Annotated in this window: 43 protein-coding genes; 30 read left to right on the plus strand and 13 right to left on the minus strand. The window is 53.7% G+C overall.

Going from position 1 to position 42,150, the window contains the following annotated elements:
* The first annotated feature begins 636 nt into the window (after window positions 1-636).
* The 6 genes from ABKW30_RS28870 (at window position 637) to ABKW30_RS28895 (ending at window position 4,726) form a co-directional block, all read left to right on the plus strand.
* Complete coding sequence (locus ABKW30_RS28870; protein WP_348602423.1) at window positions 637-1,587, plus strand: bifunctional helix-turn-helix transcriptional regulator/GNAT family N-acetyltransferase; 951 nt, start codon at window positions 637-639, stop codon at window positions 1,585-1,587.
* A gap of 396 nt (window positions 1,588-1,983) precedes the next feature.
* Entirely contained in the window at window positions 1,984-2,394 is a 411-nt protein-coding gene (locus ABKW30_RS28875; RefSeq protein ID WP_348602457.1) for an AtpZ/AtpI family protein, read from the plus strand.
* A gap of 48 nt (window positions 2,395-2,442) precedes the next feature.
* The gene (locus tag ABKW30_RS28880; RefSeq protein WP_115052157.1) at window positions 2,443-3,195 is read left to right on the plus strand and encodes a F0F1 ATP synthase subunit A; all 753 of its coding nucleotides are present in this window, start codon (window positions 2,443-2,445) and stop codon (window positions 3,193-3,195) included.
* A 69-nt stretch (window positions 3,196-3,264) separates the two neighbouring features.
* Window positions 3,265-3,492, plus strand: a complete 228-nt coding sequence (locus ABKW30_RS28885; protein ID WP_008125314.1) for a F0F1 ATP synthase subunit C — start codon at window positions 3,265-3,267, stop codon at window positions 3,490-3,492.
* An 86-nt stretch (window positions 3,493-3,578) separates the two neighbouring features.
* Window positions 3,579-4,229, plus strand: a complete 651-nt coding sequence (locus ABKW30_RS28890) for a F0F1 ATP synthase subunit B (RefSeq protein WP_348602424.1) — start codon at window positions 3,579-3,581, stop codon at window positions 4,227-4,229.
* A 17-nt stretch (window positions 4,230-4,246) separates the two neighbouring features.
* Window positions 4,247-4,726 (plus strand): F0F1 ATP synthase subunit B, encoded by a 480-nt coding sequence (locus tag ABKW30_RS28895; protein ID WP_348602458.1) that lies wholly within the window; start codon window positions 4,247-4,249, stop codon window positions 4,724-4,726.
* Window positions 4,727-4,930: 204 nt separating this feature from the next.
* Here the strand turns inward: ABKW30_RS28895 and ABKW30_RS28900 are convergent, their stop codons facing one another.
* Together ABKW30_RS28900 and ABKW30_RS28905 are read right to left on the minus strand one after the other, a co-directional pair.
* Window positions 4,931-5,590, minus strand: coding sequence for a ribonuclease HII (locus tag ABKW30_RS28900; protein ID WP_348602460.1), 660 nt, complete (start codon window positions 5,588-5,590; stop codon window positions 4,931-4,933).
* A gap of 120 nt (window positions 5,591-5,710) precedes the next feature.
* A complete protein-coding gene (locus ABKW30_RS28905) occupies window positions 5,711-6,862 on the minus strand; it encodes a PA0069 family radical SAM protein (RefSeq protein ID WP_348602425.1) in 1,152 nt (383 codons plus the stop codon).
* A gap of 104 nt (window positions 6,863-6,966) precedes the next feature.
* Between ABKW30_RS28905 and ABKW30_RS28910 the strand changes: the two genes are divergently transcribed.
* Window positions 6,967-7,503, plus strand: coding sequence for a glycosyl transferase family 2 (locus ABKW30_RS28910; RefSeq protein ID WP_348602426.1), 537 nt, complete (start codon window positions 6,967-6,969; stop codon window positions 7,501-7,503).
* 1 nt (window position 7,504) lies between these two features.
* Here the strand turns inward: ABKW30_RS28910 and moaB are convergent, their stop codons facing one another.
* From moaB to ABKW30_RS28940, 6 genes are all read right to left on the minus strand, one after another.
* Window positions 7,505-8,053 (minus strand): molybdenum cofactor biosynthesis protein B, encoded by a 549-nt coding sequence (gene moaB, locus ABKW30_RS28915; protein ID WP_348602427.1) that lies wholly within the window; start codon window positions 8,051-8,053, stop codon window positions 7,505-7,507.
* Window positions 8,054-8,055: 2 nt separating this feature from the next.
* Window positions 8,056-8,940, minus strand: coding sequence for a 4-(cytidine 5'-diphospho)-2-C-methyl-D-erythritol kinase (locus ABKW30_RS28920; protein ID WP_348602428.1), 885 nt, complete (start codon window positions 8,938-8,940; stop codon window positions 8,056-8,058).
* A 5-nt stretch (window positions 8,941-8,945) separates the two neighbouring features.
* Window positions 8,946-9,131 carry a hypothetical protein gene (locus ABKW30_RS28925; RefSeq protein ID WP_348602429.1) on the minus strand — a complete coding sequence of 62 codons (186 nt, stop codon included), beginning with the start codon at window positions 9,129-9,131 and terminating at the stop codon, window positions 8,946-8,948.
* A gap of 85 nt (window positions 9,132-9,216) precedes the next feature.
* Entirely contained in the window at window positions 9,217-10,074 is an 858-nt protein-coding gene (locus tag ABKW30_RS28930; RefSeq protein WP_348602430.1) for a S49 family peptidase, read from the minus strand.
* Window positions 10,075-10,145: 71 nt separating this feature from the next.
* On the minus strand, window positions 10,146-10,937 hold the full coding sequence (locus ABKW30_RS28935; RefSeq protein ID WP_348602431.1) for a methyltransferase: 792 nt from the start codon (window positions 10,935-10,937) through the stop codon (window positions 10,146-10,148).
* Between the two features lie 3 nt (window positions 10,938-10,940).
* Window positions 10,941-11,162 (minus strand): DUF2007 domain-containing protein, encoded by a 222-nt coding sequence (locus tag ABKW30_RS28940; RefSeq protein ID WP_348602432.1) that lies wholly within the window; start codon window positions 11,160-11,162, stop codon window positions 10,941-10,943.
* 260 nt (window positions 11,163-11,422) lie between these two features.
* Between ABKW30_RS28940 and ABKW30_RS28945 the strand changes: the two genes are divergently transcribed.
* The 4 genes from ABKW30_RS28945 to glyS all read left to right on the plus strand — a co-directional run bounded on the left by ABKW30_RS28945 (window position 11,423) and on the right by glyS (window position 17,768).
* Complete coding sequence (locus tag ABKW30_RS28945; protein WP_348602433.1) at window positions 11,423-12,439, plus strand: polyprenyl synthetase family protein; 1,017 nt, start codon at window positions 11,423-11,425, stop codon at window positions 12,437-12,439.
* Between the two features lie 136 nt (window positions 12,440-12,575).
* Window positions 12,576-14,378, plus strand: coding sequence for a tetratricopeptide repeat protein (locus tag ABKW30_RS28950; protein WP_348602434.1), 1,803 nt, complete (start codon window positions 12,576-12,578; stop codon window positions 14,376-14,378).
* A gap of 136 nt (window positions 14,379-14,514) precedes the next feature.
* Window positions 14,515-15,474 carry a glycine--tRNA ligase subunit alpha gene (locus ABKW30_RS28955; RefSeq protein WP_348602435.1) on the plus strand — a complete coding sequence of 320 codons (960 nt, stop codon included), beginning with the start codon at window positions 14,515-14,517 and terminating at the stop codon, window positions 15,472-15,474.
* Window positions 15,474-17,768, plus strand: coding sequence for a glycine--tRNA ligase subunit beta (gene glyS, locus ABKW30_RS28960; protein WP_348602436.1), 2,295 nt, complete (start codon window positions 15,474-15,476; stop codon window positions 17,766-17,768). Before ABKW30_RS28955 ends, glyS begins: the two co-directional genes overlap by 1 nt.
* A gap of 30 nt (window positions 17,769-17,798) precedes the next feature.
* Here glyS and ABKW30_RS28965 read toward each other — a convergent pair whose 3' ends face one another.
* The gene (locus ABKW30_RS28965; RefSeq protein WP_348602437.1) at window positions 17,799-18,176 is read right to left on the minus strand and encodes a hypothetical protein; all 378 of its coding nucleotides are present in this window, start codon (window positions 18,174-18,176) and stop codon (window positions 17,799-17,801) included.
* Window positions 18,177-18,344: 168 nt separating this feature from the next.
* On the opposite strand from ABKW30_RS28965, the gene ABKW30_RS28970 reads away from it, so the two are divergent.
* The 3 genes from ABKW30_RS28970 to ABKW30_RS28980 all read left to right on the plus strand — a co-directional run bounded on the left by ABKW30_RS28970 (window position 18,345) and on the right by ABKW30_RS28980 (window position 21,546).
* Window positions 18,345-19,337, plus strand: coding sequence for an L-threonylcarbamoyladenylate synthase (locus ABKW30_RS28970; protein WP_348602438.1), 993 nt, complete (start codon window positions 18,345-18,347; stop codon window positions 19,335-19,337).
* Entirely contained in the window at window positions 19,334-20,749 is a 1,416-nt protein-coding gene (locus ABKW30_RS28975) for an FAD-binding oxidoreductase (RefSeq protein ID WP_348602439.1), read from the plus strand. Before ABKW30_RS28970 ends, ABKW30_RS28975 begins: the two co-directional genes overlap by 4 nt.
* Window positions 20,750-20,973: 224 nt before the next feature.
* Window positions 20,974-21,546, plus strand: coding sequence for a DUF6101 family protein (locus ABKW30_RS28980; RefSeq protein ID WP_348602440.1), 573 nt, complete (start codon window positions 20,974-20,976; stop codon window positions 21,544-21,546).
* A 12-nt stretch (window positions 21,547-21,558) separates the two neighbouring features.
* Here the strand turns inward: ABKW30_RS28980 and ubiA are convergent, their stop codons facing one another.
* Window positions 21,559-22,554 (minus strand): 4-hydroxybenzoate octaprenyltransferase, encoded by a 996-nt coding sequence (gene ubiA / locus ABKW30_RS28985; RefSeq protein WP_348602441.1) that lies wholly within the window; start codon window positions 22,552-22,554, stop codon window positions 21,559-21,561.
* A 138-nt stretch (window positions 22,555-22,692) separates the two neighbouring features.
* On the opposite strand from ubiA, the gene purD reads away from it, so the two are divergent.
* Complete coding sequence (purD, locus tag ABKW30_RS28990; RefSeq protein ID WP_348602442.1) at window positions 22,693-23,970, plus strand: phosphoribosylamine--glycine ligase; 1,278 nt, start codon at window positions 22,693-22,695, stop codon at window positions 23,968-23,970.
* 5 nt (window positions 23,971-23,975) lie between these two features.
* Here the strand turns inward: purD and ABKW30_RS28995 are convergent, their stop codons facing one another.
* Window positions 23,976-25,154 (minus strand): GH25 family lysozyme, encoded by a 1,179-nt coding sequence (locus tag ABKW30_RS28995; RefSeq protein ID WP_348602443.1) that lies wholly within the window; start codon window positions 25,152-25,154, stop codon window positions 23,976-23,978.
* 190 nt (window positions 25,155-25,344) lie between these two features.
* Between ABKW30_RS28995 and ABKW30_RS29000 the strand changes: the two genes are divergently transcribed.
* Window positions 25,345-27,120 (plus strand): acyl-CoA dehydrogenase family protein, encoded by a 1,776-nt coding sequence (locus tag ABKW30_RS29000; protein ID WP_348602444.1) that lies wholly within the window; start codon window positions 25,345-25,347, stop codon window positions 27,118-27,120.
* Window positions 27,121-27,129: 9 nt separating this feature from the next.
* Window positions 27,130-27,882, plus strand: a complete 753-nt coding sequence (locus ABKW30_RS29005; protein WP_348602445.1) for a crotonase/enoyl-CoA hydratase family protein — start codon at window positions 27,130-27,132, stop codon at window positions 27,880-27,882.
* Between the two features lie 3 nt (window positions 27,883-27,885).
* Here the strand turns inward: ABKW30_RS29005 and pdxH are convergent, their stop codons facing one another.
* Window positions 27,886-28,497, minus strand: coding sequence for a pyridoxamine 5'-phosphate oxidase (gene pdxH, locus ABKW30_RS29010; RefSeq protein ID WP_348602446.1), 612 nt, complete (start codon window positions 28,495-28,497; stop codon window positions 27,886-27,888).
* A 50-nt stretch (window positions 28,498-28,547) separates the two neighbouring features.
* Between pdxH and ABKW30_RS29015 the strand changes: the two genes are divergently transcribed.
* From ABKW30_RS29015 to ABKW30_RS29030, 4 genes are all read left to right on the plus strand, one after another.
* Window positions 28,548-29,018, plus strand: a complete 471-nt coding sequence (locus tag ABKW30_RS29015) for an RT0821/Lpp0805 family surface protein (RefSeq protein ID WP_348602447.1) — start codon at window positions 28,548-28,550, stop codon at window positions 29,016-29,018.
* 124 nt (window positions 29,019-29,142) lie between these two features.
* Window positions 29,143-30,063 carry a DnaJ C-terminal domain-containing protein gene (locus ABKW30_RS29020; protein WP_348602448.1) on the plus strand — a complete coding sequence of 307 codons (921 nt, stop codon included), beginning with the start codon at window positions 29,143-29,145 and terminating at the stop codon, window positions 30,061-30,063.
* A 91-nt stretch (window positions 30,064-30,154) separates the two neighbouring features.
* The gene (gene fabI / locus ABKW30_RS29025; protein WP_008125268.1) at window positions 30,155-30,973 is read left to right on the plus strand and encodes an enoyl-ACP reductase FabI; all 819 of its coding nucleotides are present in this window, start codon (window positions 30,155-30,157) and stop codon (window positions 30,971-30,973) included.
* A 13-nt stretch (window positions 30,974-30,986) separates the two neighbouring features.
* Entirely contained in the window at window positions 30,987-31,577 is a 591-nt protein-coding gene (locus ABKW30_RS29030; RefSeq protein ID WP_348602461.1) for a histidine phosphatase family protein, read from the plus strand.
* 9 nt (window positions 31,578-31,586) lie between these two features.
* Here the strand turns inward: ABKW30_RS29030 and ABKW30_RS29035 are convergent, their stop codons facing one another.
* Window positions 31,587-31,841 carry a DUF1344 domain-containing protein gene (locus ABKW30_RS29035; protein WP_348602449.1) on the minus strand — a complete coding sequence of 85 codons (255 nt, stop codon included), beginning with the start codon at window positions 31,839-31,841 and terminating at the stop codon, window positions 31,587-31,589.
* A gap of 167 nt (window positions 31,842-32,008) precedes the next feature.
* On the opposite strand from ABKW30_RS29035, the gene aroC reads away from it, so the two are divergent.
* The 9 genes from aroC to ABKW30_RS29080 all read left to right on the plus strand — a co-directional run bounded on the left by aroC (window position 32,009) and on the right by ABKW30_RS29080 (window position 41,884).
* Complete coding sequence (aroC, locus tag ABKW30_RS29040) at window positions 32,009-33,103, plus strand: chorismate synthase (protein ID WP_348602450.1); 1,095 nt, start codon at window positions 32,009-32,011, stop codon at window positions 33,101-33,103.
* 15 nt (window positions 33,104-33,118) lie between these two features.
* Entirely contained in the window at window positions 33,119-34,222 is a 1,104-nt protein-coding gene (gene ribB / locus ABKW30_RS29045) for a 3,4-dihydroxy-2-butanone-4-phosphate synthase (protein ID WP_008125260.1), read from the plus strand.
* Window positions 34,223-34,322: 100 nt separating this feature from the next.
* Window positions 34,323-35,606: a cystathionine gamma-synthase family protein gene (locus tag ABKW30_RS29050; RefSeq protein ID WP_348602451.1), complete on the plus strand. Its 1,284-nt coding sequence runs from the start codon at window positions 34,323-34,325 to the stop codon at window positions 35,604-35,606.
* Window positions 35,607-35,696: 90 nt separating this feature from the next.
* The gene (locus ABKW30_RS29055) at window positions 35,697-36,623 is read left to right on the plus strand and encodes a histone deacetylase family protein (protein WP_348602452.1); all 927 of its coding nucleotides are present in this window, start codon (window positions 35,697-35,699) and stop codon (window positions 36,621-36,623) included.
* Window positions 36,624-36,626: 3 nt separating this feature from the next.
* Window positions 36,627-36,881 carry an exodeoxyribonuclease VII small subunit gene (locus ABKW30_RS29060; RefSeq protein WP_008125256.1) on the plus strand — a complete coding sequence of 85 codons (255 nt, stop codon included), beginning with the start codon at window positions 36,627-36,629 and terminating at the stop codon, window positions 36,879-36,881.
* Window positions 36,882-36,952: 71 nt separating this feature from the next.
* Window positions 36,953-37,876, plus strand: coding sequence for a pirin family protein (locus ABKW30_RS29065; protein WP_348602453.1), 924 nt, complete (start codon window positions 36,953-36,955; stop codon window positions 37,874-37,876).
* 102 nt (window positions 37,877-37,978) lie between these two features.
* Window positions 37,979-39,898: a 1-deoxy-D-xylulose-5-phosphate synthase gene (gene dxs / locus ABKW30_RS29070; RefSeq protein ID WP_348602454.1), complete on the plus strand. Its 1,920-nt coding sequence runs from the start codon at window positions 37,979-37,981 to the stop codon at window positions 39,896-39,898.
* Between the two features lie 9 nt (window positions 39,899-39,907).
* A complete protein-coding gene (locus ABKW30_RS29075; protein ID WP_348602455.1) occupies window positions 39,908-40,642 on the plus strand; it encodes a TlyA family RNA methyltransferase in 735 nt (244 codons plus the stop codon).
* Between the two features lie 12 nt (window positions 40,643-40,654).
* Window positions 40,655-41,884: a class I SAM-dependent RNA methyltransferase gene (locus ABKW30_RS29080; RefSeq protein ID WP_348602456.1), complete on the plus strand. Its 1,230-nt coding sequence runs from the start codon at window positions 40,655-40,657 to the stop codon at window positions 41,882-41,884.
* Window positions 41,885-42,150: the final 266 nt, after the last annotated feature.

A 42,150-nucleotide genomic window follows, 5' to 3' on the forward strand; every position in this document is an offset into this window, starting at 1 on the left:
TTCACCTCCAGTTTTGAGAGCAAGGCCTTTGCCAAGGTCGGAGAGGCCAATCTTCTCCGATGCACCGGCTGGCTCGGTGCCTGCTGCTTCTGCTCTCAAATCTCTGATTTGGACCGGCGCAGTCTATCCTTGGAAAATCTGCACCCTGCAAGAAACGTAGGGTTGAAACGACACGGAGCGGTCATGTGTGGCTTGGAAAAATCGCAAATAATGATATAAGTGTTTCTGGAGTTGAGGACGGGCTTTCACCCGCCCCCGATTTTCTTATTTGATAAAGTTAACCCGGAAGGTCAGTGACCAGCTGCTCCGGGTTTTCTTTATTATAAGAGTGAAGCTAAATGGTTTGTACCACATAGGTTCACCTCCAGTTTTGAGAGCAAGGCCTTTGCCAAGGTCGGAGAGGCCAATCTTCCCCGATGCGCCGGCTGGCTCGACGCCTGCTGCTTCTGCTCTCAAACCTCTGATCTGAAACCACATCAGTCTATCCTTGGAAAATCTGCACCCTGCAAGAAACGCAGGGTTGAAACGGTGGCTTCAGACATTGCCGTGTGATGCGGGCAAACCAAATGTAAAATCCATTTACAGAGCTGAATCTTGAGAATATAGTTGTATGATACAACTATATTGGTGAGGAACATGAGCATGCTACTCGACACTGCGCCCATACGTGATGCCTCGCGTCGGATCGTTCGCGAGTTGGGCTTTATGCGCCCAACGCTTGCAGGAACGGAGTTTGCCCCGTCTTCCGTTCACGCGTTGATCGAGATTGGTCGAAACGGAACGCTGACAGCCGCCGAACTATGCGCGGTACTCGATCTCGAAAAATCCAGTGTCAGCCGCATGGTGCGAAAGCTCATTCAATCCGGCGAGTTGACCGAAGAGCCGAATGGTCAGGACGCACGCTCCAAATCGCTGTCTTTGACCGAACAAGGTCGCAATACACTCGCGGCGATCAATGCCTATGCTGATAATGTGGTGACTTCTTCGCTGGATGACCTTTCTGCAGCGATACAGGAAAAGGTGCGCGACGGACTTGTCGCCTATGCCGACGCGCTGGAGCACCGCCGTGTTGGGGAGGCGTCCAAGCCGGCAGCAATTGCCATCGAGAGCGGCTACCAACCGGGTATTATCGGGCGGTGTGCCGAGATGCATGGTCGCTATTATGCGCGAGCGGTAGGCTTCGACCATTTCTTCGAAGGCAAGGTGGCAACCGGACTTGCTGAATTTTCTGATCGTCTCGGCAGGCCGGTTAATCAGATTTGGGCGGCGATAGATGGGGAGAAGATCGTCGGCACTGTAGCCATCGACGGCGAAAATCTTGGAAACAACGTGGCTCATTTGCGCTGGTTCATCATGGAAGATGGTTATCGCGGCGCGGGTATAGGAAAACGATTGCTCGACGAAGCAGTCTCGTTCGCCGCCGCAAACGGCTTCACGGAAATACACCTCTGGACACTAAAGGGGCTCGACGCGGCTCGGCGTCTTTATGAAAGACAGGGCTTTGTCCTTGCCGACGAGTATGCCGGTGATCAGTGGGGGCGTGAAATCATGGAGCAGCGTTTCACACGTAAAGCTGGCGGAGATTAGGCCAGTGACCCATTGGAGCAGCTACAGCTTGCATCAATGGGCACGAAGGCGGCGGTCAAAACTGATCAGATATCTGTTGCTGCGCTTCTGGCGTCGGGCGACGGCAAAAACTCGCATTCGATGGTTTCGGTAGGACCTCAAGACCAAAACACGTAGCGTTTGGATAGCTGAATTACTCTGGCTGCTTTTGCAGGATCAAAGGCAGATTCGGCCAAGAAAATTGACCTCAGAGGTGAGGCGAAAAGTCATATTAACCTAAGGCATTGAATTCTAGTGAAAAAATTACCTTGGAGAGTCTCGACTCTGCGCCTTGACTAGCGAAGAGCGGGACAATATGTTGCGCGCGACTTCGAAGCGGGGATGAAGCCTCGCATTCAGTGTGTAAAGGACATGCCATTGGCAACGGGTAACGATCCCGATAAGTCAGGTTCTGTCGGTGACACGCCGGGTGCTGGCGGGGGACTAACTTCGGAAGAACTGGAGCTTCGGCGCCGCAGTCTGGAATCAAAACTGGTTTCCAAGGGTGCAGGCCGTAAAGCCGGTTCGGAAGACAAGGGGACGGAAACCGCCTCCGGTGTCGCGCAGGCCATGAAATTGTCGAGCGAGTTCATCGCGGGCGTTCTGGTTGGTGCGGGGTTGGGCTGGTTAGCTGACCGATTTTTGGGTACATCGCCATGGGGGCTTATCATTTTGCTCCTTCTGGGCTTTTGTGCTGGAACGCTGAATATCCTGCGCTCTGCAGGGCATGTGGCGGAAAACAGTGGGCTGGATTTCTCCAAGAAATCCGACCATGAAAAACCGGAATAGGGCTCATCGAGCACCGTTCGTGAGAACAGAATTAGAGACGAGGTAATAGTGTCCAACGATCCGATTCATCAATTCCACATTTCGCAATGGGTTCCCTTGCATGTGGGCGGCGTTGATCTGTCCTTCACCAATTCCTCTGCCTTCATGGTTGCCACAGTTGGCGTTGCCTCGGCATTTCTTTACCTTACATCGTCAAATCGCGGCCTCATTCCCACCCGCCTTCAGTCGGTTTCGGAAATGGCCTATGAATTTGTTGCCTCGACGCTGCGGGAATCGGCGGGCAGCGCGGGAATGAAGTTTTTCCCCTTTGTGTTCTCGCTGTTCATGTTCGTGCTCGTTGCCAATATGCTTGGCATGTTCCCGTACTTCTTCACCATCACCAGCCAGATCATCGTGACCTTCGCTCTTGCGGTTCTGGTTATCGGAACAGTCCTTGTTTATGGTTTTGCCAAACACGGTTTCAAGTTCCTCGGAGTGTTTGTGCCCTCCGGTGTACCCGGGCCGCTTCTGCTGCTCGTTGTTCCAATCGAAATTATCTCTTTCCTTTCCCGTCCGATCAGCCTTTCGGTTCGTTTGTTCGCCAACATGCTTGCTGGCCACATCACGCTGAAAGTGTTTGCCGGTTTCGTGGCTTCGCTCAGCGCATTTGGCGCAGTGGGTATCGGTGGCGCCATTTTGCCACTGGCCATGACAGTCGCACTGACGGGTCTGGAATTCCTGGTGGCTTTCCTTCAGGCCTACGTGTTCACCGTGCTTACCTGCATGTACCTGAACGACGCAGTTCATCCCGGCGGTCACTAACAACAGTTCACCGGCGGATGTCCGCCTAACGCAAATCTATTCTAACGATCTACCCTCAAGGAGTTTAATATGGATCCCGTAGCAGCAAAGTACATCGGTGCAGGTCTCGCTTGTTTTGGTATGGCCGGTACGGCCCTCGGCCTTGGCAACATTTTCGGCAGCTACCTCTCCGGTGCATTGCGCAACCCATCAGCAGCTGATGGCCAGTTCGGCCGTCTGGTATTCGGCTTCGCCGTTACTGAAGCTCTGGGCATCTTCTCGCTGCTCATCGCTCTTCTGCTTCTCTTCGCTGTTTAATAACGGCTTGCGATATTGGCTGCGCCCGGTCGCAATCGGGACCAGCGCAGCCAATATGATTTGAAGTTCAATCAAGGGGACAACGCATGTTCGTGTCTTCGGCTAACGCCGCATCCACAACAGATATAATAGTCGCTCAGAGCGAAGCACCGGCGCATACCGAAACGGTTGCACCCGGGACAACGCCTGATGCCCATGCTCCGGCAGATCCGACAGCGGGAACGCATTCGGAAACCGGTCATGCCAAAGCCGTTTTCCCTCCCTTTGATTCCAACCATTTTGCTTCACAGCTGCTTTGGTTGGCGATCACATTTGCACTTTTCTACGTCTTCCTGTCCCGCGTGGTTCTGCCGCGCATCGGTGGCATCATTGAAACGAGACGTGACCGTATCGCTACCGATCTTGATCAGGCGGCACGGATGAAACAGGAATCCGACGAGGCTCTGGCTGCCTATACCCAGGAACTCGCCGACGCAAAGAATAAAGCCGGCGCAATTGCGCAGGAGGCCCGTGATCAGGCAAAGGCGAAAGCCGATGCTGAACAGGCCGAAATTTCCGCAGCTCTCGAAAAGAAGCTGAGTGACGCTGAAGCCAGCATTGCCACGATCAAGAACAAGGCCATGCAGGAAGTAGGCTCCATTGCTGAAGATACAGCTGCTGAAATCGTCAAGAAGCTGTTTGGCGGTGCCGTCGACAAGCCAGCGATCTCCGCTGCTGTCAAAGCAGTGCGCGGCTAAGGAGAGACGTCATGGAATTGGATGCAACCTTTTATGCCCTCGTTGGCCTTATTCTCTTCTTGGCGCTGGTCGTCTATCTGAAGGTTCCAGGCGTTGTCGGTAAATCCTTGGATGCCCGTGCAGACAAGATTCGCGATGAGCTTGAAGAAGCCCGCCGCCTGCGCGAAGAAGCGCAATCTTTGTTGGCCGAATATCAGCGCAAGCGCAAGGAAGCCGAAAAGGAAGCCGGCGAGATCGTTGCCATAGCGCAGCGTGAGGCGCAGGGCCTGCTCGAGGAAGCCAAGAAGAAGACCGAGGATTACGTTGCCCGCCGCAATAAACTGGCCGAGCAGAAGATCGCTCAAGCAGAGGTTGAGGCCGTCAATGAGGTTCGTGCTTCGGCTGTAGATATTGCGGTTGCAGCCGCCAGCAGGATTTTGTCGGAAAAGGTCGATGCCAAGACATCTGCCGACCTGTTTAAATCTTCGCTCTCGGAAGTCAAATCCCGTTTGAACTAAAAAGAAGATCGACTTTCAAAAACTGAACGAAGCCGCCGAAAGGCGGCTTTATTTTTGCTCAGGGCATATTTCCAGAATGTGCGAGCTGTTTCGTAAAGAATGTCTGGAACTTGCGAGCGAAAACCTGAAGAATGTCAGAAAAATTGATGATTTTTGCAGCAAATTCGCTATCGCCGATTGCAATTTAGTTGTGCCCGATTGAAATCAGGCTTGGCGCTCTTTGAGTGGCGAAAAGCTGAAGCGGTGCAGGCCAACAACAGGCCCATGCTCCTCCATCGCATTGCGATGAATTTCCGTACCGTAGCCTGCATGTGATTCCAGCCCGTAAAGCGGATAGTATTGCCCGGTCTGGCTCATCATCCTGTCTCTTGTAACCTTGGCAAGTATCGACGCTGCGGCGATGGAAACCGAACGCTGATCGCCTTTGATCATGGCTGTGGCCGGGCAGGGCAGTCCGGGAGCAACATCTCTGCCATCAATCAATGCATGGCCCGGAATGATTGCAAGTCCATGTGTTGCCCGGCGCATTGCCTCAAGAGCAGCTTTTAGAATGTTCGTCGCATCGATCGCTGGCGCGGAAATACTGGATATTCCACAAGCCAATGCATTTTTTATAATGATTTCAAATAGTTCTTCGCGGCGCTTTGCCGTCAGGCGTTTCGAATCATCAAGTCCATCAGGGATTTTCTTGGGGTCAAGAATAACTGCGGCCGCAACCACAGGACCCGCCAGCGGCCCACGGCCTGCCTCATCGATACCGGCAATAAACTGGATACCGGAACGCATCAATTTCCTCTCGCTGGCAAAGTCGGGCTTGTCAGCAGTCAAGGGAAGCAGCAGAGAATCAGAACGTGATCGAGACATCTTGCGGCGACTCTCGCATTCGTCCTGATTCTCTGCAAGTCCCTGAGCAGCCGATGGGGCAAGGCTACTCAAGGTTACCGTCAGGCGGGGATGGGGATCGGGCCTGACGGAAGGGTGTTTCTAAAACAGCGTTAGTTGCTCGCTTCCGGGTGTTGGTGAGAAAAGATCAGTCCGTAGGCGCTTCTTGTTTATATTGATGCCAAGCCGCTTAGCAGCGATCTCAAAACGTCGTCCGATTTGCCATGCATAGGGGCCTTCGCCCCGCATGCGCTTACCCCATTCGGCATCGTAATCCTTGCCGTCGCGCATGGATCGAACCAGTGAAAGAACATGCCGGTAACGATCCGGATAGTTGCGAAGCAGCCATTCCTTGAACAATGGGCTAACTTCCAGCGGCAGTCGAAGCAGGACATACCCAGCCTCCAGCGCACCCATGGCGCGGGCACTGTCAAGGATGCGTTCGATCTCGTGATCGTTCAACCCCGGAATAAGTGGGGCGACCATAACGCCAACCGGAATCCCTGCTTCCGAAAGGCTTCTCAGGGCTTGCAGCCGCCGCGTAGGCGTTGATGCACGCGGCTCCATGGTACGGGCAAGCTTTCCATCCAGTGTCGTGACTGACAGGCAAACCTTGGCAAGACCCTTCTCAGCCATACGGGAGAGGATGTCCTGATCCCGCACGACCAATGCAGATTTCGTAACGATTCCAACAGGATGCTGATGAGCCTCCAGCACCTGAAGAATGTCACGCATGATGCGCCATTTCTTCTCGATGGGTTGATAGGGGTCGGTATTGGTTCCTATGGCAATTGTCTTTGCCGTATATCCGGGCTTGGACAATTCCTTATCCAGCATCTTCGCGGCATCAGGTTTGGCGAAGAGTTTTGACTCAAAATCGAGACCGGCGGACAGCCCCATATAGCTATGTGTCGGGCGGGCAAAGCAGTAGATGCATCCATGCTCGCAACCACGATATGGGTTGATAGACCGGTCAAAACTTATGTCAGGCGAGTCATTACGGGTTATGATCGTACGCGGCTTTTCGAGCTGCACCTCTGTCTTGAATGGCGGGAGATCCTCAATGGTTTCCCAACCATCATCATAGACGTGGCGGCTTTCTGCTTCGAAGCGCCCGGTAGGGTTCATTCCCGCACCGCGCCCGCGTCGGCGCTCTCCATCTATTCGCAAGCCGGCATCTTCGATCAACGCGTTGGCATGTTGTGCTCGGCCGCTTCCGAATGCGGCCTTGTCCGCCTGCACTACAATGTTCATCTGCGTTCTCCTTGCCAAGTACGCCGATTCGGCGGCACTACAACGTGAATCTATTCCTATCAAATTATGAGAACAAATCAAGAACAATTTAGATAAAACGATTGATGGAAATTCTAGTCACATTGATATATTGGCTAGATATGATCTCCGTCCTGATTGAAACCCGGAACTCAGACGAACTGTTGGCCAGAACGCTTGCGGGACTGGTTGGTGGAGCTGTCGAGGGACTTTTGAGTGACGTGATTGTCGTCGATTATGGCTCCTCGGACCAGACTCACCGCGTGGCTGATGCAGCTGGCTGCATCTTCCTTCAGGATCAGACACTGATCGATGGTTTCCGGCGGGCGCGCAGCGAGTGGTTTTTGCTTATAGAACCCGGTGCAAGGCTGCTTGATGGGTGGATTGAGCCCGTCGCTGTCCATGTCGAGCGCGCGCAGGGGCCCGCCTGTTTCACCTGCTCACATGCTCACCGCAAGCCGTTGTTCAACAGGCTTTTCTCGAAGCGTAGCCCTATTGCCGATGGGCTTTTGATCTCCAAGCGGCAAGCGATGGCCTTGCTGAAGCCAGAGAAGAAGGCAGCCGATCTGGCACGCGGTCTCGCAATGAAGCGCCTGCGGGCAGAAATTATTCCGACAGGATAGACTAGGCTTTTCCGGTTCTTTTGAGATGCTCATCGAGACGAGGCATGATCTCGACGAAATTGCAGGGCATGTGGCGATAATCAAGCTGGTACTGGAGAATATTGTCCCAGGCATCCTTGCAGGCCCCGGGCGAGCCCGGTAATGCAAACACGAAAGTAGCGTTTACGACGCCGCCAGTTGCACGGGACTGGATCGTGGAAGTCCCGATCTTGTCATAGGAAATCCTGTGAAAGACTTCGGAAAACCCATCCATTCTCTTCTCGAATATCGGCTCAAGCGCCTCCGGCGTCACATCCCGCCCGGTAAATCCGGTGCCGCCTGTCGTGATGACAACATCAATCTGTTTGTCCTTTGACCAAGCAAGCACGCGCTCGCGAATTTTGATCACATCATCAGTGACAATGGCGCGGTCTGCCAATATATGGCCTGCCGCTGCGATGCGATCGGCTAGCGTTGTGCCTGATTTGTCGTCATCGAGGGTGCGCGTATCCGATACCGTAAGAACCGCAATTTTGACGGGTACGAAAACGCGCTCTTTATGCTGCTCCAAGGTCAGTGTCCTTCTTCAGCGCTATGGGTCTCGATCACGAACCACGATGGATAGGTCTTCCGCAAATGCGAAGCGGCAGCACTAGCTGCCTCATCATTATCGTAAATTGCAAAACAGGTGGCGCCTGATCCGGACATCCGTGCGAGCAGAGGTGAAGTCGAATTCAGAGCGTCTATTGTTTCCACTATCTCGGGTAGAAGCTCGGCCGTTGCAGCAAACAGATGGTTTTTGGTCTGCTCAAGATAAGCGCAAACATCAGCGATATTTTTCAACTCCGGAATGGCTGGTAATCCGGTATTATTCCGCTTTTTCAAGGCGTTGAAAACTTGAGGCGTAGAAATTGCATTGCCATCATTGACGAGAACCATCGGCAGGCGGGGGACGGTGGCAACCTTTTCCAACTCTTCGCCAATGCCTCGGGCAACCACAGGTCTGCCGTGCAGGCACATGGGCACATCTGCACCTAAACTCAGTCCGATATTGTTGAGTCTGGCAGGATCGATACGGATACACCAAAGGGAGACCAGTGCTTTCAAGGTTGAAGCCGCGTCGCTCGAACCTCCGCCGATACCCGAGGCAATTGGCAAGTGTTTATCCAGATTGATGGCGACCGGAAAAGCTTCGTCGGGAAACTCGGCACGCAGCCTGTCCCGCGCCTTCAATACAAGGTTCGAACTGTCGGCGGGAAGCCCATCACCATAGGGGCCGGATAGATGAAATGAATCGGCATTGGCACGTTTAACGGTGATCTTGTCTCCAAAACCGGCAAATACCACAAGGCTGTCCAGAAGATGATATCCATCATCCCGCTGTCCGGTTACGTGAAGTGCCAGATTGATCTTGGCAGGTGCAGTCAGGCTGATCGCTTGATCAAGGCTGTCGAGCATTCCGGTCAGTCTTTACGCAGACGATATTCGCCGGTTTCCGGATCTTGTACCAATGTGCCTTGCGAGCGGTTCTGGACTTCTTTTTCCGCATCGCGAACACGTTTGGATACGCGCTGGGCCTCGCGTTTGAACGAGCGATATCCGTAGTAGGCGGCAATGCCGACAAGGAGGAAAAAGATCAGTTGTGGCATCGTCCATAAACCCCGAATATTTCAAGCGCCGCTATTCTTGCCAATCATAGCACGGCGCTGTGCTCTTGCCAAAATACACAGAAGATTAAAGGCCAAAACGTGACCAAAGCGCCCGTTCTTCCGCCGCATTGACAATACCATCGGCTAGGCCGGCTCCCAATCCTCCAAACTTGATCTCGGCAGAAGGGAGTTTTCGACCAAATAGTCCACGCGGTTGGGAAATGAGCTTCAACTTGGTCTTGGGGCCATATTGCGACTGCAAATGCGAGCGCATATCGCCAAGTTCATCCACCAGCCCAAGCTCTACGCCGCGTGTTCCTGTCCAGAACAGCCCTGTGAAAAGATCAGGATTATCGCTCAGCTTTTCGCCACGCCGCTCTTTCACGAGACTGATGAATGTTTCGTGAATTTCTAGCTGAAGGGCTTTTAGATGCTCGATATCCTGCTTGTTTTCCGGCTTGAAAGGATCAAGCGTCGCTTTATTTGATCCAGCCGTATGAACGCGTCGTTCAACGCCAATCTTCTTGATCAGTTCGGTAAATCCAAAACTTGCGGAAACGACCCCGATTGAACCTACAATCGATGAGGGATCGGCAATGATCTCATCACCGGCAACCGCGATCATATAGCCGCCAGACGCAGCAACATCCTCGACGAAGACGTAGACCTTCTTGTTCTTTTCTGCAGCAAGATCACGAATGCGCCGATAGATTAGCCGTGATTGAACCGGCGAGCCGCCGGGTGAATTGATGGAGATTGCAACGGCTGGAGCATCCTTATCGCCGAAAGCTTCCTCAAGCATGCCAGCCGTAGAGCTGAGAGACAGATCGTTACGGAAACGGCTGCCACCGGACATGATCGCGCCATGAAGGCGTACCACCGGAATCTCGATATGGTCTGGGCGCCAACGGCGGGGCAATAGTTTCCGGATAAATCGAGCCAAGCGGGTCTCCTTTTGCGTGCTTACTTCAGACCATGTAGGCGATGCAGAGAAAATCACAATGGTACCAAAGTTTAAAACAGCGAAGCGACTCCGTTAGTTATGGCTATGGCGTGCTCAGTAAATTCGTTGCCGGTTTCGTGGTGCATTATCAATGCGGGATGAAATGTCAGCCCGGCACGACTGCCTTTTATGCCCTTGATGATAACCCGGATAGCCGGGTCCTGCGGCCGTGGCTGGATAGGCACGATGATCAGGCTGCCAAACCGCCGCTCTAATGCCGCGAGCAATTCGAGCATCGATGCGGGCCGGGCGATGACAGCGACTGACCCTCCGGGTTTGACTATGGCAGCGGCGGTCTTGATCCATTTTTCCAGCATGCCTTCTGTCATGACGTGAGCTTCCGCCTTCAACGCATCAGGTGTCGCGCGGTCCTTCGCCTCGTTGAAAGGCGGGTTCATGATGGCAAAATCAAAACTGTTATCGGCAAGGCCGGAGGCTGTACGCGACTTGCCCGTGGAAGTGACATCGGCCTCGACTACCTCGCACCGGCCTGAAAATAGGCTGTTTTCAGGCAGGGACAAAGAGGAACGGGCAAATTCGGCCATCAGTTCGGACCGTTCGATGAGTGTGGCTGTCGCTTTGCCGCAGCGGGAAAGAACCGCGAGTCCGGCAGCCCCGGCACCAGCGCCGAGATCGGCAACACGTCCATTGAAATCACTTGGCACGACACTGGCCAGCATCATGGCATCTACGCCGGACCTGTGGCCTTTTGCGGAAGGCTGGATGAGGTGAAACCTGCCGCGATGAAAGGCATCAATCGTATGGGGAATCTCTGGTATATGGGGGATATTCGGCCGGGACATAGGTCAGCCGCGAAGCTCCTGTTCGATCCCGGCATCGATCAAAAGCTGGCGCGCTTCTTTTTCAGATTCGGTGTCGACCATTACGCGTCTTGCAAGGACACCAAGTGACCCCTCGAGAACACTCATATTGGCATCGGCGATAAAATATTTGATCTGCGCATCTTTCAACAAGGATTCTACGAACGAAATAAGGACAGGGTCGTTGAGGCGCATTATTTCAATCATTTGAACTACCGTTTCGAAAGGATCGGGAGAATAGCCAAGCGGCTGTATCACGAATTTGTGGGCCACACCAAATTCTGCGCGCTAATTCGCCGCTTGCGGGTTATAGGCAGTCAAAATAAGGTGGCGCCGCATTACCGCGCCATGGATTCCTTCGGGGTTCATACCAGTCGCAGTAAGATTTTGATTTGGCCCATAATGCTTTCTGGAGATCGGATTCGATCTCTGGAAATAAGCCGGTCCAGAACAGTAGGAGTTTCATTTTGGGCGTTGTTGTCAGTCTTGGGGATAAGAAAAGCAGTGCTGGTTCGGTCCAGCCTCTGGTCGATTTGACCAAGGCGGATATGGGGCGGGTCAACGAACTTATTTTGTCTAAAGCCGGGTCGGACGTGGAAATGATCCCCGAGGTTGCAAATCATCTGATTTCCTCCGGTGGCAAGCGTCTGCGCCCGATGATTACGCTCGCAGCGGCACGTATGTTCGGCTACGAAGGCGATGGCCATGTGAAGCTGGCAACCAGCGTCGAATTCATGCATACCGCGACGCTTCTCCACGACGATGTGGTCGATGAAAGTGATCTGCGCCGCGGCAAAAGTACGGCCCGTATGATCTGGGGCAATCAGGCAAGCGTTCTGGTTGGAGATTTTCTTCTGGGGCAGGCCTTCAAGATGATGGTTGAAGTCGGCTCACTGGATGCGCTTGACGTCCTCGCCACTTCCGCCTCGGTTATTGCCGAAGGCGAAGTCATGCAGCTTTCAGCGGCAAAAAACCTCGAAACCACCGAAGATGAATATCTGGCGGTCATCAAGGCAAAGACTGCGGCGCTCTTCTCAGCAGCGGCGGAAGTCGGGCCAATCATCGCGTCTGCTTCAAAAACTGATCGGCAGGCACTGCGTTCATATGGCCTCAACCTTGGACTTGCCTTCCAGCTTGTAGATGATGCGTTGGATTATGGCGGCAATGCCAAGGATCTCGGAAAAAATACCGGCGATGATTTCCGCGAGGGCAAGATCACTCTTCCGGTCGTGCTCACTTATCGGCGGGGCACATCCGAAGAGCGCCAGTTCTGGAAGGAAGCGCTCGAAAATGGTGTGAATGACGACAAAGGGCTGGAGAAAGCCAAGGGCCTGATGACACGATATGGCGCATTGAGTGATACTATCCAGCGTGCCAGACATTTTGGCGGAATTGCGCGCGACGCGCTGGCGCCGCTGGATCACTCGCCGCAGAAAGATGCCTTGCTTGAGGTAATTGATTTCTGCATCAGCCGGGTGAATTAAGGGCTGGCTGATCGGAGTGTGAGCTATCCGATCTTTCAGTCTTTGGGAAAACTTGAGCAAGAACCGTAAAAAGGCCATGGTTTGCTTGAGGATTCGTGATGTCGTTCCAGGTTTAGGCAATGAAGAGGGATTTGTTATGCAGCGCAGTAAGATGCTTGGCTCCATTTTGGGAGCTACACTGGCTGCCTTGATAGGTGGTGCGATCCCCGCCACCGCAACCACGGCACAAACGCCGGTAATAAACACCGGGAACCTGTCAGGTGCCTTTCTCTCTGCTCGAACCGCCGAGCGTGACAACGATTTTGACAGCGCCATAGCATTCTATCGGCAGGCGTTGACCTATGATCCAAAGAACACAGAGTTACGCCAGAGCCTTCTGCTTGTTCTTTTGACCAATGGCCAATTCAAGGAAGCACTACCGCTCGCCGCCGAACTCAAAGCCATGCCGGAAATCGAACGTTTCTCGCGTCTCGCGCTTGGCATCGATGCCCTGAACAAAAAGCAATATCGTCAAGTCGATACCTTGATGATGTTGTCTCTCCAGTCCGATTTGGATCGTATGGTCACTGGGCTGATTGCGGCATTTGCAAAGGCTGGCGCAGGCAAACCCAACGAAGCTTTGTCAATGATCGACAAATTGAAGGGGCCCGAAGGCTTTACACTATTCAAGACTTATAGCTCAGCGCTGATTTCCGACATGGCTGGCCAGAAGAAAAAGGCGGCTGCGTTCTATCAAAGCGCCATTGACAACAAAGCCAATATTGCTGCTGCTCCGGACACGTATGAGCGGCTCGTCGAAGCCTTTGCTTCGTTCAAAATTCGCAATGACGATAAAGCCGGTGCAGAAGCGCTGGTGAAAGAAGCGACTGAAGTTCTGTCGGGACGCATGGTTCTGGTGGAATTCGGCAAGCAGATCGCCAACGCGAAAACGATCAAACCACTTATCCAGACACCGCAACAAGGTGCTGCCGAGGTTCTCTATACAGTTGCGACGGCTATCGACAACAATGGTGCAGAGGCCTTCTCAAAGCTTTATCTGCAAATGTCGCTACCGCTGCGCCCGGATCACGATGCAACCCTTTATCAATTGGGCGATCTCAGCGCGAAACTCGAGCAGCCGGAAAAGGCAATCGAATATTTCAGCAAAATCGCAAAGGATTCCGCTTACCGACGTGATGCTGAAATGCAGCTTGCGATAAACCTCTCGGTTCTGAAGCGCAATGATGATGCGATAAAGCATCTCGGTGTTTTGCTTGAAAGCAACCCCGAGGACATGCGTACCTATCTGGCGATTGGCACAATTTACGGACAGGACAAAAATTACAGGCAGGCGGCCGAAATCTATGACAAGGCTGTTGGCGTGCTAAAGCAGCCTACCCGTAACGATTGGACGATCTTTTACCAGCGCGGAATTGCGTATGAGCGTCTGAAGGAATGGGATAAAGCAGAGCCTAATTTCCAGAAAGCGCTTGAGCTTTATCCCGACCAGCCGCAAGTCCTGAACTATCTTGGTTATTCCTGGATCGACATGAATATCAAGTTGGAGGAGGGGTTGGATCTGATCAAGAAGGCCGTCGCTGCGCGACCACAGGATGGCTACATCGTTGATTCACTGGGTTGGGCTTATTATCGCTTGGGCCGGTACGACGAAGCCGTCAAGCAGCTTGAGCAGGCAGTCAAGCTGCGTGCCGAAGACGCCACGATCAATGATCATCTGGGTGACGCTTATTGGCGGGCAGGGCGTAAGCTTGAGGCGACTTTCCAATGGGCCCATGCGCGTGATTCCAAGCCAGAACCAGAAGATTTGGTCAAGATTGAAGAGAAGTTGAAAAACGGGCTTCCGGACGAAAAGGACCCCGGCGTAGCAAAAAACAATGTCGAGGCACCGGAACCTCCCTCGAAACCTGCTCCCGCTCCGGCACCCGACAAGAAGGGCTGATTTCTTCGTTTTACTTGACCGGCCAGAGTCCACGTCTTAGAGCATGATCCCGAAAAGTCGCATGACTTTTCCGGACAAGATCATGTTCTGAACGAAACTCGCATTCTCTGCTATTACCAGTCATAAAGGCCGCACGGTGACTTCTTCCCTGCCAGATCATATGCACCCAACCCGCTCGTTTCAGGGGCTTATCCTGACACTCCATAATTACTGGGCGCAGCACGGTTGTGTAATCCTGCAACCCTATGACATGGAAGTTGGCGCGGGTACGTTTCATCCGGCGACGACACTGCGTTCACTCGGACCAAAGCCGTGGAAGGCTGCCTATGTGCAGCCATCGCGCCGCCCGAAAGACGGACGTTACGGCGAAAATCCCAACAGGTTGCAGCATTATTATCAGTATCAGGTAATCATGAAGCCATCGCCGCCTGATCTGCAGGAGCTTTATCTTGGCTCTTTGCGGGCAATCGGCCTCGATCCCCTGATACACGACGTGCGCTTCGTTGAGGACGACTGGGAGAGCCCGACATTGGGCGCTTGGGGACTTGGCTGGGAATGCTGGTGTGATGGCATGGAGGTCTCGCAGTTCACCTATTTCCAACAGGTCTGCGGGATTGAGTGCTCACCTGTCTCTGGTGAATTGACTTATGGTCTTGAGCGTCTCGCCATGTATGTGCAGGGCGTCGACAATGTTTACGACCTGAATTTCAATGGCCTCGAAGGCGATGAAAAAGTGACCTATGGCGATGTATTCCTGCAGGCCGAGCAGGAATATTCCCGGCACAATTTCGAACATGCGAATACGGGCACGCTGTTGCGGCATTTCGAAGATGCCGAAGCGGAGTGTGAGGCGCTGCTGCGTGCTGGTTCACCAAAGGATGGTGACAATAACCCGCAGCACAAGATGGTTCTCCCCGCCTATGATCAATGTATCAAGGCCTCGCATGCCTTCAATCTTCTTGATGCCCGCGGTGTCATTTCGGTAACGGAGCGTCAGAGCTATATTCTGCGTGTACGCAATCTTGCCCGGCAGTGCGGTGAGGCATTCCTTCTAACGGAAGCGGGTGGTCTGAATTTCAAGAGTGAGTCCGTATAATGCCTGATCTATTGCTCGAACTCCGCTCGGAAGAAATTCCTGCACGTATGCAGCGCAAGGCCGCTGGTGATTTGAAGAAACTGGTCACGGATGCTTTGGTCGATGCCGGGCTTACCTATGAAGCTGCAGGTGATTACTGGACGCCGCGCCGCCTTACACTGGACATACGTGGGCTCACAGCCCGTTCCAAGGATGTGCACGAGGATCGCAAGGGACCGAGCGTCAACGCTCCTGAGCAGGCTATTGCAGGCTTCCTGCGGTCAGCAGGTCTATATGATGTTTCCGAAGCGCACGTCCATACGGACCCGAAGAAGGGTGATTTCTACGTTGCCCATTTGACGAAGCCCGGGCGCGGTGCTGAAGAAATCATCGCAGAATTGATGCCGAAGATCATCCGCGAGTTTCCATGGCCGAAATCCATGCGATGGGGTGCAGCTTCATCGAAGTCAGGAAGCTTGCGGTGGATTCGCCCGCTTCAGTCGATCGTATGCACATTTGGCCCGGAGACCGAAGAGCCCGTCATTGTTGATTTTGAAATAGACGGTCTCCGCTCCGGTAATGTGACCTATGGTCATCGCTTCCTGAGCGATGGCAAGCCGATTACCGTTCGTCGTTTTGACGATTATGTGGCCAAGCTTGAAAAGGCCAAGGTTGTTCTTGATGCGGATCGCCGCAAGGAAATCATCCTTTCCGATGCGCAGAACATTGCTTTTGCATCAGGGCTCGAGCTTGTCGAAGATGAGGCGCTTCTTGAAGAGGTGTCAGGTCTTGTCGAATGGCCTGTGGTTCTGATGGGTGAGTTCGAGGAAGAGTTCCTTGCAATTCCACCGGAAGTCATTCGTCTCACGATCAAGACAAATCAGAAATGCTTCGTTACCCGCAAGCAAGGTGAGGCGGACAAGCTATCCAACAAGTTCATTCTCGTTTCCAATATTGAAGCGAAGGATGGAGGCCGTGAAATTGCCCATGGCAATGGCAAGGTTGTGCGTGCGCGATTGTCCGATGCACTATACTTTTGGAACACCGACCAGCATGATCTTCCAGATATGCACACGCTGGCACCTGCTGCAATCAAGTTTGACCTCGATTTGAAGAAGCCGCTGGACCAACGCATGGCGCGTCTGGATGCGCTCAATGTCACCTTCCATGCAAAGCTTGGTACTCAGGGTGAGCGCGTAACACGCATCAAGAACCTTGCTCGTGAGCTTGCGACACGCATAGGTGCTGATCCCGCATTGGCAAGCCGTGCTTCAGTTCTGGCCAAAGCCGATCTTACAACAGAAATCGTTGGTGAGTTCCCCGAGTTGCAGGGTGGCATGGGCCGCAAATATGCACTCCTGCAAAACGAACATGCATCGGTAGCTGCCGCCATTGAGGAGCACTACAAGCCTCAAGGTCCATCTGACTTCGTACCGAGTGATCTCGTTTCGGTTACTGTAGCGTTGGCTGACAAGTTGGACACGCTGGTGGGTTTCTGGGCCATTGACGAAAAACCAACTGGCTCGAAAGATCCGTTTGCACTGCGTCGTGCCGCTTTGGGCGTTATCCGGCTGCTGCTTTCAAGCGACTGGAAGATCGAACTTCTGCCGGTGTTCCAATCTGCTTTCATCCAGTTGCGCGAAGAGAAAATCGAGCAGCGGATTGAGCATTTCGAGGACGCGCAGGCCGCGCAGGATTCCGGCGATGTAGATGGTGAGGAAGATGTCACCAATGCAATTTCCGGCTTTGAAAAGCGGATACGCGGCCAGCTTTCGGAACGGTCGCAACCGATCCTGCTCGACCTTCTGGCATTCTTCCACGAACGTTTGAAAGTGCATCTGCGTGACCTCGGTGCCCGTCATGACCTTATCGATTCTGTGCTCAAACCGGACTCGGATAATCTGCTGCTCATTGCACGGCGGGTCGAAGCGCTGGTGGTTTTCCTCAATACGGAAGACGGCAAGAATCTTGTCGCAGGAACCAAGCGCGCCGCGAATATTCTGAGCGCGGAAGAGAAGAAGGGCACGGCAATTTCAGACGAGGTAAGGCCCGAGCTTTTCAACGAAGATGCAGAAAAGAACCTGTATTCTGCGGTGAATCAAGCTGAGAGCCAAGCAGCGCAAGCGATTCAAAATGAAGACTTTTCGGGCGCTATGATTGCACTTAGTGCTTTGCGTGAACCAGTTGATTCATTTTTTGAAAAAGTGCTGGTTAATGACGATAATGCGGATGTTCGCGCCAATCGTCTGGCTTTGCTTTCCCGTATCCGAACGGCAACCAATACTGTTGCTGATTTCTCGAAAATTGTTGGCTGACAATGAGATAGGCGGATTCTTTCGCCTGTCCTAGTTCATTCCTGCGCGAAGCGGCGTGTCAATCGCTTCCGGTTTTGGCTTGGCGGGAGTTGCTTCGCCGGAAGCCACAAGCTCCGAGGCTCTTGCGGCGATCAGTGAATCGGTCGGCACTGTGTTGCCTTGCAGGCGAGCCATGTACTCGCGTGAACGGGCACGTCTTTCTGCATACGCCTTTTCGCGCGCTGCTTCCTCTGCGGTCTTTTCGAGGCATGGGGTGCAAACCGGATTACCATTGGCGTCGAAGCTGTCATAGCCAATATAGGATACGGAATTAGGCTTGGCCGCCGATCCGGTGGCGATAATGGAATCAGCAAATGCCGATGCGCTTATCAAGGCGATAGCGGAAGCTGCAATGAACTGTCGAAGCATGGCGGATCAATCCCGTGGTCTATAAGCCTTCTCTAACGATGATTCATTGCCAAACCTTCCTCACGATGGATTCAATTTTAGACATGACATCATTCGAGCTGTTCATCAGCTGATACTTGCGGCGCGCTACCTCATTCGTGTAGGCAGTGGCGACCATCGGAGGTTATCTTGGCTACAATCTTGGGCATAGACGAACAGGCGATCCTTGCTGCAGCTGATACGTTGGCTCAGGGGAAGCTGGTGGCTATCCCGACGGAGACGGTATATGGCCTTGCAGCCGATGCTACGAACGGAAGTGCAGTTGCCGGTATCTTTGAAGCAAAGGGGCGCCCGCACTTCAATCCGCTGATCTGTCATGTCTCGGATATTGCCATGGCTGAGCGTTATGCGAAGATTGATCCGGTTTCACGCTTGTTGATCGATGCCTTTTGGCCGGGACCACTTACGCTCGTTTTGCCATTGAAACCGGATGCAGATATTCACCCGTTGGTCGCTGCCGGGCTCGATACAATTGCCCTGCGCATGCCGCGTGGAGTGGCTCGTAAAATCATCGCCGCTTTGGATAGGCCGCTTGCAGCACCAAGCGCGAACACGTCGGGAAAGATCAGCGGCACCAGTGCCATCGCAGTGGAGCAGGACCTTGGCTCGAAGATTGCCATGATCCTCGATGCAGGTCCTTCGGAAGTCGGGCTTGAGTCTACCATTGTCAAAGTTGATGGTGATACAATTCTCATGCTTCGCCCGGGAGGTCTTGCAGCCGAAGAGATCGAAGCTGTAACTGGCCGCAAGCTCGGCCGGGTTGATCAGCGCGCGGCCATTCAAGCACCGGGAATGATGGCTTCTCATTATGCGCCATCTGCGGCAATGCGATTGAATGTACACGAGGTCATGGCAGGCGAGGCTTTGCTGGCATTTGGGCCGGAACGCGCAAATGGGTATTCAGGAGCCGCTGCTATGCTGAATCTCAGCGAGACGGGCAGCCTGCATGAGGCTGCAACCAATCTCTTTGACTTCATGAAACGACTCGACATCACCGGCAGTTCAACAATTGCTGTCGAGCCCATTCCTTTCAACGGCCTTGGCGAGGCCATCAATGATCGTCTTATCCGCGCCGCAGCGCCCCGCTCGCTGTCGGTAGCCGAAATGGAACAGATAAAATGACCCTGACGCAGGATTTGATCGAACGCTTTGTTGCAATAGTCGGAGAGACATATGCATTGCGCGATGCCAATGACATTGAACCTTTCCTGATCGAGCCACGCGATAAATTCGGAGGCAAGACATCGCTGGTGCTGCGACCGGCCAATGTCGATGAAGTTTCAGCCATCCTCAAACTGGCAACTGAAACAGGAATCGCGATTGTGCCGCAAGGTGGCAATACAGGGCTTGTTGGCGGTCAGATACCGGATGGAAGCGGAAATCAGGTAATCCTGTCGCTGGCACGCCTTAACAAAATCAGGAGTATCGATCCCGCTGGCAATCTTGCGATAGTGGAAGCCGGTGTTGTTCTGCAAAAATTGCAGGAAGCTGCAGCGCAAACGGGCAAGCTGTTTCCCTTGTCCCTTGGCTCGGAAGGTTCTTGCCAGATTGGAGGAAACCTTTCCTCCAATGCCGGTGGAACGGCAGTGCTTGCCTATGGCAACACGCGTGAATTGTGCCTCGGCGTGGAAGTTGTTTTGCCTACCGGTGAAATCCTGAATGATCTGCGCACAGTCAAGAAAGATAACACCGGCTACGACCTGAAGGATTTGTTCGTCGGGGCGGAAGGGACGCTGGGCATTATTACTGCGGCGGTCATGAAGTTGTTTCCTCTGCCGAAGGGCAAAGGGGTTGCCTATGTCGGGCTTTCCAGCCCTGAAAATGCCCTGCAACTGCTCAATATGGCTCAAACCCACGCTGGCGCTTCCCTGACAGGTTTCGAACTGATGCCGCGCATTGGCGTCGAGTTTTCGGTTGCCCATACGGAAGGTGTGCGTGATCCGCTGCAGGAACCGCATAACTGGTATGTGCTGCTCGATATCTCATCATCCCGTTCAGCCGAGGACGCGCGCGAAACCATTGAGACAATTCTGACCGAGGCATTCGAAGCCGGGCTGGTTGACGACGCAACGATTGCTGAGAGCACAGCGCAGGAAAAGTCTTTCTGGCATATGCGCGAGGCCATGTCCCACGCGCAGAAGCCAGAGGGGGGCTCGATCAAGCACGATATTTCCGTGCCTATAGCCAGAATTCCGGAATTCATAAAGGAAGCCGATGCGGCGGTGCTGGCTCTCATTCCGGGCGCCCGCATCGTGTCGTTCGGTCACATGGGCGATGGCAATCTGCATTATAACATTTCGCAGCCTGTTGGTGCTGACAAGCAGGCGTTTCTTGATCGTTGGGTGGAAGTCAACAAAAGCGTTCATGACATCGTTCGTGCTTATCAAGGCTCGATCTCGGCAGAACATGGCATTGGTCAGTTGAAACGGCAGGAGCTATCTGAAACCAAGTCGCCTGTTGCACTAGATCTTATGCGCCGCATCAAGAAATCCTTCGATCCGGCGGGGATAATGAACCCCGGCAAGGTTATCTGAAATCGCAATGATTTGTTCATCCACCTTACCAGAATCTTGGAGCTGGTCGGGTTTCGATAACCATTCCAACTAATCAGAAAGAGTTAACCCAGTTCGTTAAGCGGTATTGGGAAAGTTGGCGCTACTGTGTCCCTAACGAGACCAGAAAATGGTCCGTCCTTACAGGGAAATAAAAATCAGAGAAGACCGGAAAACCGGCTCTCAGGATCGACAGAAGGCGTCAAATGAACAAAGCCGGAGTAAAGCCGGTTTGGGCAGGTCGGGAATTCCGGCTTGACCCATTCCATCTGCCACAGACAGTAACTTATGCCACTCGCGATGATCGCGGCGACATCACTTTCACGTTGCACGAACGAGGTGCGGTGGTGAAGCGTGTTCTTCCAGCCAGCAATTTGCCGGTTTCTCTTGCTCTTCCGCCTTGTGCTTTCCGCGGTGTTACTGCCCGTGCAACGGAAGATGAGCTTGGCGATATCACTGTTACGCTGGAGCTCATGCATACGGACCCGCATCTTTCGGTGCCATTACTTGTCGCCCATGATTTGAATGATGTGGCCGCTGATTGGCGGGCATGGTCGTCAATGTTCAAGCTGCCAATGATGATGGTGGAAGAAGATGGTGTCGCCCGCCAGCTTGATCACAGCATCGGCCCCGTTGCCGTCTCCGCACCGACGCCGCGTCGGCAGGGTCGTGAACCGCGCCGTCGCCGCCCACGCTTCCTTGCCCGCCGGAAAATGGGCGATCTCGGCCTTCGTCTGGTCATCAGCGGTGAAGAGATTATTGCGCAGGGCTCGAAGTAGCCTTGGCATAGCTCAGAACATCGGTTTGACGACAGTCCAGAGACCGCCGCCGACCAACCCAAGGAAGATCAGCCATCCGACAACGGTGTTCGATTGGAATAGCCGCAGGCATTCATCCGGATTGTCGATATCGAGAGTCATGATCTGGCGATACATATGCGCGCCTGCCGCCAACAGACCGGCGACGGCGGGCATAGGGACTTCCGCAACCGCAAAGGCACCGAGAAACAGCGCCAGCGCCCCGCCGTAAAGAACCATCAGTGCTTCACGTGTCCGGTTGCCAAACAGTCTCGCGGTGGAGCGTACGCCCACCAATGCGTCATCTTCCTTATCCTGGTGGGCGTAGATTGTGTCATAGCCGATGACCCACAGGATCGAACCCGCGTAAAGCAGGACCGCTGGCCAATCCAGCGAGCCGAAATGGGCTGACCAGCCAACCAGTGCACCCCACGAAAACGCCAACCCCAGCACGAATTGCGGCCAGTTGGTTATGCGTTTCATGAATGGGTAGATGGCGACGATTGCCAATGATGCTATTGCGAGCACAATGGTGAACAAGTTCAACTGGACGACAACCGCCAGACCAACCAGTGCTTGCAGGACCAGAAATATCTTGGCTTGTTTTCTGGTGACCTGACCGGAAGGCAATGGGCGGGAGCGTGTGCGTGCAACCTTGTTGTCGATATCTTCATCGGCAAGGTCGTTATAGGTGCAACCTGCACCGCGCATGGCGATTGCGCCGACAAGAAAAAGCACCAGATGATAGGGCGAGGGCAGGACAGACCAGATTGCGTCGCCAACCTTTGCACCTGCCGTTGCCGCAAGGGCCGTTGCCCACCAGCACGGCCACAGGAGGAGCCACCATCCGATTGGCCGATCCCAGCGCGCCAGTTGCGCATAGGGCCAAAGCCAGTTTGGCAAAGTGCGGTAGACCCAATGCCCCGAAGGGGCATCGAACACACGGCCACGAGCCTGCCGCGACTGAACATCATCTTTTTCCGTAATCATGATTTGACCTTGCAGCGGCGACCGGCACAGTCAAGCACTCTATGCGCATTTTCAGGGCAAATTTATACTGCGCGCTTGACCCATGGGCCTCAAAGCCATACCGACACGGCAATAAATGTTTCTTGGAGCGGAATTTCGATGAACGTCTTGCTGATAGGTTCCGGCGGCCGCGAGCACGCATTGGCGTGGAAAATGGCTGCATCACCCGCCCTGACAAAACTCTATTGCGCCCCGGGCAATCCCGGAATTGCTGATGTTGCCGAATGCGTAGCGCTCGACCCATCAGATCATGCGCAGGTTCTCGCATTCTGCAAGGAACATTCAATAGATTTTGTCGTCGTTGGCCCCGAAGCGCCGCTGGTTGCCGGAATCGCTGATGATCTTCGTGCCGGCGGACTATCGGTATTCGGTCCCTCGAAAGCGGCGGCACGTCTTGAAGGCTCCAAAGGCTTTACCAAGGATCTTTGTGCTCGCTTTGATATTCCCACAGGTGCCTATCAAAGATTTACACAAGCTGATGCAGCCAAGACCTATGTTCGGCAGCAGGGTGTACCAATCGTTGTCAAGGCGGATGGGCTGGCGGCTGGTAAAGGCGTTGTTGTTGCCTTCGAAATTCAGGAAGCGCTGGATGCGGTCGATGCCTGCTTTGAAGGGGCCTTTGGTGGTGCCGGTGCGGAAGTCGTTGTCGAGGAGTATCTTGATGGCGAAGAGGCAAGTTTCTTCTGTCTTTGCGATGGCAAGGTGGCCCTGCCTTTTGGGACGGCACAGGACCACAAGCGCGTGGGAGATGGCGATACCGGCGTCAATACTGGCGGCATGGGAGCCTATTCGCCTGCACCAGTGATGAGCCCGGAAATTGTTGATCGCACCATGCGCGAATTGATTGAACCGACAATGCGCGGCATGGCTGAAATCGGCGCTCCGTTCAGCGGCGTGCTCTTCGCAGGGCTTATGATTACCAAGGATGGCCCAAAGCTGATTGAGTACAATACGCGCTTTGGTGACCCCGAAACGCAGGTTCTGATGCTGCGTTTGAAGGATGATCTGCTGTTGCTTTTGAAAGCTGCTGCGGATGGCGCGTTGGATCAGATGTCAGTGCGCTGGAACGATGATCCGGCATTGACAGTTGTCATGGCTGCCAAGGGCTATCCGGCTTCCCCCCAGAAGGGCAGCCTCATCAAAGGCGTCGATGGTGCGGCAGAAGACGATTCAGTGGAAATTTTCCACGCGGGTACGGCACTTAGAGACGGCAATCTTGTTGCCAATGGCGGGCGCGTGCTGAATGTGACGGCCAGTGGTAAAAACGTGCAATTGGCACAGGAAGCAGCCTACAAGGCAATTGCAAAGATCGATTGGCCCGAGGGTTTCTATCGCCGTGATATTGGATGGCGGGCAATTGAGCGGGAACGCAGCTAGTCGTTCTACCGACTGGCGACGCAATGTCTGATTGGGGCAGCCAAAGGCGACCAAGACGCCCATTGAATGGATTGTTTCAAACCTTGTGTGACCGTTCTTACTTGTAACTTCTCCGGAATAATTACCCTTTGCTGTGGCACCGAGGCTGTCATGGTCATGTCGATATCCGCATCTGTGGGAGCAAAGAACTGACTGATCCCGGTAATGAGATGCTTTGTTGTGGCTGTCTGTGCCAATCCCCAAAGTGCCCGATAGTCGACTATGGGTGCTTCGGCCGCAGCCATAAGGATATCATCCTGCGGGTAGGGGCGATTGCCCGGCATCGGAAGATTTTCCGGAGGTAATGCGCGCACCAATTCTCCCAGTGGCCATGCGTTCTTCAACTGCGCCACAGTCATGTCGGCCACATTGACGTCTATGTCGCGATTGGTACCCGCTGGCCTGTAAGGACACCGTTGTTTGGTACAGTTACTTTGGGAAGTAAATTGCCAAAGCGCGTAATCCTGCCAGTTCCCTTTCGGAAAATGCGGAGCAATATTGCTTTCATATCGTGCATACCATAGCTGCAGACGGGATAGCGTCGGAAACTCGAGTCGCCTATCCGCGATATATTTTGCCGTTGTGCCATTGGTATAGAGTACCGGGTAGCGGCCTGTCCGCAGTTTTATATGCTCGGCAAAAATCTGCGCGTCCTGCAATGACATAAAACGCTCAGGATCATTGTCTTCAATGTCGATTGCAATCAGCTCATCGTCGCTTGGCTCGGCGTAATCAATAAAATGGTTGGCTTGTTCAATCGGATTGCCGGGGCGACCAAGATGATACGCACCCCATTTCAGCCCAAGAGCTTTGGCCAAGGTCCGGCGGGTCTGATAAAGCTCCCGCGAAACCGCATAATTGCGCCAGATGCGCATGCATAATTCCTGTTGCATTGCGTCAGTGATGCGCTTGCAATGGTAATTGGCGGGCAAACCATCCGAACCCTTATGAATGAAAGCTGCTATGCGTGGATCTTTGACGATTTCAGCAAGGTTGAATGAATTGTGTTCATAGCCATCAAGCACGATTGCGCGGGCTTTGTTAGACCATGGCGTGGTGAATTCCGAAGCCGCATCCGCACCATTACTGAAGCACAATCCAAGCAGGATGGCCGCAAAAGCAAATGTGGATCGTCGGATCGTCAATATGATGCCTCGCAATGGAATGCTTTTTGGATACCATTAAGGATGGTGGCTTCATTGGGTTAACATGGCGTTAACCATAGCAAAGAAGCAGTTTTGGGATAAATTCTTACGTTTACGTAAAAATCCTCTTGCCTTTCAGTATCCGGCAGTTGCAATGTCGTCTTGCATAACCAGATGAGGAGACTGTGATATGTACCGCGCGCCTGTCGAGGATATCGCTCATACTTTGAAAAATGTCGCTGGTTTGACCGCGGCTATAGAGCAGGGCCGTTTTGGCGATCTTTCCGACGATCTGGTGGATGCGATTCTGCAAGAAGCTGGAAAATTCGCGACATCGCGCGTTGCTCCTCTGCTTCAGCTTGGCGACAAGCACGGCACCCCTCTGAAAAATGCTGCCATTACCATGCCACCTGGCTGGAAGGACGTTTATCAGGAATGGGTTTCCGGGGGCTGGAATGCCTTGACCGGCAAGGAGGAATTCGGTGGGCAAGGCTTGCCGATGACACTGGCTATCGCGACATTTGAAATGTGGAACTCGGGTTCCATGGCATTTGGCATCGGCCCAACGCTCACTCTGGGCGCTATCGAAGCACTTGAGGCGCACGCCACAGAAGGATTACAGCAGACTTATCTCCCGAAACTTGTTTCCGGCGAGTGGATGGGCACGATGAATCTGACCGAGCCGCAGGCGGGCTCCGATGTTGGCGCGCTACGTACACGCGCCGAGCGCGCGGATGATGGCACCTACCGCATTTTCGGCAGCAAGATATTCATTACCTACGGAGAGCACGACCTAACCGACAATATTGTCCATCTGGTTTTGGCGCGCCTGCCGGATGCACCCGCGGGAACCAAGGGTATCTCCCTATTTCTTGTGCCCAAATATCTGGTCAATGAGGATGGTTCTCTCGGGGCACGCAATGATGTGTTTTGTAGCAGTATCGAACACAAAATGGGCATACACGGCTCGCCGACATGCACGATGATTTACGGTGATGGTTTCGCAAAGGAAAGTGAACCTGGCGCAATCGGCTGGCTGATCGGCGAGGAAAATCGCGGGCTGGCCTGCATGTTCACCATGATGAACAATGCTCGCCTTGCTGTGGGTATTCAGGGGGTGGCAGTCGCTGAGGCGGCCTACCAGAAGGCACTGACCTATGCCGGAGAGCGTCGCCAGATGCGAGCGCCTGGCTGGACAGGTGAGGGCATGAGCCCGATCATCGAACATCCTGACGTTCAGCGAAATTTGTTGACGATGAAAGGCCTGACTGGAGCCGCCCGTGCGATTTCCTACGCCTGTGCTCACGCGCTGGATATGGCAAAAACAGGCACGGGAGATGAAGCTCAACATTGGTCCGATCGGGCAAATCTGCTCACACCGGTAGCAAAGGCATTCTCAACGGATATCGGCGTTGATGTCGCATCAATCGGCATTCAAGTTCATGGTGGAATGGGGTTCATTGAAGAGACCGGTGCCGCTCAGTTTCTGCGTGATGCTCGCATTGCGCCGATCTATGAAGGCACCAACGGAATTCAGGCCATTGACCTCGTGCAACGCAAGCTCGCTCTTGGCGGTGGTGGCCATATCAAGGGCTATATCGGTGAGCTTCGCACAATTGCCGATGCTGTTGCGGTCTCAAACAGTCTGGATTTTGGAGAAACAGCAGGGCGCCTGCAAGCGGCACTCGATGATTTGGAAAGCACCGGTAACTGGTTGCAGAAAGCTCTGGCTGATGGGCAAATCAGCGAGGCTCTCGCTGGCGCAACCCCATATCTGCGGCTGTTTGGTTTGGCTGCTGGTGCGACCTATTTGGCGAAAGGCGCTTTGGCAGACAGTAGCGCCCGTCACAGGGTTCTGGCGAGATATTTTGCCGAGAATCTTCTTGGTGAGACCAGTGCCCTGAAAGATCGCGTTATTAATGGCGCAGCAAGCGTGCTCGGCGCGCGTGCCGCACTCAGTCTATAGGAAGATTAAATGTCAGAACATATTCAGATCGAACGGCAAGGCGCTGTCCAGATCATCCGTCTCAACCGTGCCGATAAGAAAAATGCACTTACCCGCGCCATGTATGCCGCCATGACAAAAGCCATGGTTGAAAGCGATAACGACGCTGATATCAGGGCAAACGTATTCTTCGGTACACCCGGCGCGTTCTCTGCCGGCAATGATCTGCAGGACTTCATGGCATTTGCGATGTCGGGCCAAATGGGCACGGAAGTGTTCGATTTTCTTATCGCCTTGGCCAATTCGACAAAGCCGCTATTGGCCGGGGTAGATGGTCTGGCAATTGGCATTGGGTCGACGATCCATTTTCATTGCGATTTGACATTCGCCACACCGCAATCTCTGTTCAAGACGCCTTTTGTCGACCTCGGGCTTGTTCCTGAAGCGGCATCCAGCCTGCTTGGGCCCGCATTGATGGGATCACAGCGCGCATTCGCTTTTCTTGCTAACGGTGATGGATGGAGCGCAGCGGAAGCAAAAGATGCCGGGCTTATCTACAAGATTGTCGAGGCTGCCGACCTTGAGGCGACTGTTCTGAAAGCCGCAACCGATATTGCGGCTAAACCACCAGAGGCGATGCGGATAACCCGTGACCTCTTGCGCATGCCGCGCGAAGCGGTGGTGGAACGCATGCAGCTAGAAGCAAAGCATTTCAGTGAGCGATTGCAGGCCGAAGAGGCCCGCAATGCCATGGTCAATTTCTTCTCACGAAAGAAGTCCTGACGGCTAAGGATAAAGTCTTTCCTTGCCCCAATCACCTTCCGGCGTCTCACGGCTGAATACTACCCGGTCGTGTAGCCGAAACGGTCTGTCATGCCAGAATTCGATGGAAGTAGGCCTGATCCGAAAGCCTGACCAATGTTTAGGGCGGGGAATTTCACCGATTGCGTGACGGGCCGTGTATTCGGCGACGGCCTTCTCCAGAGCGAACCGGCTTTCAAGCGGCCGGGATTGCTTGGAGGCCCATGCGCCGATGCGGCTGCCGCGCGGACGTGTTGCGTAATACGCGTCGGCTTCCTCGTCACTGACGATTTCAACCGGCCCTCGAACTCGAACTTGCCTGCGCAGCGTTTTCCAATGAAAACACATTGCAGCTTTCATTGAGCCGAGAATTTCTATGCCTTTTTGGCTTTCGAAATTCGTATAAAAAACAAAGCCTTGAGTGTCGAATCCCTTTAAAAGCACCATGCGAACATCAGGCAACCCGTCCTTGTCCACAGTTGCAAGCGCCACTGCATTCGGGTCATTCGGCTCAGTTTTAACAGCGTCCGCTAACCATTCGTCAAACAGCGCGAATGGTTCGGATTTTTCTGTGAAGTCATCTATTGTTAACTTCATTTAATCCATAGTCCCATAGTCATTTCGAATTGGCCTTGTTAAAGAGAGATATGTGTTTGGCGCTTCTACGACCCGATAGCAAGAAGTTCGTTGCAAAAAAACAGCAAGGTTTTGACGCCGTAAACGGCCTCGCCGCCGCTGTTTTTGTCTGCGCTCTTTCCGGTTGTGCCATGAAAGATTTCAGTATCGAGAAAGCCGTTCCCGACAAGGCAACCATAACCGGTTCCGTCAATCCTGCACAACAGGTCGACGTCAAAAGCTCATCGGACCAGAATACGATCCGCAATATTGTGTCGGCTCTTAATTTCACGCAATGGGGCAACAAACCCTTGCCTTGGTCAAATCCTGAAACGGGCAGCCAAGGCACCATTACCGCCATTGCCGAGAAAAAAGACGATACCGGGCTTTGCCGGGAGTTCCAGACATCCCGCGAATCATTCGATGGTGTGATGCTTTATAAGGGCGAAACCTGCATGCAGAATGGTGGTCAGTGGGCGTTGAAATCCTTTGCGCCCATGTAATAAGCCAATTTGAACACCAATATTCATTTTTGAGTCTAAAAATCTGGAATTTCTTCCTATTTAAGCCCATATAGGCGAAAAGCAATCTGACAACCTGTTCGCTGTCGCGAGGAAAGGCACTCACATGCGCGATCCGTATACCGTGCTGGGCGTCGCCAAAACGGCAAAACCAGACGAAATAAAATCGGCGTTCCGCAAGCTCGCCAAGAAATACCATCCCGACCAAAATCAGGATGATCCCAAGGCGCAAGCTAAATTCTCTGAGATCAACCAGGCCTATGAAATTGTCGGCGACAAGGAACGCCGCGGCCAGTTTGATCGCGGTGAAATCGACAATGAAGGCAAGCAACGCGCGCCCCAAGGTTTTGAAGGCTTCTCGGGTGGTGGCGGTGGAGACCCGTTTGCGGGTTTTGGCGGTAGGCAGCGGCCCGGCAATTTTGAGTTCCGGAGTGGAATGGGCGGCACCTCCGGATTTGGCGCCGAAGATATCCTGAGCAGCCTGTTTGGTGAAACAGCTGGTATGGGTGGTGCACGTCGCGGAAGTACACGCAAGGGTGCTGATCTGCAGGCAACGATTGATGTCACATTGGAACAGGCTGCCGGTGCTGAGAAGGTCGAAGCAGTCTTCCCGAATGGCAAACGCTTGGCCATTAAACTGCCCGCCCAGGTTGAAAATGGTCAAACGATTCGTCTGAAAGGACAGGGCGAGGCTGTTCCGGGCGGTACGGCGGGTGACGCTTTGGTCACAGTCCGCTTCAAACCGCACGCAAAATTCCGTGTTGAGGGTCGAGACCTTCACGTGGAGTTGCCCGTGAGTTTGCGGGACGCAGCGCTTGGCTCACGGCAGGAAGTTGAGACCTTGAGTGGCCGCATTGCGATGAAAATCGCTCCTTGGACCAGTTCTGACCGCGTTTTAAGGCTGAAAGGTAAGGGTTTGCCGAAAAAACCTGACAGTCACGGTGACCTTTTCGCGCATGTCCGGATTATGCTTCCAGAGGATGGTGATCCCGCTTTGGAAGCGTTTTTGCGTCAATCTGACGTTTGAAAAACCAAATCCGGGGTGACAGTGTGCTTGAAGCCCGGCGCGGGCTGTGCGATACCGCACAACAATCATAAGTCTCATGAAGGGTTGGTATATGACCGCCAAAACTGGTTTGATGCAGGGTAAACGCGGCCTTATAATGGGTGTCGCCAATAATCGGTCGATTGCTTGGGGTATTGCCAAGGCGGCACACGATGCCGGCGCCGAACTTGCGTTCACCTATCAGGGCGATGCGTTGAAGAAGCGCGTCGAGCCGCTTGCGCAGGAGCTGGATGCATTCTTGTGCGGCCATTGCGATGTTTCAGACGCATCAACGATTGACGCATGTTTCGAAGCGTTGGAAAAGCATTGGGGTAAGATCGACTTTCTTGTTCACGCGATCGGTTTCTCCGACAAGGATGAACTGACGGGTCGTTACGTCGATACCTCAGAAGCGAATTTCACCAAGACCATGCTGATCTCGGTTTATTCGTTAACCGCTGTTGCCAAGCGTGCTGAGAAGTTGATGACCGATGGTGGTTCCATTCTTACGCTGACTTATTACGGCGCAGAAAAAGTCATGCCGAACTACAACGTCATGGGTGTCGCGAAGGCTGCGCTCGAGGCGAGTGTGAAGTATCTGGCCGTAGACCTTGGCCCGGACAACATTCGCGTCAACGCAATTTCGGCGGGCCCAATCAAGACGCTTGCTGCATCCGGCATCGGCGACTTCCGCTATATTCTCAAGTGGAACGAGTACAATGCGCCGTTGCGCCGTACCGTTACTATTGAAGAAGTCGGTGATGCAGGCCTTTATTTCCTTTCAGATCTGTCGCGCTCTGTCACAGGCGAGATACATCATGCTGATAGCGGATATCATGTCGTTGGCATGAAGGCCGTCGATGCGCCGGACATATCAGTCGTCAAGGATTAATGCCAAAGTGAATTTGCCTGACACGATTATCTATTTCTCGCGTCATGGCGAGACGGACTGGAATGTGTCTGAACGCATTCAGGGCCAGGAAAACATCGATATCAATGCGCGGGGCCGGGCTCAGGCCGACCGTAATGGTGACTTGATGAAATCCCTTATCGGTGACGGTGAGGGATTTGATTTTGTCGCTAGTCCCTTGCGTCGTACACGGGAGACGATGGAGCGTATCCGCACGCGAATGGGCATCGATCCTCATGACTACCGCACTGATCCGCGACTTATGGAAGTGAGTTTCGGCGACTGGCAAGGCTTCATGATCGAGGACATTGCTGCCAAGACCCCTGAATTGGTTGAGGCGAGGGCGCGAGACAAGTGGAATTTCGTTCCACCGGGAGCTACCGCTGAAAGCTATGCGATACTTGGAAAACGGGTTGCCAATTGGTTATCCGAAGTAACGGGTCCAACTGTCTGCGTGACCCACGGTGGTTGCCTGCGAACGATTTTCCAGATGATCAATGGTTTGGACGGGCATGACGCTGCAAACCTTGCCATCACGCAGGATCATATTCTGCGACTTGAGAACGGTAAGCTGACCTGGATGTAACAACCGGCCCTATTCGGTTGTTTCTTCGATATCAGTGATGAAGCGTTCCTTGTTCACCACGTCGAACATCAAGGTCACTTTCATGCCCTGTTCAATGACGCTCAGGTCGAATTCGCCTGGCAATTTGTAGACCTTGCCATCGTCAAGCGTAATCGTGGAATTGTCTTCATCGATTTTGGTAATTGTACCTTGCGCATCGTCGGCCAATGCACCAACCGGAAACAGTGAAGCAACGAACATGAATGCTGCAACGAAGAAGCGCATCTGAGATTTCCTTTATATCAATATCGACCGGTTAATCAGACAAGTTAGACCGTTCATTTATGGCAAAACAATTGCTTTTTTTGTCATGAATGAAGGAATTTCAGAGACGGGTTTGACCACAGGTGCAAACGCTCATAAAACCCCCTGACAAAAAGACGGGTAGGCTCATGTCGCATAATACGTTCGGTCATCTTTTTCGTGTTACCACTTGGGGCGAAAGCCATGGCATTGCACTTGGCTGCGTTGTAGATGGATGCCCACCCGGTATTTCTTTTACCGAAGCTGAGATTCAGTCATATCTGGATAAGCGCAAGCCCGGACAATCGAAATATACGACGCAGCGTCGTGAACCGGATCAGGTTCGTGTGCTTTCCGGCGTGATGCTGCAGGATGATGGCGTCACGATGATTTCAACCGGCACGCCCATATCGATGATGATTGAGAATACCGATCAGCGTTCGAAGGATTATGGCGATATTGCCCGCCAGTATCGCCCCGGCCATGCCGATTATACTTATGACGTGAAATATGGCATTCGCGACTATCGTGGCGGCGGGCGCTCATCTGCGCGTGAAACCGCTGCACGCGTGGCTGCTGGAGCGATTGCCCGCAAGGTAGTGCCAGGACTTGTCGTTCGTGGCGCACTCGTCAAAATGGGTGTGCATTCGATAGATCATAGCCGCTGGGATTGGAATGAGATCGATAATAATCCGTTCTTCGCACCGGATGCCGGTTCGGTTGATACATTCGCCGCCTATCTCGATGGTATTCGCAAAGCCGGTTCATCCGTCGGTGCAGTCATCGAAGTGATCGCAGAAAATGTACCGGCCGGTCTCGGCGCTCCAATCTACGCAAAGCTGGATCAGGATATTGCGAGCTATCTCATGTCGATAAATGCCGTAAAAGGTGTCGAAATCGGCGATGGCTTTCATGCAGCAACGCTTACCGGCGAAGAAAACGCCGATGAAATGCGTATGGGCAATGACGGCAACCCGATTTTCCTGTCAAATCATGCAGGCGGTATTCTTGGCGGTATTTCCAGCGGCGCGCCCATCGTGGCTCGGTTTGCAGTGAAACCAACATCATCGATCCTGACGCCGCGTCAAAGCATTGACGCAGATGGCAAGCAGGTGGATGTCATGACCAAGGGCAGACATGATCCCTGTGTTGGTATCCGTGCAGTGCCAATCGGCGAGGCTATGGTTGCCTGTGCAATTGCAGATCACTATCTCAGGCATCGCGGCCAGACCGGCCGTATTTAATCAAGGGAAATGTCCATGGCCTATAATCAAAAGCGGGTCGTTGATGCACTTCGTGCCTTCGAACGTGGTGAAATCGTTGTTGTCATGGATGATGACGGGCGTGAAAACGAAGGCGATCTGATTGTTGCGGCGGTTCACTGTACGCCTGAAAAAATGGCGTTCATCGTGCGTCACACGTCGGGCATCGTATGCACACCCATGACTCGCGAGCATGCCAAGCGCCTGAATCTCGCTCCTATGGTTGCAGATAATGATGCGCCACACTCTACAGCATTTACCGTTACAGTTGACTACAAGCACGGTACGACGACAGGCATTTCTGCCGAAGATCGCACGCTGACTGCCCGCAATCTGGCGAACCCGAATGCGGGTGCGGTAGATTTCGTTCGCCCCGGCCACATCTTTCCACTTGTCGCCCGTGAAGGTGGTGTTTTGATGCGGTCCGGTCATACGGAGGCGGCGGTCGACCTTTGTAAGCTGGCCGGTCTGCCACCTGTCGGTGTCATTTGCGAACTGGTGAATGATGATGGGACTGTTATGCGCGGTCCTCAGGTTTCCAGTTTTGCAGAAACCCATAATCTGCAACAGGTAACGGTCGCAGACCTTATCGCTTACCGCCAACGCAAGGAAACGTTGATTGAACGTATAGGTGAATACGAAATCGATACTTGTGCAGGAACTGCAAAAGCTATCACCTATGCGCTGCCATGGGAGCCAATGCATCACGCCGCCATTGTTTATGGCGATATTCGCGATGGTGAAGATGTTCCAGTTCGCTTGCAACGTGAAGACGTATTGAGCGATGTGTTCGGCACGCGCAACACGCTGGATAGCATCATGAAGCGCATTGCTGAGGAAAAGCGGGGCGTCATCGTTTATCTGCGCGAAGGTTCCGTCGGGGTTGGACGTGAAGATGATCGTAACCGCGCATCATTGCAGGAGCGCGAGGCCCATGCGGAAGCCCGCGTGCGTGACGAAGAATGGCGGCAGATCGGTCTTGGTGCGCAGATATTGAAAGATCTTGGAATAACATCGATCCGGCTTCTGGCCTCGCGTGAGCGCCATTATGTCGGGCTCGAAGGCTTTGGCATCCAGATCACCAAAACCGATATCATTTAAACTTTCGTAGAATTGCGAAGCTGGCAGCATATTTGCAAGGAATAGTCGCCAGCTTTGCTATAACCTCGCCGCGAAACGCCACGCTTAGCGAGGAAGCATTATGACTGCACCACATCCTTCAAAGACCCGTATCGGTAATCATGAACTGCATCCGGAAACCCTGATGCTGAACTATGGTTACGATCCAGAACTGTCGGAAGGGGCGGTGAAGCCGCCCGTATTCCTCACATCCACATTTGTCTTCAAGTCTGCAGAGGAAGGACGGGACTTTTTTGATTTCGTCTCCGGTCGGCGCGAACCGCCAGCAGGTACGGGCGCCGGACTGGTCTATTCCCGCTTCAATCATCCCAATAGCGAGATTGTCGAAGATCGGCTTGCTGTTTACGAGCGCACGGAAAGCTGCGCTCTTTTTTCCTCCGGCATGTCCGCCATAGCAACGACACTGCTTGCCTTTGTCCGTCCTGGAGACGCAATTTTGCATTCGCAGCCGCTCTACGGCGGTACAGAAACACTGTTGGCCAAGACTTTTCTCAATATGGGAATTGCTGCCGTGGGTTTTGCTGATGGCGTCAACGAAGCCTCCGTTCAAAGCGCCGCGGATGAGGCTATGAAGAAGGGTCGGGTTTCGGTCATTCTGATAGAAACTCCGGCAAATCCTACCAATAGTCTGGTTGATGTCGCTATGATCCGCCGGATTGCAGAGGTGATTGGTGAGAAGCAGGGGCACCGTCCGGTTATTGCGTGTGACAACACTTTGCTTGGCCCCGTTTTTCAACGGCCAATCGAACATGGAGCGGACATTTCGCTTTACTCGTTGACCAAATATGTCGGTGGCCATTCCGATCTCATTGCCGGTGCAGCCCTTGGCTCCAAAGCCGTAATGAAACAGGTAAAGGCCCTGCGCGGTGCCATCGGTACGCAGCTTGATCCGCATTCCTGCTGGATGCTGGGTCGTTCGCTTGAAACCCTGAGCATCCGCATGGAAAAAGCCAACACAAATGCGCTGGCAATCGCTGACTTTTTGCGCGATCACCCCAAGGTCGAGAAAATTCACTATCTGCCCTACCATGACCCGTCATCGCCGCTGGGTAAAACCTTTGCCGCACAATGCACGGGTGCTGGTTCGACGTTCTCGTTTGATATTCGCGGCGGCCAGCCGGCGGCCTTCAAATTCCTCAACGCTTTGCAGATATTGAAGCTGGCGGTCAGTCTTGGCGGCACGGAATCGCTGGCCAGCCATCCGGCAACCATGACGCATTCCGGTGTACCGCTCGATGTGCGCCAACGCATTGGCGTTCTTGATTCGACCATCCGGCTCTCGATCGGCATCGAGCACCCTGATGATCTGATTGCGGATCTGGCTCACGCGCTGGAACAGGCTTGAAAGTATAAAACTCGTAGTTTGGGACTTGTATAAGCGGAAGGGGCTGTGCAGATTTGCATGGCCCCTTCGTCTTTGCTACCGGGAGTCTTAATGGTCACGCGTCTCTACACCCATCCAATCTATCTTGAACATCTGACGCCTGCGGGACATCCCGAGCGGCCAGATCGCTTGCGCGCACTCGGCAAAGTATTGGGCGACACTGCATTCGATGCGTTGGACCGGGTTCAAGCCCCGATGGGTGATGAAGCGACCATTCTTTACGCTCATCCGCAGTCTTATCTGGAGCGCGTACGCGTGACGATACCGCAGGAGGGGCTAACGCGGGTCGACTCCGATACAACTGTCAGCCCGAAAAGCTGGGAGGCGGCTCTCACAGCCATTGGAGCAGCAAACGCAGCCGTTGACGATGTTTTCAACGGTAGGGCGGACAGCGTGTTTGTGGCATCAAGACCACCAGGACACCATGCCGAGCGTGATAAGGCCATGGGTTTTTGCCTGTTCAACAATGCGGCGATTGCTGCCCGTCATGCGCAGAAGGCGTATGGTATCGAGCGGGTCGCTATTGTCGATTGGGACGTGCATCATGGCAATGGTACACAGGACATCTTCTGGGAAGACCCGTCCGTGCTTTATTGCTCGACGCACCAGATGCCGCTTTATCCGGGGTCCGGTGCTAAAAGTGAAACCGGCGCAGGTAATATCGTCAACGCACCGCTTGACCCGGACACCGGCAGCGATCACTTTCGCGAGGCATTCAACACCCGCATTTTGCCGTCGCTCGATGCTTTCCAGCCGGAGCTGATCATAATCTCCGCGGGCTTCGATGCACATCACCGCGATCCTCTTGCGGAAATAAACCTGAATGAGGATGATTTTGACTGGGCAACGGGCAAGCTGATGGAAAGAGCTGGGAGCTACGCATCAAATCGGCTTGTCAGCCTTCTGGAAGGCGGGTACGACCTCAAGGGTATGTCGCTCTCAGCGGGTGCACATATCAAACGCTTGATGGAAGGATGACAGATGGCCGATACACCCAATAACTCCGATATCGCTGCCATGAGCTTCGAACAGGCGCTCGATCAGCTTGAGAAGATTGTTGATGATCTGGAACGCGGCGATGTTCCGCTGGAGCAGTCGATTCGGATCTATGAGCGTGGCGAAGCCCTCAAAAAGCATTGCGATGCGTTGCTGAAATCCGCTGAAGACAAGGTGGAGAAGATCAAACTGGGCCGCGATGGCCAGCCAGTCGGAACAGAGCCACTCGATCCGGAGTGACATCAGGGCGCGCTGTTCAGCTTGTCCGTCTGCGGTTATGGTAAGGCTTCAATAGTCTGGAGCTGTGCCTTATGAGCTTTTTCCCCGGCAACGATCCTGAACCCGGCGATGCCATCGCCGTCGATTCAATCGAAACGCTGATCATACCCCGCACCAGCGATATTGGCGGGTTGGAAGTGCGTCGTGCCCTGCCCACCGCAAAGCGCCGTTTGGTCGGGCCGTTCATATTTTTCGACCGCATGGGCCCGGCAATTCTTCGCCCAACCGATCCATTGGACGTACGCCCACACCCCCATATTGGCCTATCGACAGTCACTTACCTGTTTGACGGCAATATCAGGCACCGCGACAGCTTGGGCACCGAAATGGTTATCAAGCCGGGCGATGTGAATCTGATGACAGCCGGTCGTGGTATTGTCCATTCCGAGCGCTCACCGGAAGAATTGCGCACGCAGCCGCTACCGATATCGGGTTTGCAGACATGGCTTGCCTTACCCGATCATCTCGAAGAAATTGATCCTACCTTTGCCAATACCGAGGCAAACCAATTGCCAACGCTGCAAGAGGCAGGCTTTGACGCGCGCGTCGTCATGGGCGAGTTTCACGGGGCAAGCTCAAAAGTAAAACAGCACGCGGAAACGCTTTATGTAGATATTCGCCTGCAACCAGGCGCCCATATCCAGATTCCTGCCAATGCGGCGGAAGAGCGCGCCATTTACACGCTGGATGGACCGGTTGAGATTGCCGGGCAGAGCTTCCCGGCAGATCGCCTTTTGGCTTTCCGTCCGGGCGATGAGATTGTTATCTCTGCTCCACAGGGAGCACACTTCATGCTTTTCGGCGGGGCTACCCTATCCTCAAAGCGTTATATCTGGTGGAATTTCGTCTCTTCGTCGAAAGAACGGATCGAGCAGGCGAAAGAGGAATGGCGGACTGGCCGCTTTGATATCGTGCCCGGCGACGAGGAAGAGTTCATACCCCTGCCCGAAAATTGACGCGAGCCGTCGTTAAAACCCGGCTGCTTGCCGGTTCCGGGGATTTGCTCTAGGACAACTCGCATCCGGTAGATTTTTGACACTGAGACTGGAATTTGGATAGTGAGCAAGAAGCCTGAAACGCCATTGTTGGATCGTGTGAATATTCCCTTGGAGCTTCGCGCTTTGCCGGAATCCGATCTGCCGCAACTGGCGCAGGAGCTTCGAACAGAGCTGATCGATGCGGTTTCCACCACTGGCGGGCATCTTGGTGCCGGGCTTGGCGTTGTTGAGTTGACGGTTGCCTTGCATCACGTTTTCGATACGCCGCATGATCGCATCATCTGGGATGTCGGTCATCAGGCTTATCCTCATAAGATTTTGACCGGCCGCCGGGATCGTATCCGCACCCTTCGGCAGGAAGGCGGACTTTCCGGTTTTACCAAGCGCAGCGAAAGCGACTACGATCCTTTTGGTGCCGCGCATTCCTCGACGTCGATTTCGGCCGGGCTTGGCATGGCGGTCGCAAGCGACCTTGCAGGTATAAAGCGCAATGTCGTCTCTGTGATTGGCGATGGTGCCATGTCAGCAGGCATGGCCTACGAAGCCATGAACAATGCTGGCGCACTGGACGCGCGGCTTATCGTAATTCTCAATGATAACGATATGTCGATTGCCCCGCCAACGGGTGCCATGAGCGCCTATCTCGCCCGTCTGGTTTCAGGCAAGGCCTATCGATCATTCCGCGAAACAGCCAAGCAACTCGCCAAGAAGTTGCCGAAGTTCCTTCAGGAAAAGGCGCGGCGCTCGGAAGAATATGCCCGTGCCTTCTGGACCGGTGGCACCATGTTCGAAGAGCTGGGCTTTTACTATGTCGGCCCAATTGATGGTCACAATCTGGATCATCTGCTGCCGGTATTGAAAAATGTGCGTGACACCATGGATGGACCTGTCCTTATTCACGTGGTGACGCAAAAAGGCAAAGGATACGCCCCTGCCGAGGCATCCGCAGACAAATATCATGGTGTAAACAAGTTCGATGTGATTACCGGCGCGCAGGCAAAACCACCTGCAAATGCGCCAAGCTATACCAAGATTTTTGCGACCAGCCTTATTGAGGAAGCGCGCCATGATGGCAAGATTGTTGCTGTCACTGCGGCAATGCCAGGCGGCACAGGCCTTGACCTCTTTGGCGAAGTGTTCCCGGACCGGACATTCGATGTCGGGATTGCCGAGCAGCATGCCGTTACTTTTGCGGCAGGCCTCGCCAGCGAGGGGTTGAAGCCTTTCGCTGCAATCTACTCAACCTTCCTGCAGCGTGGTTACGATCAGGTTGTGCACGATGTGTCGCTGCAAAATCTGCCAGTGCGTTTTCCGATTGACCGGGCAGGTTTGGTAGGTGCCGATGGTGCCACCCATGCAGGTTCGTTCGATACGGGCTTTCTTGCCGCACTTCCGGGATTTGTGGTCATGGGCGCCTCGGACGAAGCCGAACTGCGTCATATGGTGCGCACCGCAGCTGAATATGATGAAGGTCCGATTTCCTTCCGTTATCCGCGCGGCGATGGAATTGGTATTGATCTCCCCGAGCGTGGGAGCATTCTTGAAATCGGCAAGGGGCGCATTGTTCGCGAGGGCAGCAAAATTGCACTCTTGTCCTTTGGCACACGTTTAGCTGAATGCATCGTGGCCGCGGACGAGCTTAACGCGGCGGGTCTATCTACAACTGTTGCCGATGCGCGCTTCGCAAAGCCTCTGGATGAAGATTTGATCCGCCGTCTGGCTCGTGAACACGAAGTGCTTGTGACTGTGGAAGAGGGCGCAGTTGGAGGGTTCGGCTCGCATGTTCTTCATTTCCTCAGCCGGGATGGACTTCTGGATCATGGATTGCGTGTACGCACGCTGACGCTTCCCGATGTTTACCTTGATCATGCCAAGCCTGAGGTTCTTTATGCCCGCGCTGGTCTCGATAGTGCAGGAATAGTTCAGGCGGTGTTTGGTGCGCTCGGGCGCGAATACATGGTCGCGCCTGCCCGTGCCTAAGATCAAATAATGCGGCTCGATCAACTCCTTGTCGAAAAGGGCCTTTTTGCAACCCGTTCGCGAGCGCGGGATGCAATCATGCGCGGTACGGTAAAGGTTGATGGAGGCATCGTCACCAAGTCAGGTGCTTCGATTGCAGAGGCGGCAGTGATTGCCGTAGATGATCCTGCAAGTTCCTATGTTTCCCGTGCAGCATTGAAATTGATTGCCGGGCTGGATCAATTCGCGATCAAGGTTGCGGGTACAGCTCTGGACATAGGCGCTTCAACCGGTGGTTTCACTCAGGTGCTACTTGAGCGAAATGCAGACCACGTGATCGCAGTGGATGTTGGATCTGGCCAGCTGCATGCCAGCCTGATGGCAGATTCCCGGGTGACTAATCTTGAAAATCTCAATGCGCGAACTCTGACCCGGGATGTCCTGGGTGGAAAGCATGTAGGTCTGGTAGTCTCGGATGTAAGCTTCATTTCCTTGAAACTCGCCTTGCCGCCCGCACTCGAATTGGCTGAAAAGGGTGCTCATTGTGTGCTGCTGGTGAAGCCGCAATTCGAGGCTGGACGCGAAGCGATAGGCAAGGGCGGCATTTTGCGCAATCCGGAGGATGGGATTCGCGTTGCAAATGATTTAAGAGACTGGCTGGATCAATTGCCGGGCTGGAAAGCATTGGGGCTTTGCCCTTCACCCATAGAGGGTGGTGACGGCAATCGCGAATTTCTTCTTGCCGGTATTAAAAGCAGAAACTGAAAAGACAGATCAATGAGCACGCGCGTAACAATTGAACGGATGGGCGCCGGTGGCGATGGTATTGCCGCGACCGCTGCTGGAAGCGCCTATGTGCCATTTTCGCTGCCCGGCGAAGTAGCTAATGTCGCGCTGGAAAATGGCCGCGCGACAATGATGGCTCTTTTGGAACCATCACCTGAGCGCATCGCACCGGCGTGCCGGCATTTCGAAGAGTGCGGCGGCTGTACGTTGCAGCATTGGCAGGATGGCGCCTATCAGGAATGGAAGAGGTCACTTGTTCAGGAAGCGCTTGGCGGCAGGGGGCTGACATTCAAGCTCGATCCGCTGGTGCCATGTCAGCCGGAAACGCGTCGCAGAACTGTATTTGCAGTGCGTACCAGTGAGCGGGGAGCCGTGCTCGGCTTCAACAGGCATCTCAGCCACGAACTTATCGATATCGCCGAATGTCCGATTACCGTGCCGGAAATCGTGTCGCGCCTCGACGATCTGAGGGAAGTGGTGGCTGTACTTGGTGGAGGCATGAAGCCGTTCAAACTTACAGTGACGTCGACAGCATCCGGACTTGATATCACCGCTTCCGGATGTGGCGCACCTGATGCAGCAAAGCGTCAGGCGCTTACCGGCCTAGTGATCAAAAAAGGTTTTGCACGTCTTTCTTTTGAAGGCGAGATTATTGTCGAGCCTAGAAAGCCGCTTGTTCATTTCGGCAAGGTGCCGGTTTTCTTGCCGCCGGGAGGTTTCCTGCAGGCCACCACCGATGCTGAAAACGCGATGTGTGATTTGGTAACGGGGCATCTCGCTAAAGCAAAAAAGACGTTGGATCTGTTTTGCGGTTCCGGGACTTTTGCAATGCGGATAGCCGAAAAGTCATCTGTACATGCGGTCGAGAACGATCAGGGCGCCGTAGCTGCGATTGATCGCAGTGTCCGATTTGTGCAGGGACTAAAGCCGGTTAGCGTTGAACGACGCGATCTGTTCCGCAGGCCGTTTCTGGCGCGTGAACTTGCACCGTTTAATGGTCTCGTTTTCGATCCACCGCGTGCCGGTGCCGAAGCGCAAGCAATCGAAATCGCAAAATCGTCTGTTTCAAAGGTGGCCGCTGTTTCCTGCAATCCCGTTACGCTGGCCCGTGATTTGAGCATTCTCGTCAAGGGCGGATATAAGATTGACCGCGTAGTGCCGATTGACCAATTTCTCTGGTCATCGCATGTGGAAGCAGTGGCATTGCTCAGCAAGAAGTAGTCATTTGTCCTATGGATGGTGAGCCCTCCTGAGCGTGTCGAAGGGCGAACCACGCACCAGTAATCATACGACCCTCCATCCATCCGAAAATAAATCTCAAGAAACTTATCCAACAGCTTTGGAGCTGATTTATTCTTTGCGTGTCCTTCCCGCGGGGAACTGCTTCCGGAGCCGTTCGAAGTTGGGGAAGGATGGGCGCCTCCGATGGCGGGTTACGGACCCGTTGTCCGGGGAAGTTCTGTCCAAGGGTTCCCCTGCCGTTACTA

It is taken from the genome of Phyllobacterium sp. SB3, assembly GCF_040009165.1.
GTDB lineage: Bacteria > Pseudomonadota > Alphaproteobacteria > Rhizobiales > Rhizobiaceae > Phyllobacterium.

Excerpts from the sequence above, each read along its gene's own strand:
- ABKW30_RS28870 (WP_348602423.1), top strand. The coding sequence starts at position 637 with ATGAGCATGCTACTCGACACTGCGCCCATACGTGATGCCTCGCGTCGG.
- ABKW30_RS28885 (WP_008125314.1), top strand. The coding sequence starts at position 3,265 with ATGGATCCCGTAGCAGCAAAGTACATCGGTGCAGGTCTCGCTTGTTTT.
- ABKW30_RS28890 (WP_348602424.1), top strand. The coding sequence starts at position 3,579 with ATGTTCGTGTCTTCGGCTAACGCCGCATCCACAACAGATATAATAGTC.
- ABKW30_RS28900 (WP_348602460.1), bottom strand. The coding sequence starts at position 5,590 with ATGTCTCGATCACGTTCTGATTCTCTGCTGCTTCCCTTGACTGCTGAC.
- ABKW30_RS28905 (WP_348602425.1), bottom strand. The coding sequence starts at position 6,862 with ATGAACATTGTAGTGCAGGCGGACAAGGCCGCATTCGGAAGCGGCCGA.
- ABKW30_RS28910 (WP_348602426.1), top strand. The coding sequence starts at position 6,967 with ATGGAAATTCTAGTCACATTGATATATTGGCTAGATATGATCTCCGTC.
- ABKW30_RS28920 (WP_348602428.1), bottom strand. The coding sequence starts at position 8,940 with ATGCTCGACAGCCTTGATCAAGCGATCAGCCTGACTGCACCTGCCAAG.
- ABKW30_RS28925 (WP_348602429.1), bottom strand. The coding sequence starts at position 9,131 with ATGCCACAACTGATCTTTTTCCTCCTTGTCGGCATTGCCGCCTACTAC.
- ABKW30_RS28935 (WP_348602431.1), bottom strand. The coding sequence starts at position 10,937 with ATGTCCCGGCCGAATATCCCCCATATACCAGAGATTCCCCATACGATT.
- ABKW30_RS28940 (WP_348602432.1), bottom strand. The coding sequence starts at position 11,162 with ATGATTGAAATAATGCGCCTCAACGACCCTGTCCTTATTTCGTTCGTA.
- ABKW30_RS28950 (WP_348602434.1), top strand. The coding sequence starts at position 12,576 with ATGCAGCGCAGTAAGATGCTTGGCTCCATTTTGGGAGCTACACTGGCT.
- glyS (WP_348602436.1), top strand. The coding sequence starts at position 15,474 with ATGCCTGATCTATTGCTCGAACTCCGCTCGGAAGAAATTCCTGCACGT.
- ABKW30_RS28965 (WP_348602437.1), bottom strand. The coding sequence starts at position 18,176 with ATGCTTCGACAGTTCATTGCAGCTTCCGCTATCGCCTTGATAAGCGCA.
- ABKW30_RS28975 (WP_348602439.1), top strand. The coding sequence starts at position 19,334 with ATGACCCTGACGCAGGATTTGATCGAACGCTTTGTTGCAATAGTCGGA.
- ABKW30_RS28980 (WP_348602440.1), top strand. The coding sequence starts at position 20,974 with ATGAACAAAGCCGGAGTAAAGCCGGTTTGGGCAGGTCGGGAATTCCGG.
- ubiA (WP_348602441.1), bottom strand. The coding sequence starts at position 22,554 with ATGATTACGGAAAAAGATGATGTTCAGTCGCGGCAGGCTCGTGGCCGT.
- purD (WP_348602442.1), top strand. The coding sequence starts at position 22,693 with ATGAACGTCTTGCTGATAGGTTCCGGCGGCCGCGAGCACGCATTGGCG.
- ABKW30_RS29000 (WP_348602444.1), top strand. The coding sequence starts at position 25,345 with ATGTACCGCGCGCCTGTCGAGGATATCGCTCATACTTTGAAAAATGTC.
- ABKW30_RS29005 (WP_348602445.1), top strand. The coding sequence starts at position 27,130 with ATGTCAGAACATATTCAGATCGAACGGCAAGGCGCTGTCCAGATCATC.
- pdxH (WP_348602446.1), bottom strand. The coding sequence starts at position 28,497 with ATGAAGTTAACAATAGATGACTTCACAGAAAAATCCGAACCATTCGCG.
- ABKW30_RS29015 (WP_348602447.1), top strand. The coding sequence starts at position 28,548 with ATGTGTTTGGCGCTTCTACGACCCGATAGCAAGAAGTTCGTTGCAAAA.
- ABKW30_RS29020 (WP_348602448.1), top strand. The coding sequence starts at position 29,143 with ATGCGCGATCCGTATACCGTGCTGGGCGTCGCCAAAACGGCAAAACCA.
- fabI (WP_008125268.1), top strand. The coding sequence starts at position 30,155 with ATGACCGCCAAAACTGGTTTGATGCAGGGTAAACGCGGCCTTATAATG.
- ABKW30_RS29035 (WP_348602449.1), bottom strand. The coding sequence starts at position 31,841 with ATGCGCTTCTTCGTTGCAGCATTCATGTTCGTTGCTTCACTGTTTCCG.
- aroC (WP_348602450.1), top strand. The coding sequence starts at position 32,009 with ATGTCGCATAATACGTTCGGTCATCTTTTTCGTGTTACCACTTGGGGC.
- ribB (WP_008125260.1), top strand. The coding sequence starts at position 33,119 with ATGGCCTATAATCAAAAGCGGGTCGTTGATGCACTTCGTGCCTTCGAA.
- ABKW30_RS29050 (WP_348602451.1), top strand. The coding sequence starts at position 34,323 with ATGACTGCACCACATCCTTCAAAGACCCGTATCGGTAATCATGAACTG.
- ABKW30_RS29055 (WP_348602452.1), top strand. The coding sequence starts at position 35,697 with ATGGTCACGCGTCTCTACACCCATCCAATCTATCTTGAACATCTGACG.
- ABKW30_RS29060 (WP_008125256.1), top strand. The coding sequence starts at position 36,627 with ATGGCCGATACACCCAATAACTCCGATATCGCTGCCATGAGCTTCGAA.
- ABKW30_RS29065 (WP_348602453.1), top strand. The coding sequence starts at position 36,953 with ATGAGCTTTTTCCCCGGCAACGATCCTGAACCCGGCGATGCCATCGCC.
- ABKW30_RS29075 (WP_348602455.1), top strand. The coding sequence starts at position 39,908 with ATGCGGCTCGATCAACTCCTTGTCGAAAAGGGCCTTTTTGCAACCCGT.
- ABKW30_RS29080 (WP_348602456.1), top strand. The coding sequence starts at position 40,655 with ATGAGCACGCGCGTAACAATTGAACGGATGGGCGCCGGTGGCGATGGT.